We start from the raw sequence: 57,671 nt of genomic DNA on the forward strand, positions 1-57,671 counted from the left end.
GAATAAAAAACAGGGACTGTCGACATCCGCCAGCCCCTAAAATCTACACAGCAGTGCTTCCTTAACCTTTTCCCGACCTGGTTTTCCCTCAGCGGGTAATAAAGTTATAACGGCTATAAAAGAGATATTCCACTTTCAGGGCATAATTGATTTTACAAAAGCCCCGCTGAAATTGTCGGTTAACGCAGGATAAAACGTGGCTTTACCGGGGATGAAATAGTGAGATGCGCATAGCCAGATAATTGAGCCAGTGTCGTTTATTGGAAATAACTGTAAACCGTTGTCGGTATAATAGCGCGCGGTTATGATAGTGCCTGTCTTAACGCGCTGGAGGAGGAATCATGAACCTTGACGACAAAACGCTGTTTCTTGACGCCATGGAGGATGTCCAACCGTTGAAACGTTGCGCTGATGTACACTGGCAGCCCACACGCAATTCACGGGCGCCGCAGCGTATCGATACGCTCCAGCTCGACAATTTTCTTACCACCGGGTTTCTGGATATTCTTCCTTTGGGCGAACCGCTGGAATTTCGCCGGGAAGGGTTGCAGCAGGGCGTGCTCGACAAACTGCGTTCGGGAAAATACAGCCAGCAGGCGAGTCTCAATTTGCTTCGTCAGCCGGTTGAGGAATGTCGCAAGATGCTGTTTAGCTTCATCTGCCAGGCGCGTCAGGATGGTTTACGCAACGTGCTGATCATTCATGGCAAAGGGCGGGAAGATAACGCGCATGCCAATATTGTGCGCAGTTATGTGGCGCGTTGGCTGACGGAATTTGACGACGTTCAGGCTTACTGTACGGCGCTGCCTCATCATGGCGGCAGCGGAGCGTGTTATGTTGCGTTGCGTAAAACGGCGCAGGCAAAGCAGGAAAACTGGGAGCGTCACGCGAAACGCAGCCGTTAAGGGCGTTCACAGGCTACTTACGGGCAGCCTGTGACGTTTATTACGCCGCCAGCACCCGATTTCTGCCGTCGTTTTTGGCTTTGTACAGGGCATCGTCCACCCGCTTAAATAATTCATCAATGCTTTCATTCGATTCGTGCCGTGCGACGCCGATGCTGACGGTAAAACGGGGCAGGCCAGGAATACAGACTTTCGCCACGGCGGCGCGTATTGATTCTGCAAGATTAAGTGCAACTTCCAGCGAGGTTCGCGGCAGCAGCAAGACAAATTCTTCACCGCCCCAGCGAAAGACCAGGTCGCCTTTACGTGCGCGGGCTTCCAGCGTTCGCGCCAGAGCGCACAGCACTTCATCGCCTTTCAAATGACCGTACAAATCGTTAATGCTTTTGAAGCGATCGGTATCGATTAGCAGCAGGCTGTAATCCATTGTCATCGACAGATGGGGCGTATGGTTTTGCTCAGTAAGAAGATAAAATTGCCTGCGGTTCAGTAAGCCAGTCAGCGCATCATGCAGGGCAGCGCGTTCCAGCTCCTGCTCCAGCCGTTTTTGCTCGGTAATGTCATGAATGATGCATAACATGAGCTTATCGCCGTATATCTCAAGGGGGCCCGCATAGGTTTGTACGTGCCGGGTGGTGCCGTCAGAGAGTTTATGGACGAAGTTTAAGGGCTTATGACCGCCGGGCAGACGGGCAATCTCATGCATAACGGGTAAGATCTGGCGACCTAATACGTTGATTTCCCATGTATGCTTCTGGCACATCGCTTCATGGCTGTAGCCATAGAAATTGAGTGCGGCCAGATTGGCATCGACGATCAGACCGTCCCGCGAAGGGTCTATCAACAGCATCGGCGCGGAGTTCGTCAGGAAAAAACGGGCGTAAAACCCTTGTTTTTTACGCTGATAGTTTGCCGAACGACTGGCCTTGAGACCTTGCGCCGTAGGTGTCTCTATGCCTTCAAAAATAATAACGTCTCCCTGCGTCGACAGGGTTTTAACCGAGAGGCGGCAGGTTAAGGCGATTTCTTTACCATCACGACAGACCGTCAGAATTTCAACAATATCGTGATGGTGGTGTAAATCAGCAACGTACATGCGCAGTTCATTTTGCGCATAAGTTGAAAATATCCCCTTTCTGAGACGGCTGAAAGTCTGTTCCTGTGTCAGTTCGCGTGCGGCGGTATTAGCGAAAACTAACTCTTCTGTGTGTGGTAAAACAATCCAGACAGGAAAACTTAATAAATCCAGAGCATTGAGTTCGTGAGCAATCATCGATAATCCCGTTATCTTCACATGCTGTGTTGCCGGTTTATTGGTGAATGGCTTTTTTATTAACAGCTTACAGTGATATGGAGCGTTTTTTCACAAATCGGGAGACAACAATAGACGTGCAGATAAATCTAGCAGGGAACCAGGACAAATCCACGAATGATAAGTTTTTTTTCAATGGTCGATATAAGTGTGAACGAGTAAAAAGGAAGAAAGGTTGATGGCGACTTATATAAACATTACTCAGGCTAATCATTCTGAAAGAGGTTAACCCTTTCCCGTACGACATATTAAAGCTGATGATGCAACGCAAGGTTATCGATCTACAGACTAAAATTCATAAATTTCGATTAAGTAAATTATCATCCGTTGAACACCCCATATTGTCTCGCACAACACATTTGCGCCGGTGATGCCGGCGCCTTTCCTGCCATACCTTACTTTTCTGAATCATTTCAGCGCAATGGGATAATGAGGTATTGCTTAACATACGCCGAAGGCTAGACTAACGAAAAAGCGTTGAATGAATGTGGAGGCGTTGTGGAAGCCATCAAGGGATCGGAAGTCAATGTGCCGGATGCCGTTTTTGCCTGGCTACTGGATGGTCGCGGCGGCATTAAGCCGCTTGAAAATGACGATATTATCGACAGCCAGCATCCCTGCTGGTTGCATCTCAATTACACCCACCCTGACAGCGCGCAGTGGCTGGCGTCGACGCCTTTGTTACCGAATTCTGTACGTGATGCGCTGGCTGGCGAGAGTTCGCGCCCACGCGTCAGTCGGATGGGGGATGGCACGCTGATCACCTTACGCTGCATCAACGGCAGTACCGATGAACGTCCTGATCAGCTAGTGGCGATGCGTGTATATATGGATGAACGTTTTATCGTCTCAACGCGACAGCGAAAAGTTCTGGCGCTTGATGAGGTGGTTAGCGACTTGCAGGAAGGGACGGGCCCGTCCGATTGCGGCGGCTGGCTGGTCGACGTGTGTGACGCCCTGACGGATCACGCCAGCGAATTTATCGAGCAATTACACGATAAAATTATCGACCTGGAAGACAATCTGCTCGATCAGCAGATCCCGCCGCGTGGATTCCTGGCGTTACTGCGTAAGCAACTGATTGTGATGCGTCGATACATGGCGCCTCAGCGTGATGTTTATGCGCGACTGGCAAGCGAGCGTCTGGCCTGGATGAATGATGATCAGCGGCGTCGAATGCAGGATATCGCGGATCGTCTGGGAAGGGGGCTGGATGAGATCGACGCGTGTATTGCGCGCACGGGCGTGATGGCCGATGAAATCGCGCAAGTTATGCAGGAGTCCTTAGCGCGCAGAACCTATACGATGTCGCTGATGGCGATGGTCTTTCTGCCCAGTACATTTTTAACCGGCTTGTTCGGCGTGAATCTTGGGGGAATTCCGGGCGGCGCATGGCATTTTGGATTTTCTATGTTCTGTATTCTGTTAGTTGTCCTGATTGGTGGTGTTACCTTATGGTTGCATCGTAGTAAATGGTTGTAACAACAACGCTTTTCATCGTCCTTTGAGCAGAAAAACGCCGCATAATTTGAGCGAAGTCAATAAACAATCTACCCATTCGGGGCAATATCTCTCTCGCAGGTGAATGCAACGTCAAGCGATGGGCGTTGCGCTCCATATTGTCTTACTTCCTTTTTTGAATTACTGCATAGCACAATTGATTCGTACGACGCCGACTTAGATTAGTCGGCTTTTTTTTGCCTGCGGGATATCAGCGTCTACCCTAAAAGAGTCAATCTGTATGACCGGAGGGTAATATGACCAGCCTGTTCACGTTGTTGCAAATGCAAACGCGCCAGTCGGATTCTGTACCAACCGATCCGGTGCCGATTCCCGATCCTATCCCGCGCCCACAACCTATGCCAGATCCGCCGCCGGATGAAGAACCGATTAAATTGTCGCATCAAGAGCGGAGATCTGCGAGGATACGCGCCTGCTGACTGTGTGTCTTTTACCGCGAGATTAAATTGTGACCGCTTTTTCTACTCTGAATGTCCTGCCTGCCGCCCAACTCGAGAATCTTAACGAGTTGGGTTATCTTGAGATGACGCCTGTCCAGGCCGCTGCGTTACCGGCGATCCTGGCCGGAAAAGATGTGCGCGTGCAGGCAAAAACCGGCAGCGGAAAAACGGCTGCATTTGGTCTCGGGCTTTTACAGCATATTGATGCCAGTCTGTTCCAGACCCAGTCGCTGGTGCTTTGTCCTACGCGCGAACTGGCCGATCAGGTGGCAGGGGAGCTGCGTCGTCTGGCGCGTTTTCTGCCTAATACCAAAATCCTGACGTTGTGCGGCGGGCAACCTTTCGGCGCGCAGCGAGACTCTCTCCAGCATGCGCCGCATATTATTGTCGCGACGCCGGGTCGCCTGCTTGACCATCTGCAAAAAGGCACCGTTTCTCTGGATGCCCTGCAAACGCTGGTGATGGATGAAGCCGACAGGATGCTGGATATGGGCTTTAGCGACGCCATTGACGAGGTGATTCGCTTTGCGCCGTCACGCCGTCAGACTCTGCTGTTTTCCGCCACTTGGCCTGAGGCCATCGCGGCGATCAGCGGTCGGGTTCAGCAAAATCCACTGACGATTGAAATTGATTCGGTGGATGCGCTGCCATCTATCGAGCAGCAGTTTTTTGAAACATCTTCGCAGGGGAAAATCCCGCTGCTGCAAAAGCTGCTGAGCCAGCATCAGCCTGCGTCATGCGTTGTTTTCTGTAATACCAAAAAAGATTGTCAGGCGGTTTGTGATGCGCTCAATTCTGTCGGGCAGAGCGCATTATCGCTGCATGGCGACCTTGAGCAGCGCGAACGTGACCAGACGCTGGTTCGTTTTGCAAACGGCAGCGCGCGCGTACTGGTAGCGACGGACGTCGCCGCGCGTGGGCTGGATATCAAGTCGCTGGAGCTGGTCGTAAACTTCGAGCTGGCGTGGGACCCGGAAGTTCACGTACACCGTATTGGTCGTACCGCCCGTGCAGGCAACAGCGGTCTGGCGATCAGTTTTTGCGCGCCGGAAGAGGCGCAGCGCGCCAATATCCTGTCTGAAATGTTGCAGCTTAAACTGAACTGGCTGACGCCGCCGGGCAACGTTCCGGTTGCACCGCTGGAAGCTGAAATGGCGACGCTGTGTATTGATGGCGGTAAAAAGGCAAAAATGCGCCCGGGCGACGTGCTGGGAGCATTAACGGGAGATATTGGTCTGGATAGCGCTGATATTGGCAAAATTACCGTACATCCGGCCCATGTCTATGTGGCGGTTCGTCAGCCAGTGGCGCAGAAAGCCTGGAAGCAATTGCAGAACGGAAAGATAAAAGGGAAGAGCTGTCGGGTTCGTTTATTGAAATAAATGCCCGTTCCGGCCTACAGGTGCTTATGCGCATCGTAGGCCGGATAAGACGTTTACGTCGCCATCCGGCTGAGTCAGAAATTACTTCACTTCCACGACGTTCAGACGCAGTTCATCCAGTTGGTTATCGTCTTCCTCTGGCTGCCAGCCTGCGGGTTGCAGAGGGATCTCTTCGCGGTCAAAGGCTAAATCACCACCGTCTACCACATCGGAATCATGATTAATGCCTTTGAAATCAAAAAGATTAATATCGCTCAGATGAGAAGGCACCACGTTCTGCATCGCGCTGAACATGGTTTCAATACGCCCTGGATAACGCTTATCCCAGTCGCGCAGCATGTCGGCGATGACCTGGCGTTGCAGGTTTGGCTGCGACCCGCACAGGTTGCACGGAATGATCGGGAACGCTTTGGCTTCTGAAAAACGCTCAATATCTTTCTCGCGGCAGTAGGCCAGCGGGCGGATAACGATGTGTTTGCCGTCATCGCTCATCAGCTTCGGCGGCATCCCTTTCATTTTCCCGCCGTAGAACATGTTCAGGAATAACGTTTGCAGGATATCGTCGCGGTGGTGGCCTAACGCAATTTTGGTTGCACCCAGTTCTGTTGCGGTGCGGTAGAGAATACCGCGGCGTAGTCGGGAGCACAGAGAGCAGGTCGTTTTGCCTTCAGGAATTTTCTCTTTAACGATCCCATAGGTGTTTTCTTCAACGATCTTATACTCTACGCCCAGGTTCTCAAGATATTCCGGCAGAATGTGTTCGGGAAAACCCGGTTGCTTCTGGTCAAGGTTAACGGCGACCAGTGAAAAGTTGACGGGTGCGCTTTGCTGCAAATTACGCAGAATTTCCAGCATGGTATAGCTGTCTTTCCCGCCGGAAAGGCACACCATGATGCGATCGCCTTCTTCGATCATATTGAAGTCAGCAATCGCTTCGCCCACGTTACGACGCAGACGTTTTTGTAATTTGTTCAGGTTGTACTGTTCTTTCTTGCTAATATCTTGATTTTGCGACATTTAATGGAGGCTCAATTCATTGTGTGGCATCAGAAAAGTATGCATCACGCCGGAAAGACCGGCAAAAGAAATCTGATATAAAAACTGTGGCGTGTATGGTACGGATTGGCGAGAAGAATGTCAGCACATTTATACCCGTTATACCTCAGGTTGCAGGTAAGCGCGTGCAGGGTTGAAAAGTGGATATGAAAGCCCGCAACGGCGTGCGGGCTGATGCGTTTAGCGAACCACCAGGACGGAACATTCGGCATGGCGTACGACCGCTGCGGCGTTGGAGCCCAGCAGATACGTGGTGATGTCCGGGCGGTGAGAAGCAATAATCACCATGTCTGCCGGTAATTTTTTAGCCATTTCCAGAATTTTATCTTTCGGAGAACCTTCCGCGATATGAATCTGTACTCTGTCGGCAGGAATACTGAACTTCTTGATAATCTCTTCCAGTTGAGATTTTGCTTCGGCTTTCAGATCGTCCATAGCCGGTAACTCTGCTGAGTAGGCCAGGCCTAAAGAGGCGTAATAGGGCAGTGACGGAATAACGGTCAGGAAATGGACCTCTGCGTCATCTATTTTTGCCTCGGCTTCAACATGGGTGATAACGCGTTGAGTTAATTCTGAATCTGAAATATCGATGGGCACAAGAATCGTTCTGCTCATAAAACCTCCTGTTTAAGTATCCGATTAAAGTTTAACCCTTAATGGCACTTTATGTACAATGACAGGAGTCACATTTTAGCGTGAGTTTGGTTTCTGCTCTGGAAATTTCCCTTTGATCACGCCGTCATAAAAGCGGCCTTTAGAAACCACGACAAGAAAATCACGAAAAATACGCGACGGGACGCCGAGATATTGCAGAGTACCGGTTCGATGAAAACGAATTTCCAGCGTGCTGGAGGTTTCGTCATAGCCGACGGATGCAATACGGGATGATTTAACGGGATGATGGTTCATTGCCGGCGTCCTCTACAGCAGATCTTTATGCAATATATCATCTATCAATGGAGAGTTTTAGCGCAACAAATATATTGTTTTAGTATAGATAAAACACTGTTGTTATGAGAAAAGCCCGCCGTTGCCAGCGGGCTGACGGACTTAGAACTGGTAAACCATACCCAGAGCAACGACGTCGTCGGTAGACATATCGTTGCGAGTGTAGAAGCTGTCATCTTCATCCAGCAGGTTGATTTTGTAATCAACATAAGTGGAGAAGTTTTTGTTGAAGTAGTAGGTCGCGCCTACGTCAGCATATTTAACCAGGTCTTTATCTTCACCGCCGGCCAGATCCTTACCTTTAGACATCAGGAAAGATACGGCAGGACGCAGACCGAAGTCGAACTGGTACTGCGCTGTAACTTCAAAGTTCTGGGTTTTGTTGGCAATGGTGCTATCACTCCAGCTATCTTTTCCACCATATGGCGTCATGTTACGTGTTTCAGAATACATGGTCGCCAGATAGATGTTGTTAGCGTCATATTTCAGGCCAGCAGTCCACGCATCTGCTTTATCACCGCCAGCAGTAGAGTGATTTGCTTGCTGATTCGTTCGGTCGGAAGTGGTATATGCCGCACCGAAGCTTACGCCCATACCCAGATCGTAAGTTGAGGAGATACCGAAGCCGTCGCCGTTGGAGTTTTTCACATCACGGTCGCCGCCGTTATTTGTCCCCTCTTGGGAATACGTGTCTTCGCTGCCGGATTGGTTTTCATTCGCCCCCTGATATTGCAGCGCAAAGCTCAGACCATCCACCAGACCGAAGAAGTCGGTATTACGGTAGGTTGCTACGCCGTTAGCACGGCCGGTCATGAAGTTGTCTGCTTTGGTATAAGAGTCGCCGCCGAATTCTGGCAGCATATCGGTCCAGCCTTCCACGTCGTACAGTACGCCGTAGTTACGGCCGTAGTCGAATGAACCATAGTCACCGACTTTAATACCTGCGAATGCCAGACGAGTCCAGGAGTCACCTTTATCACCTTCGGTACCGTTAGCCTGAACCTGATATTCCCACTGGCCGTAACCCGTGATCATATCGTTAACCTGAGTTTCACCTTTGAAACCCATACGCATGTATGTTTGATCGCCGTCAGAATTTGCGTCATCAGAGAAATAATGCAGACCGTCTACTTTGCCATAGAGATCTAATTTATTGCCGTCTTTATTATAAACTTCAGCGGCATGGGCCGCGCCTGCGGCTAACAGGGCAGGGATTACGAGAGCCAGTACTTTTCTTTTCATTGAAATAACCCTTTAGTTTTTTTATTTACCTGTGACTCCCCATAAGGGAAGTGAAATCATGCTAAAGGAGAAGTTCCGTAAAGAGATAAATATGAATTGTTACGTCTTAAGTAAAATCTTAATTAAATAATTCTACAGAAATGATGATAATTGACATGAATGTTTTTTAATAAAATATATAAAATAAAAATTATACAATTTAATTTTGTTGCGATATTCTGCGCGGGTTATATGCCTTTATTGTCACATTTTGCTTTTTTCGTTGGGCCATTGCGATAAGTACTGATCTTCCAGCGAATGAATTGACAAGCCCGAACCTTGGTTCGGGCTTTTTTTCGTTCTGACGAATACTCAAACAGCCGTATTATTCAGCACCGCTCTTTTCCGCTTTACCTGCCAGTTGAGCAAGGAAGTCATAGCGTTTTTGCAGATCCGCCGTCGCATCCTTCCAGAGCTGTTCAGCAACGTCTGGCTGCTGTGCATTCAGACGGCGGAAGCGTTGCTCGTTGAGCAGCGTCTCTGCCAGCGCGTCTGACGGTGGACGGGAGTCCAGCGCCAGCGGCAGTTTACCCTCATCGGCACGACGCGGGTCAAAGCGGTACAGCGGCCAGAAGCCGGTAGCCGTTAACTGACGCATCTGATCGTGGCTCAGCGCCAGATCGTAGCCGTGTTCTTCACATGGGCTGTACGCAATGATCAGCGATGGCCCCGGATACGCTTCCGCTTCCTGGATTGCTTTCACCGTCTGATTTAACTGCGCGCCCAGCGAGATCTGCGCGACATACACATGACCGTACATCATCATACTCACACCCAGATCCTTACGCGCTTTGCGCTTGCCGTGTTCGCCAAACTTCGTGACCGCGCCAAGCGGCGTCGCCTTCGACGCCTGCCCGCCGGTATTGGAATAACACTGCGTGTCCAGAACCAGAATATTGACGTTCTCGGTCAGGCTCAGCACATGATCCAGACCGCCAAAGCCAATATCGTAGGCCCAGCCGTCACCGCCAATCAGCCAGATTGATTTCTCAATCAGCGCATCGGCATCGGTTAACAGTTCATGCGCGCCGTCGACATCTTTCAGATGCTGGCGTAATGCGGCGACCTGTTCACGACGAACTTCCGGCGTCGCGTCGGCGTGCAATGCGTCGTTTAAATCCGTTGGGATGCGATCGGCGAACTGTTCCAGCAGGCGCATGACGCGCACGCGATGCTGATCAACCGTCAGGCGGAAGCCCAGACCGAATTCGGCGTTATCTTCAAACAGCGAGTTCGCCCATGCGGGGCCGCGACCGTTGGCATCGGTGGTGTAAGGCGTTGAAGGCAGGTTACCGCCATAAATAGAAGAACAGCCGGTCGCATTGGCAATTAACATGCGGTCGCCATACAGCTGGGTCAGCAGCTTGATATACGGCGTTTCACCACAACCGGAGCAGGCGCCGGAGTATTCGAACAGCGGCGTGATCAGTTGAGAGGTGCGAATATCAATACGCTCCAGCTTGCTCTTGTCGATTTCCGGCAGATTGAGGAAGAAGTCATAATTCACTTTTTCTTCTTCGACATGTTCAAGGCGGGACATCATATTGATGGCCTTGATTTCAGGGTTCTGGCGGTCTTTCGCCGGGCAAACTTCAACACACAGGTTACAACCCGTGCAGTCCTCCGGCGCCACCTGCAACACGTATTTCTGACCACGCATATCGCGTGATTTCACATCCAGCGAGTGCAGACTGGCCGGGGCGTTCTCCATTGCTTCCGGCGAAACCACTTTAGCGCGGATCGCCGAGTGCGGGCAGGCGGCGACACAGTGGTTACACTGGGTACACAGCTCTTCTTTCCAGATAGGGATCTCTTCGGCGATGTTGCGTTTTTCCCAACGGGTCGTCCCCATCGGCCAGGTGCCGTCTGGCGGCAACGCCGAAACGGGCAGGGCGTCACCAAGCCCGGCGAGCATGGCGGCTGTAACCGTTTTAACGAAATCGGGCGCTGCGTCAGACACCACCGGAGGACGATTTGCGCTGTGCGGGTCCACCGCCTGCAACGGAACTTCTGTTACCGATTCGCGCGCCAGCGCCAGCGCCTGCCAGTTACGCTCAACCAGCTCCTGGCCTTTACTGCTGTAGCTTTTCGCTATCGCCCCCTGCAATTCCGCCAGCGCGCTATCGCCAGGCAGAATCTGCGTCAGGTGGAAGAAGGCCATCTGCATCACGGTATTAATACGTGCCGCCAGTCCGCATTCGCGGGCGATTTTAGCCGCGTTAATCACAAAGAACCGCGCTTTTTTCTGGTTCAGCACCGCCTGAACTTCCTGCGGCAGACGTGCCCAGACTTCATCTGCGTTGTACGGCGTATTGAGCAGGAAAATACCGCCTGGTTTCAGACGTTCCGCCATCTGATACTTATCAATAAACTGCAACTGGTGGCAGCCGACAAAATCAGCCTGCGCCACCAGGTAAGCGGAACGAATCGGCTGCTCGCTGACGCGCAGGTGAGAGACCGTCAGGCCGCCAGCTTTCTTCGAGTCATAGACAAAGTAACCCTGTGCATACCACGGCGTGGAGTTACCAATAATCTTGATGTTGTTTTTGGTTGCAGAAACGCTGCCGTCGCTGCCCAGACCGTAAAATAGCGCTTCCAGTTTCGCTGTACCGGGCAGGGTGTTTTCCGGCAGGGGCAGAGACAGATTAGTGACATCATCATAGATGCCAACCGTGAAGCGGGATTTGGGTCTGGCGCTCGCCAGTTCGTTGAAAACAGCCAGCACGCAATCGGGGCCAAACTCTTTTGAGGAGAGACCATAGCGCCCGCCGATCACCCGCGGTAAGGTTTCTCTCTCGCCGCTGTTGAATGCTTCCGCCAGCGCGGTCATCACATCCAGATACAGCGGTTCGGCCTGTGCGCCAGGCTCTTTGGTGCGATCCAGTACGGCGACGGTACGTACGGTTTCCGGCAGCGCCTGTAATAAATGTTTCGCTGAGAACGGACGGAACAGACGGACTTTCAGTACGCCCACTTTTTCGCCGCGCGCCAGCAGCTCGTCCACCACTTCCTCACAGGTGCCGATTGCGGAACCCATCAGAATAATGACGCGTTCCGCCTGCGGATGGCCATAGTATTCAAACGGCTTGTACTGGCGACCGGTGGCCCCGGCGAAATCATTCATTGCCTGTTCAACGTGGTCATAAACCGCGTTGTACCACGGGTTCGTGGCTTCACGGGACTGGAAGTAGGTATCCGGGTTGGCAGACGTGCCGCGAATCACCGGATGTTCAGGATTGAGCGCGCGGGAGCGGTGCGCGTCAATTTCAGCCTGCGGCATCAGTTTCAGAATGGTGTCATCTGCCAGCGGCACAATTTTATTGATTTCATGCGAGGTACGGAAACCATCAAAGAAATGAATAAATGGCACGCGGCTTTTCAGCGTGGCAATCTGCGAAATGAGCGCGAAATCCTGCGCTTCCTGAACGCTGCCGGCGCTCAGCATGGCGCAGCCGGTCTGGCGAACCGCCATCACATCAGAGTGATCGCCAAAAATAGACAAGGCATGAGTAGCAATGGTGCGTGCGGCGACGTGGAGTACAAACGGCGTGAGCTGTCCCGCCAGTTTGTACAACGTTGGGATCATCAGCAGCAGGCCCTGAGATGAGGTAAATGAGGTCGAGAGCGCCCCGGTCTGTAATGCCCCGTGAACGGTGGCGATGGCGCCGCCTTCCGACTGCATTTCTACGACGCGAGGGGTATCGCCCCAGACGTTCTTAAGCCCGTTTCCGGCCCAGGCATCCGCCTGCTCAGCCATTGTCGAACTGGGCGTAATTGGGTAGATGGCGATAACTTCGCTGGTACGGAATGCGACCGAAGCAACCGCGCCATTACCGTCAATAGTGATCATATGACACCCTTACATTGCACAAAAAGAGGGACTCGCGAAACATCGGCGGGCCCTGATAGTTATCTCTCTATTTTAGCAAACCCCGATCTCTACCATTTTCGCTTTTGTGTCCCTGGAATAGAGGGAATGAATGATTTGATCAAAGAGAGGGCAAAAAAATTGCTAAAAAATGTCAATGAACCGCATAAATGGGCAGTTTGCCTCTCGACGACGCAGGGCAGCCTGCCTATTATTTATGGCGGTATCGTTTCGGCTAACGTTCAGAGGGGAGAGAGATGCGCGCAGCGTTTTTAGTGGGGTGTGCCGCGTTATTATTGTCGGCCTGTAGTAATGAGCCTGTTCAGCAGGCGACGGCAGCGCATGTTGCGCCGGGGTTAAAGGCGGCAATGTCCAGTTCCGGGGAAGCCAACTGCGCCATGATTGGCGGGTCGCTCTCTGTTGCCCGTCAGCTTGACGGATCGGCGATTGGCATGTGCGCATTACCCAACGGCAAACGCTGTAGTGAACAGTCGCTCGCCGCTGGAAGCTGCGGCAGCTATTAATGCACTAAATCAGCCAGTCGGAACATCAGCGTTTGTTCTGCGGTCGCCAGCGTCAACTGGTTAGCCGTTAAGTCGACCTGCGCGCCTTGTTTGAGCATCGCGCTAATGGTGTGATCCAGTTCATTTAACTGCGGGTCGGCGCACATCATACGCGTCATCGCCATTTCTTTGACTTTCAGCTCGCCATCAGACAGCTTGCCCTGGCCGCTGAAGCGGTTGCACATGCGGCCGGAAACCGTCATTTTTTCACCGAAGCTTAACTCCGGGGCGTTCTTACCCGCAGCGACTGGTTTTCCGTTTACACTCTCCAGAACAAAACGGTGATGCTGTAGCTGATCACGGTTAACGGAGACTTTTCCATTGCTGACGCAGCCTGCCATAAGCATGCTGAGTGCAACCAGTGCGACGATCTTCTTCATTAAAACTCTCTACATTTGCTGACGGGAAATCATTCATAATTGTAATGATATAGCCTGGTATATCATCGGGGATTATCTGAAAGTGCTCCCCTGAACGCAGGGGAGCAGAAGGGTCAGAACAGGGCGTTCGGGCAGGTTTCACCTTTTGAGAGCTGTTCCAGATTTTGCAGAGTGGTTTCCGAGATGCTGGTCAACGCTTCCGCGGTCAGGAAAGCCTGGTGCCCGGTGAATAGCACGTTATGGCAGGCAGACAGACGACGGAATACGTCATCCTGAATCACATCGTTGGACTTGTCCTCAAAGAACAGATCGCGTTCGTTTTCATAGACGTCCATCCCCAGTGAACCAATCTTCTGGTTTTTCAGCGCTTCAATTGCCGCCTGCGAATCAATCAACGCCCCACGACTGGTGTTGATCACCATCACCCCGTTTTTCATCTGATCGAACGCGGCATGATTAAGCAAATGGTAGTTTTCAGCTGTCAGCGGGCAATGCAGAGAAATGACATCAGACTCCGCAAACAGCGTCGGCAGATCGACATACTCCACGCCAAGCTCCAGCGCGGCGGCGCTTGGGTAAGGATCAAACGCCAGCAGTCGCATACCAAAACCTTTTAGAATACGCAGCGCGGCGACGCCGATCTTGCCCGTCCCGATCACGCCAGCCGTTTTACCGTGCATGGTAAAACCGGTCAGACCTTCCAGTGAAAAGTTTGCATCACGGGTACGTTGATAAGCGCGATGAATGCGACGGTTCAGCGTCATCATCATACCAATCGCATGTTCGGCGACGGCTTCAGGAGAATAGGCCGGGACGCGCACGACTTGCAGACCCAGCTCTTTTGCGGCGTCCAGATCGACGTTATTGAAGCCAGCGCAACGCAGCGCAATGTATTTTACGCCGTGCTTTTTCAGCTCTTCCAGAACCGGGCGACTGCCGTCGTCGTTAACGAAGATGCATACCGCCTCGCAACCGTTGGCGGTTTTTGCCGTTTTTTCAGTCAGCAGAAAGTCAAAAAATTCAAGTTCAAAACCAAAGGACTCGTTAACATGTTGCAGGTACTTCTTGTCGTACTGCTTTGTACTGTAAACAGCGAGTTTCATAAGGCTTTCTCCAGCGATGGTGGAATAACATTGAATCAATTAAAATTATCTTACAAAATTTAAAAAATAATTGATAGGCGTAACCATGACATGATGAATAATTTTAGAACATCTCTTCTTAAGGCACCTATCATACTAAAATTAAACAACTTTCTTTAACACATATTTCCCTTCCGGTCATTCTGAACCCATGCCTTATCAGTGGGTCAGTTACTCTTCCACAGACTGACGTATTCTTTCTGTAGCGAATCAGGCTGATAGACGTTCGTAACGTCGAACAACCGACAGACATAACCTGCAAACTCTCACTTTCATACGAAATCACCTATCGCTTCAATTGATTGACAAAAATTGATAATTGCTCCGCTCATCGCTCCATTCCATGATGAATTTCATGAACTTTTTCCTTTGCTGTGATTCTTATCACATTTCTGTAAATTTCACCAATTGTCCTGTCTGGTGTGACCAGCGGTAATTTCCCTTTTATTTTTTGCACTTATTTAAACAGGCGTTGATATGCTCCTGTTATCCCGTTTATCAAGGGATTGTCAAAGGATTCCAAATAAGCATAATTTAACCAAGAAATTAGTTTTGTTATTTTAACTTGAATCCTCGTGATTTTTATTAACACGTTTAATACAAACAAGAGTGGAGGGGTGATATTGCCGTAACTTAATACATACTATTAACAACACAGCATGTTAAATCCTGTCTTATCCGGCGAAGTTAAGTTGGAGGTGTTATTATGACTGCGCGCAGTATCGTAGCGACTTTTTAATGGAATAAAAATGTACGCGATGAATCTGTCGATGAATAAGCCTGGAACAGTAAGCAAGATAACCTTATTGAATAAACCAATTTCAATAACTGAAAATGCCTGCTCTACATGTAGTCTACTGGAGCAGCTTCACAGGTATCCTTCAGCTACTGTCGTAATATATGGGCGGCCGTCTTTATTTTTGAGTTTCTGGCTGCATGTTCGGGAGTGTTACCCGTGCGCAGCATTGATATTTAAGCATGGCTATTTTTTGCCTGTGGATGAGACCATTGCTGAGTTTTTTAACTACTTCACTATTGAAGGGAGAAGCGGTGTAAAACACCACGAGAAAACAATACAGCGTGTAATTTATTTTCTTCCTCCCGTTTTACTAAGGAAAGAATCTGTTCAGGATACAGCATATCTTACGGATACAGTACCTTTACTTAATGAAATAACACATGCGCGACTTTCTTCCGGGAGGTTATCGAAGCTGTCTAAAAGTGTTCTTGCACTAATACTTTCTGGCTTCAGTCGAGAGATGATAGCAATTAATTTAAAAGTTGGAATCAGGCAAGTCTGGTTGATTGAAAACTTCCTACGCAAAAGATGGCGAATTCCAGATTGTTGTTCTCTGGTTGAGTCTGTTTATTTCTGCAATAGATAAAAATTGTTCCTAATTTTAATTTAAGGGTGTTTACATGCATAAGAATGTTATGGCCTCTATGTTAGGTGTGGTTTTGTTCGGTGCTCTAAGCAATATCAGTTGGGCAGCGGGGCAGGACGAACTCAACAAACCAGTTACCAAAGGAGAACTAAATAACCAACTGATTGCATTAGCTCAATCCCTTTCTCAAAAAGGGGAGAATTATCGAAACGAGGTGGTTAGATATGTAGATGGACGTGTAAATGATGCTGCAAATACGACGAAAAATTATATTAATGAACAAATTAATGCTCAAAATCGCTCGCTGGCTTCACAGCGGGATGCAATAAATACGGTGAAACAGGACGTGACCGTAAGCGTTGGGAAGGTTAATAAAGAACTGGATGAACAAAAGGATGTTCTACGCGGCGAAATCGGCCAGGCCAAAGCTGATGCAATTGCACAGGCTGACAATAATGCGAACGTCGTGCGTGGCGAGCTTAAGCAGCAGGGTGATTCCCTGCGTGGTGAAATCGGCAGCGCCAAAAGGGATGCCTACGCACGGGCCGACAGTAATGCAAAAGCCGTGCGTGGCGAGCTTAAGCAGCAGGGTGATTCCTTGCGCGGCGAAATCGGCAGTGTCAAAAGGGATGCTTACGCGCGTATAGACAACAATACGGAAGCTGTTCGTGGCGAGATTTCTCAGACCAGCAAATATTTATCTGGAAAAATCAATGCTAACCAGTCTGCGGCCAGTAAGAATAGTCGCCGTTTAGATCTTCATGAATCCTGGCAAAAAATGGCGGCAGACAGAATGAATGGTCTGCAAAAACAGATATCTAACAACCGCAAAGAAATTCGTGAAAGTGCAGCTCAGAATGCGGCGCTTGCAGGTTTATTCCAGCCTTATAGCGTGGGTAAATTTAATGCTACTGCGGCATTGGGAGGATATTCAGATAAGCAGGCAGTAGCCGTTGGGATCGGCTACCGCTTTACAGACAATGTTGCAGGTAAAATGGCAGTTGCGGCCGGTGGAGATTCCGTTTCATGGAACACGGGTATTAGTCTGGAGTTCTGATTAAAGCTTACAGCAGGGGGTATTTTACTCCCTGCTCATGGAGCAATAATGAAAATTATCATCGCGACGCATGATTTTTATTTTCAGCAAGGCGCTGAAGTATTATTCAATTCGTGTGAGGCACTTGGCGTTGAACATTTTAACAGCGAAAGAGAAACGTATTTTATTATCTGTGATAATGAGTTCGCCGGACTCATGAGCATACTTTTCTACGGGTATGATTTTTACCTTGCCTGCAAGTCAGAGCCTTGCAATATGAAGCATGGATCTTGTTTGAATGACCAAGGTAAATCATTAACACATAATGAAAGAATTATCGCTTTCCTTTTATACTATAAACACTTTAGTGTAGAGCAAATCGCCAGGATGAGAGGTCGAAGTAAGAAAACAGTATATTCGCATATTTACAATATCAAGAAAAAAATCGGCTTAAAAAATGGAATGCACCTGCCATTTAAAAGTAACGGCATTGATCGGAATGCTTTTTTTGAACTGATATTTCTCATCTGAGATAAAATCTGGCTGGCATCTCATTATTATCTTCCCGGAGAATATGAATGAAGAATTTCATTAATCGATTTATTCGCTCAGATTACGATATCGTCATTCTTCGCCTGAGCGTTATCGGTGTATTTATGCTGTTTGGTACTTATAAATGGTTTGATTTTGAAGTTATGGCCCTGGAGCCTCTGATTTCATCAACATGGCTCAATATTCTGTATTTGATTTTTGGTGTCCACGGGGGAAGTTATTTCCTTGGCGTTATGGAAACCATTACATTTCTTGCGTTGATCATTGGCTTCGCCCGACCTGGTGTTGGCATATCTGGCGATCTCATTGTTATCACTACAGGAGTAACGACTCTGAGCCTGCTGCCACAACTGGGGAAAATTGACAGCTTCATTATCAAGGATGTTCTCTTGATTGGCGCTGGAGCAGTTTTGCTGAAATATGACCTTACCCGGTATCTGGCATTCAGGAATGGAACATACCGGGTATAAACGCTGCTACAGAATGGCAGGAATGTGAACCCTGGCAGAGGATCTGCAAATGGTCAGTCCTCTGCGCCTCTGTTTTCCGTAATAAATCAGGAGACTGAGTTAATTCAGTACAAAATGTTTGCCTGACTGCGGATGTGCGCCATCATGGTGAGATGGCAGAAGGATCGGATACTAACGCTCTGTTATATCATCAACTTTATCATTTCTAAGACGGCCTCAAAATTGTTGGGTCGCGGCAGAACATCTATCCTTAGTGAGGGCGACGCCTTCAACTGAGCGCCCAAACATGCCACAATACGGGCCTTACCGGCTTAATTTTTGCTAAATCAGGATATTAACTACCCATGAAGGGTAAATACAAAGCCGTTCTCGCGCTACTTTTATTATTGATCCTTATACCGTTAACGCTGCTCATGACGCTTGGCCTGTGGCTTCCTACGCTGGCGGGCATCTGGTTGCCGGTTGGTACGCGTATCGCGCTGGATGAAAGCCCGAAACTTACGCGCCACGGCCTGCATATCCCGGAGCTGCGTTATCTGGTGGAGGACTGCCCGTTAGCACGCATGAGCGGCGCGGAACTCACCCATCCCAGCCGCTGGCAGCTGAATATCGGTACGCTTGAACTGGACTCCGCCTGTCTGGCAAAACTCCCTGAATCTGAACCATCGCCCGCGGCGCCGCGCACGCTCGCAGAATGGCAGTCTATGCTGCCTAATACCTGGGTTAATATCGACAGGCTTATTCTTTCTCCCTGGCAGGAATGGCAGGGGAAATTGTCGCTTTCGCTGACGCCAGCCCTCCAACAGATTCGTTATCAGGGCGAGAAGGTCAACTTTCAGGGGCGGCTGCACGGGCAAAACTTCACCGTCAGCCAACTGGAGGTGAGCGCCTTCGAAAATCAGCCCCCTGTAAAACTGGAAGGGGAATTTACGCTGCCTCTGGTGCCGGACGGGCTGCCAGTGAACGGACACGCCGTCGCAACGCTGAGCCTGCCGCAGGAACCGTCGCTGGTGGATGCGGAACTGGAGTGGCGGGACAACGCCGGACAGCTGATCGTCATGGCGCGCGGTAACCCGGAGCCGCTGCTCGATCTCCCCTGGCAGGTTACTCGCCAGCAACTTGCCATCAGCGATGGACGCTGGAACTGGCCGTATCAGGGCTTTCCGCTGAGCGGACGTCTGGGGATCAACATTAATAACTGGCAGGCAGGTCTTGAAAATGCGGTGATAAGCGGCCGGTTGAATGTTCTGACGCAAGGCGATGCGGGTAAAGGCAATGCGGTGCTGACGATTGGGCCAGGCAAGCTGAGTATGGATAACAGCGACATGCCCTTGCGTTTAACCGGTGAAGCGAAACAGGACGATCTGATTTTTTACGCGGTACTGCCGACACAGCTCACCGGCAGTCTGGCCGATCCACAACTGACCTTTGAACCCGGCGCGCTGTTGCGTTCTCGTGGCCGGGTGATTGACTCTCTGGATATTGACGAAATTCGCTGGCCGCTGGCTGGCGTAAAAGTTACCCAACGCGGAGTTGATGGCCGATTACAGGCAATTTTACGCGCGCACGAAAATAAGATGGGCGACTTTGTCCTGCATCTTGATGGGCTGGCGAATGATTTTCTTCCCGATGCGGGGCGCTGGCAGTGGCGCTACTGGGGCGAGGGCAGCTTCACCCCGATGAACGCCGGTTGGGATGTCGCCGGGAAAGGAGAATGGCACGATAACACCATCACGCTTACCGACCTGTCCACCGGGTTCGATCAACTGCAATACGGCACGATGACGGTGGCGTCTCCGCGCCTGGTGCTGGATAAACCGATCGTGTGGGTTCGTGATGCCGGGAACCCGACCTTCAGCGGCGCGTTATCGCTGGATGCGGGCAATACCGTGTTCACCGGCGGCAGTGTCTTACCGCCGTCAACGCTCAAATTCAGCGTTGAAGGAACGGACCCAACGGTATTCCAGTTCAAAGGCGACCTGCACGCAGGGGCGATTGGGCCAGTACGGGTAAATGGGCGCTGGGACGGCATTCGTTTACGCGGGCAGGCCTGGTGGCCAAAACAGTCGGTTACGGTCTTCCAGCCCTTGCTGCCTCCTGACTGGAAAATGAATTTGCGCGCAGGCGAACTGTACGCGCAGGTGGCTTTTTCCGCCGCAGAGGAGCAGGGGTTTGAAGCGGGTGGACACGGCGTACTGAAAGGCGGTAGCGCCTGGATGCCGGACAACCAAATCAACGGCGTCGATTTTGTGTTGCCGTTCCGTTTCAGTCAGGGCGCCTGGCAACTGGGGACGCGCGGGCCGGTGTCATTACGCATCGCAGAGGTGGTAAACCAGGTCACCGCGAAAAATATCACGGCCGATCTCCAGGGAAGCTATCCGTGGAGCGAAGAGAATCCTTTATTGCTGAGTGACGTGAGCGTGGATGTGCTGGGCGGCAAAATCATCATGAAACAGCTACGTATGCCGCAGCACGATCCGGCACTGCTGCGGGTGCAAAATGTCTCTTCCAGCGAACTGATCAGCGCGGTGAATCCCAAACAATTTGCGATGTCCGGCCCGGTTAGCGGCGCGCTTCCGCTGTGGCTGAGCAATGAAAAATGGATCATTAAAGACGGCTGGTTAACCAATCCAGGCCCGATGACGCTGCGTATCGATAAAGATACCGCCGATGCGGTCGTCAAAGACAATATGGCGGCGGGCGCGGCAATCAACTGGTTACGCTATATGGAGATTGCCCGTTCGTGGACGAAGATTAATCTGGACAATCTGGGCGTGCTGACCATGCAGGCGACGGTCACGGGTAAAAGCCATGTGGACGGTAAAGTCGGCACGGTTAACCTGAACTATACCCATGAAGAAAATGTCTTTACGCTCTGGCGCAGTTTGCGTTTTGGCGACAACTTACAGGCATGGCTTGAACAAAACACCGCGTTGCCGGAAACCCGTTGCCCGGAAGGCAAGGAATGTGAGGAACAACAATGAAAACGATGATTGCCATGCTGGCGCTCTTCTTACTGGCTGGCTGTACGCCGCGTATTGAAGTTGCAGCGCCGAAGGAACCGATCACCATCAATATGAACGTCAAAATTGAGCATGAAATTCATATCAAGGTTGATAAGGACGTGGAAAGTTTATTGAAGTCACGCAGTGATTTGTTCTGAGGTCATGATGAAAAAACAGCTTAGAGCGACCGTTCTTATCCTGAGTTTATTGAGCTGCAACGCCATCGCGTTGACCCTGAGCGAAGCGAGAACGCAAGGGCGAGTGGGGGAAACGCTTAATGGTTATCTGGTGGCGCTGGCAACCGATCCAGAAACGCGCTCGCTCGTCAGCGAGATTAATAAAGAGCGTAGCGCCAGTTATCAACAGCTGGCGAAAAGCCATCAGATTCCGGTGGATGAGGTGGCGAAAATGGCCGGACAAAAGCTGGTCGACCGTGCAAAGCCGGGTGAGTATGTGCAGGGCATTAACGGTAAGTGGCTGAAAAAGTAACGTTGCCACACGTTGGTAATATCTGATTTTACCTTCAGTTGATGGAAAGCATTCGTCATGATGTGATTAATTAGTGCACTATGACAAAAGTTCATAGATTATCAGGGAATGATGATGACGCTTTATCAGATAAAGCCCGCTTTTCAGGCGCTTCTGCGCCCATTGATGTTCTGGTTGTACAAACACCATGCCACCGCTAATCACGTCACCCTTGCAGCGATGGCGCTTTCCCTGATCACCGGTGCGGTGTTAGTTTTCTTTCCTCATCCTGATTTATTTTTTCTGCTTCCTGTCGTGCTGTTTGTGCGTATGGCGCTTAATGCGTTGGACGGCATGCTGGCGCGAGAGTGCAATCAAAAATCACGTCCTGGCGCCATTCTCAATGAGACTGGGGATGTTCTCTCTGATGTCGCTCTCTACCTGCCTTTTATGCTGCTGCCATACAGTAATACGTTGCTGGTGCTGCTCATGTTGTTCTGTGCGGCAATGACCGAGTTTTGTGGTGTGCTGGCACAAACCATCAATGGCGTGCGCAGCTATGCCGGGCCGTTGGGGAAAAGCGACAGGGCGCTGGTGTTTGGTGCCTGGGGACTGGGGTTGGCGATCTGGCCAGAGCTTTTGCATTGGAATAACGCCGTGTGGGGCGTTGCAATCGTGTTGCTGCTGTGGACGGTCATCAACCGCTGCCGTAGTGCATTACATGACGAGGAGGCGAAATGATGTTGCTGGAGAAATCGCTCGCGGTCATTTTTGCGCTTTTGCTGGTGGCAACGGTAGTCAATGGATTACTGGTGCTGCTGCGTCCAGGGAAAGACTGGCAGGAACTGACGCTGCGTATTCGCACATGGTGGGTGATTATCGTGCTGTTTTCGCTGGCGATGCTCAGTCCGCAATGGCTGGCGCTGACATTTTTCGCACTGGTGAGCTTTATAGCGCTAAAAGAGTTTCTGACGCTGGCACCGTCGCGACAATCAGACCGTATGCCACTGCTGTGGATGTTTATTGCCATCCCCATCAATTACTGGCTGATTGGCATTGGCTGGTACGGCATGTTTGTGGTGTTTATTCCCGTTTATGTTTTTCTGTTCTTACCTGCGCGGATGGTCCTTACAGGCGATACGCAGGGCTTTTTACGTACCGCGTCTCAACTGCACTGGAGTTTGATGACGACAGTATTTGCCTTCAGCCATGTCGCCTTTTTACTGGTACTGCCTGCGGATGGTCTACAGACCGGCGCACTGTTGGTGCTGTTTCTGGTGGGGCTGACCGAATTCAACGACATTGCTCAATACCTGTGGGGGAAATCGCTCGGCCGTATCAGAGTCATTCCGAAGGTCAGTCCGAATAAGACCCTGGCAGGATTGCTGGGGGGCGTGGTAACGACGGCGGTGGCGGCAATGATTCTGGGGCCGCTGCTTACGCCGTTAAACTGGCCGATGGCGCTGTTGGCAGGTGTGATTATTGGCATAACTGGATTTTGCGGTGATGTGGTGATGTCCGCGATCAAACGCGATATCGGTGTTAAAGACAGCGGCACGCTGTTACCCGGACATGGAGGCATCCTTGATCGGCTCGATTCGCTGATCTTTACCGCGCCCGTCTTCTTTCATTTCATTCGTTACTTCTGCTACTAACCTATGATGACGCGTATCCTTCGTCCGTTGTTTGCGCTGTGCATCGTCTGGCCGATCATGTGGTTGTGGCTTGGTCTGCGTGTTAAATATCAAGAAAGATTGCCGAAAAGCGGCCCGGCGATTGTGGTGGCCAATCACAACAGTCACATGGATGTCTTCGCGCTACTTTCTCTTTTTCCACTCTGCCGTCAGGCTGAAGTGCATCCCGTCGCGGCGGCTGATTATTTCTTGCGTAATAAAATCATGGCGTGGTTTGCGCTCAATATTCTCAACATTATCCCCATTTCACGTAAAGGCGGAGAGGCTAACCCTCTGGCACTGTGCGAGCAGGCATTGCGTGAGGGAAAAACATTAATCCTTTTTCCAGAAGGCACGCGCGGCGAGGCAGGTAAGCTGTCGCCGCTGAAATCAGGGTTATGGCATTTGAGCCAAAGCATGCCGGAAGTCCCGATTATTCCTGTCTGGCTGCGGGGAACAGAGCGAGTGATGGCCAAGGGAAACCGTATTCCGCTTCCGCTGTTTATCGGCGTCACGGTAGGTAACGCACTGAGTTTTAATTCCGATAAAAACACGTTTATGGACGATCTGAAGTGCCAGTTGGTAGCGCTTTCGCAACAAACAACAGGAAGTCATTCCCATGATTAATACACGGGCGCCTGAAGAACGGCAATTTTTAACCAGTGACAACGTTGAGCTGTTTTATCGCTACTGGCCCGCAACGTCGGCAGGGGCAACGCCGAAAGTGATTGTCCTGTTCCATCGCGGACATGAGCATTCTGGTCGTCTGCAACATATTATCGATGAACTGGCGATGCCGGATACGGCGTTCTACGCCTGGGATGCCCGTGGGCACGGGCGCTCGCCGGGCCCGCGCGGGTACAGTCCATCGCTGGCTCGTTCGGTTCTGGATGTGGATGAGTTTGTTCGTTTTGTTGCAACTGACAGTCAGGCCTCAATAGAGGATGTGGTGGTTGTGGCACAAAGCGTTGGTGCGGTGTTGGCGGCAACCTGGGTACATGACTACGCCCCGACCATCCGCGGTCTGGTGCTGGCATCACCGGCGTTTAAGGTCAAACTGTATGTGCCGTTTGCCCGCTCAGGGCTGGCGTTGATGCACCGACTGCGCGGGCTCTTTTTTGTTAACTCCTACGTGAAGGGCAAGTATCTGACCCACGACCCGGCGAGGGTGGCAAGTTTCAATCAGGATCCGCTGGTCACCCGTCCTATCGCGGTTAATATCCTGCTCGATCTCTACAAAACGGCAGAGAGAATTGTCAGCGATGCCAGCGCGATCACCTTGCCAGTGCAGATGTTGGTCTCCGGGGAGGATTACGTTGTTCACCGCCAGCCGCAGATCGATTTCTACCAGAGACTGCGCAACCCGCTAAAAGAAATTCATATTCTGCCGGGGTTTTATCACGATACTCTGGGTGAAAAAGAGAGGCATCTGGCGTTTGATAAAATGCGCGTGTTTATTGATACGCTCTATGCTCTGCCTCCTCAACGTTTTGACTATAGCGACGAAGACCGCTGGGGTCCGGGGGCGGATACCTGGCGAATGTTAAGCGGTGGGCCGGAACCTTATTCGCTAAATGACATCGCTTATCGTACCTTGCGCTATGGCATGAAGATGCTGGGGACGCAATCCACTGGAGTCCGTCTGGGATTTGAAACGGGGTTTGATTCTGGCAGTACGCTCGATTATGTCTATCGCAATCAACCGCAGGGTAGCAGCGCACTGGGGCGTCTGATTGACAAAAACTACCTCAATAGCGTGGGCTGGAAAGGGATCCGTCAGCGTAAAATCCATATGCAGATGTTGATTCAGCATGCGGTTGCCAAACTTGCTGAGCAGGGAACGACGGTGCGGGTGGTTGATGTTGCTGCTGGTCACGGGCGTTATGTACTTGATGCGCTGGAAAGTGAAACGGCAGTGGATGAAATTTTGCTACGAGACTACAGCGAATTAAATGTGGCGAGAGGCCAGGAAATGATAGAGTCTCGCGCAATGGCGGCACGTGCGCGTTTTGAAAGGGGGGATGCTTTTAACCGTGAAGAACTGGCTGCGCTGCTACCTCGACCGACGCTGGGAATTGTCTCAGGACTGTATGAATTGTTCCCGGAAAATACGCTGGTACGTAATTCTCTTGCCGGGCTGGCAGATGCCATTGAGCCGGGAGGTATTCTGATCTACACCGGTCAGCCCTGGCATCCACAGTTAAAAACCATCGCCTGGTCGTTGACCAGTCATAAGGATGGAAAAGCATGGGTGATGCGTGTGCGTACGCAAGGCGAAATGGATGCGCTGGTGTGGGAGGCCGGGTTCGATAAATGCGCTCAACTGATAGATGGGTGGGGAATTTTCACCGTTTCTATGGCGGTGCGTCGCGCATCATGACAACCCGACGTTCTGTTTACCGGCAAGGTATAGGCTGGTTACTGCTGCTTGCTCCGTTTTTCTTTTTAACCTACGGGCAGGTTAACCAGTTTACCGCCGGGCGAGATAACATTAGTAGTCTGGTTTTTGAGTGGGAGCGGCATATTCCTTTTGTGCCCCTGACTATTATTCCTTACTGGAGTCTGGATCTGCTGTACGGCCTGTCGCTATTCGTCTGTACAACGCTGAATGAACAGCGGCGACTGGTCTGCAAATTAGTGTTGGCTTCACTGATTGCCTGCATTGGCTTCTTGTTATTTCCGCTGCAATTTACCTTCACCAGACCGGAGATAACCGGTCCGGCCGGTTGGCTCTTTGGTCAGCTTGAACGGTTTGATTTACCGTACAATCAGTCGCCGTCGTTGCATATTATTTTGTGCTGGTTGCTGTGGCGGCACTTCCATCGTCATCTGAAGGGCAAATGGCAAGCATTGAACGGTGGTTGGTTTTTGCTGATTGCCGTATCGGTTCTGACTACCTGGCAGCACCATTTTATTGATGTTATCACCGGGCTGGCAGTGGGTATGGTTATCGACTGGTTGATTCCGGGACAGGGGCAATGGCGTTGGCGCATCGCCTCTGGTAAGCGTAAGATTCTGGCTACTCGCTATCTGTTTGGTGTACTGGCGTGTCTGGTTGGCACGTTTGTGACGCCCTGGTTGTGGTGGCCGACATTGGCGTTGCTGATTGTGGCGCTGGCTTATGGTGCGCTCGGCGTCGAGGCATTACAAAAAGACAGGACGGGGCGGTTAACGCCCGCCGCCTGGTGGCTGCTGTTTCCCTGGCGACTGGGGATGATGCTCTCTATGCACTGCTATACCCGCCGCTTACCGGCGGTCAGCCCTCTGGTCGATGGGCTGTTTTTAGGTGCGTATCCGTGCAGACCTGTGGAGCAACAGGCGGTACTGGATCTGACCGGTGAGTTTCCCCGCTCCCACGCTTCGCAAGACGTTGTCTATTGTTGCGTACCGATGCTGGATCTGGTTAAACCGGACTACGACACGCTTTATCAGGCAGTGGGTTCGCTGGAGCAATTGCGCATCACTCATGGCAGCGTCCTTATTCACTGCGCGCTGGGACTGTCACGCAGTGCATTGGTGGGGGCGGCATGGTTATTGTATCGCTATCCGGGGTTAGGTGTTGATGACGCAGTTGATCGACTACGAAAGACGCGACCGCAGGTTGTTTTTACATCTGAACATCTGGAGCTGTTAAAACAATGGAAAACAGAAGTGACAACATAACTAATAAGCATCTTCTACAGGCTCGCTTGTTGATGCAAACGCTTAATAGCTGGCGTTTCTTTTTGCTCTTCACTTTCCCACCGCTGGCCTGGGCTCTCCTGCTCTCACCACCGGGGATACTCCGCACAATGATCGCTATGATGAGCGGCATTGTCTGGTTTGGTTGCTGGCGACTGTGGCTTGATGCTCAGTATTTTTCTCTTATCAACGAAGAAAATAACGAGCAAGCTGGTGAAGTGCTTTGCTTTATCTGGCAGCGAGAAAAGCTACTGACGTTGACGCTTGCCGGGCGGCAGCAGGGGGCGTTAAAGCAGTGTCAGCGTACGTTGTACTGGGTTGCCATTCTGTGGCTGGGATGGTTGATGCTGTTGTTGTTCTATTGAGATATTGATTCTACGTATTTTCTGTTTTGTATGATAAAGCGCGATAATTTGCAGGGTAAGTTTCTATACTGTCTGCTCCGAAGCGATATTCAGCAAGAGGGGCAGTTATGGCAAGTCACGGTAATTCAGCGACGTTTTCTCTCGGTTCCCGGCAGGTAAAACGGCTGGGCTATGGGGCAATGCAACTGGCAGGACCTGGTGTATTTGGCCCGCCGAGAGATCGTCACGTCGCGCTGACGGTGCTTCGGGAGGCGATTTCGCTGGGTGTGAATCACATTGATACCAGCGATTTTTACGGCCCGCATGTTACGAACCAAATCATTCGAGAAGCGCTGCATCCGTATCCTGACGATCTGGTGATCGTTACCAAAATTGGCGCCCGTCGCGGGGAAGATGCGTCGTGGTTGCCCGCTTTCTCGCCTGCGGAACTGAAGCAGGCGGTTCACGATAATCTGCGTAATCTCGGACTTGATGTGCTGGATGTGGTCAACCTGCGCGTTATGTTCGGCGACGGTCATGGCCCGCATGAAGGATCTATCGAAGAGAGTTTCAGCGTGCTGGCTGAACTTCAGCAGCAGGGGCTGGTGAAGCATATCGGTCTGAGCAATGTCACCGCGAAACAGGTGGCTGAGGCGAGGAAGATTGCCGAAATTGTTTGCGTGCAGAATGAGTACAATATCGCCCATCGCCAGGATGACGCACTCATTGACGCGCTGGCGGGCGAGGGTATCGCTTATGTGCCGTTCTTCCCGCTGGGCGGGTTTACGCCGTTGCAGTCATCAACGCTCTCCGACGTTGCCGCCAGCCTGAATGCGACGCCAATGCAGGTTGCGCTGGCATGGTTGCTGCAACGTTCAGCCAATATCCTGTTAATTCCGGGAACGTCGTCAGTGACGCATTTGCGTGAAAATATGGCGGCAGGGGATTTGCAACTTTCGGATGAGGTTCTTGCGGTGCTGAATGGCATGAATGCCTGATGGAGGTTATCCGGCCTGCGGGAGGATGACACCCCTTGCAGGCCGGATGAGGCAAATAAATCTTATGCAGCAACAACGCTGTCAATCGCCGCTTTGGCATCAGACTGCGCTTTGGCCGCGACTTCCGGGCCGTAAGCAATCCCTTCAGCAAACACGAAGTTCACGTCGGTGATACCAATAAAGCCCAGGAAGACTTTCAGGTACGGCGCGATCAGGTCAGTCGGCGTATCTTTGTGGATACCGCCACGGCTGGAGAGAATCACCGCACGTTTACCGGTCACCAGACCTTCCGGCCCTTTCTCGGTGTAACGGAAGGTGACGCCTGCGCGGGCAACCAGGTCAAAATAGTTTTTCAACTGAGTCGGGATGTTGAAGTTGTACATCGGCGCCGCAATGACGATCACATCGTGCGCTTGCAGTTCCGCGATCAGCTCGTCGGACAGCGCCAGCGCGTCCTGCTGACGCGGAGTCAGCGGAGCGTCGCTCGGGCGCAGGGCACCCACCAGTTCGCCATCCAGTACCGGAACAGGATTCGCGGCCAGGTCGCGCACGGTGATCGCATCCGCAGGATGCTTTTCGCGCCACTGTTCAACAAAATAATCAGACAACTGACCAGACTGAGAGTACCCTGCCAGAATACTGGATTTAAGAACTAATACTTTGCTCATGGGTGTTTCCTTTTATGTGTTTGAATGGGGTGAGCCCCGTTGCTTGTTGACACTCTATTCACAATCCTGTCGCAGAGATAGCGCAATATATCGAATCCTATGTTCGAAATTATTGAACAACACACGAAAAGCGCCGATGTGGTACTCTATACCAATCATTAAAAAGAGATTTTACCCGGCAGAGCACTGCCCTCTAATGCTATGACAGAACAACAGAAAATCACCTTCGCCGCACTTCAGCAACAGCTGGATACGCTGATGCTGCGTGACAGGCAGCGCTTTGCCCGCCGCCTGCATGGCGTGAAGAAGGTTAAAAAACCTGATGCACAACAGGCCATTCTCCTGGAGATGGCGAAAGAGATTGAACAGGCAGCAGGTAAAATTGTGCTGCGCGAAGCCGCCAGACCGGAAATAACGTATCCAGAAAACCTGCCTGTCAGCCAGAAAAAACAGGCCATCCTGGAGGCCGTTCGCGACCACCAGGTGGTGATTGTGGCGGGGGAGACCGGCTCTGGTAAAACCACGCAGTTGCCGAAAATTTGTATGGAGCTGGGGCGCGGTATTAAAGGGCTGATCGGCCATACGCAGCCGCGTCGTCTGGCGGCGCGTACCGTTGCCAACCGTATTGCCGAAGAGTTGCAAACGGAACCGGGCGGCTGCATCGGTTATAAAGTCCGTTTCAGCGATCACGTCAGCGACAACACGATGGTCAAGCTGATGACGGACGGTATCCTGCTGGCGGAAATCCAGCAGGACAGGCTGCTGATGCAGTACGACACCATCATCATTGATGAAGCGCACGAGCGCAGCCTGAATATCGACTTTCTGCTTGGCTACCTGAAAGAGCTGTTGCCGCGTCGCCCGGATCTGAAAATCATCATCACCTCCGCGACCATCGACCCGGAGCGCTTCTCGCGTCATTTTAACAATGCGCCGATCATTGAAGTTTCCGGCAGAACGTACCCGGTTGAGGTGCGCTATCGTCCAATTGTCGAAGAAGCGGACGATACCGAGCGCGATCAGCTTCAGGCGATTTTTGACGCGGTGGATGAACTGGGGCGTGAAAGTCCCGGCGATATCCTGATCTTTATGAGCGGCGAGCGTGAAATCCGCGATACCGCCGATGCGCTCAATAAACTCAATTTGCGCCATACCGAAGTATTGCCGCTGTATGCACGCCTCTCTAACAGCGAGCAGAACCGCGTGTTCCAGTCGCACAGCGGGCGTCGCATCGTGCTGGCGACTAACGTGGCGGAAACCTCGCTGACCGTACCGGGCATTAAGTACGTTATCGATCCCGGCACTGCGCGCATCAGTCGCTACAGCTACCGTACCAAAGTGCAGCGGCTGCCGATTGAACCGGTTTCACAGGCTTCCGCTAACCAGCGTAAAGGCCGCTGCGGCCGTGTGTCGGAAGGGATCTGCATCCGTCTGTATTCGGAAGATGACTTCCTGTCGCGCCCGGAATTTACCGACCCGGAGATTCTGCGTACCAACCTGGCTTCGGTTATTTTGCAAATGACGGCGCTGGGGCTGGGCGATATCGCCGCATTCCCGTTTGTTGAAGCGCCGGATAAACGCAACATTCAGGACGGCGTACGTCTGCTGGAAGAGCTTGGGGCGATTACGACCGATGAGCAGCAAACGGCTTATAAACTGACGCCTTCAGGACGCCAGTTGTCGCAGCTGCCGGTAGACCCGCGTCTGGCGCGGATGGTACTGGAAGCGCAGAAACACGGCTGCGTGCGTGAGGCGATGATCATCACCTCCGCGCTGTCTATTCAGGACCCGCGTGAGCGCCCGATGGATAAACAGCAGGCGTCCGATGAGAAACACCGTCGTTTCCACGATAAAGAGTCTGACTTCCTCGCCTTTGTGAATCTGTGGAATTACCTCGGCGAGCAGCAGAAAGCGCTGTCGTCGAACCAGTTCCGCCGCCTGTGCCGCACCGATTACCTGAACTATCTGCGCGTGCGCGAATGGCAGGATATCTATACCCAATTGCGCCAGGTGGTGAAAGAGCTGGGTATTCCGGTAAACAGCGAACCGGCGCAATACCGTGAAGTGCATATCGCGCTGCTGACCGGGCTGCTGTCGCATATCGGGATGAAAGATGCCGACAAGCAGGAGTATACCGGCGCGCGTAACGCCCGTTTCTCCATCTTCCCGGGTTCCGGTTTGTTCAAGAAGCCGCCGAAGTGGGCGATGGTCGCAGAACTGGTGGAAACCAGCCGCCTGTGGGGGCGCATTGCGGCGCGCATCGATCCCGAGTGGGTGGAACCGGTTGCCCAGCATCTGATTAAGCGTTCTTACAGCGAACCGCACTGGGAACGGGCGCAGGGCGCGGTGATGGCGACGGAGAAAGTGACCGTGTACGGTCTGCCGATAGTGGCCGCGCGTAAGGTGAATTACAGCCAGATCGACCCGGCGTTGTGTCGCGAGTTGTTTATTCGTCATGCGCTGGTAGAGGGCGACTGGCAGACGCGCCACGCCTTCTTCCGCGACAACCTGAAGCTGTGTGCGGAAGTGGAAGAGCTGGAGCACAAATCGCGCCGTCGCGACATTCTGGTCGATGATGAGACGCTGTTTGAGTTCTACGACCAGCGCATCAGTCATGACGTGATCTCCGCGCGCCACTTCGACAACTGGTGGAAAAAAGTCAGCCGTGAAACGCCGGATCTGCTCAACTTTGAAAAGAGTATGCTTATCAAAGAGGGCGCGGAAAAAATCAGCAAGCTGGATTACCCGAACTTCTGGCACCAGGGAAATCTTAAGCTGCGGCTGAGCTATCAGTTTGAACCGGGCGCCGACGCCGACGGCGTCACCGTCCATATCCCGCTTCCGTTGTTAAACCAGGTGGAAGAGTCCGGGTTTGAATGGCAAATTCCAGGTCTGCGCCGTGAGCTGGTGATTGCGCTGATTAAATCGCTGCCGAAACCGGTACGGCGGAACTTTGTTCCGGCGCCGAACTATGCCGAAGCGTTTTTAGGTCGCGTAACGCCGCTGGAGCTACCGTTGCTGGATGCGCTGGAGCGTGAATTGCGGCGGATGACCGGCGTGACGGTAGATCGCGAAGACTGGCACTGGGATCAGGTGCCCGATCATCTGAAGATCACCTTCCGCGTGGTGGATGACAAAAACAAGAAGTTGCAGGAAGGGCGCGCTTTGCAGGGGCTGAAAGAGGCGCTGAAAGGGAAAGTCCAGGAGACGCTCTCGGCGGTGGCAGATGACGGCATCGAGCAGAGTGGGCTGCACATCTGGAGTTTCGGTCAGTTGCCGGAAAGCTATGAGCAGAAACGCGGCAATTACAAAGTGAAGGCGTGGCCTGCGCTGGTAGACGAGCGTGATAGCGTCGCCATCAGGCTGTTCGACAATCCGCTGGAGCAGCAACAGGCAATGTGGTGCGGTTTACGCCGCTTGCTGCTGCTGAATATTCCGTCGCCGATTAAGTATCTGCACGAAAAACTGCCGAATAAAGCCAAGCTCGGTCTGTACTTCAACCCGTATGGCAAAGTGCTGGAGTTGATTGACGACTGTATCTCCTGCGGCGTGGACAAGCTGATTGACGCCAATGGCGGCCCGGTATGGACGGAAGAGGCTTTTGCCGCGCTGCATGAGAAGGTGCGCGCTGAGCTGAACGACACCGTTGTCGATATCGCGAAGCAGGTCGAGCAGATCCTGACCGCCGTGTTCACGATCAACAAACGTCTGAAAGGACGCGTGGATATGACGATGGCGCTGGGGCTGTCTGATATCAAAGCGCAAATGGGCGGGCTGGTGTATCGCGGTTTTGTCACCAGCAACGGCTTTAAGCGCCTCGGCGATACGCTGCGCTATTTGCAGGCGATTGAAAAACGGCTGGAGAAACTGGCGGTCGATCCGCACCGTGACAGGGCGCAGATGCTGAAAATCGAAAGCGTGCAGCAGGCCTGGCAGCAGTGGATTAACAAGCTGCCGCCAGCCCGCCGTGATGACGACGACGTCAAAGAAATCCGCTGGATGATTGAGGAGCTGCGCGTCAGCTACTTTGCACAACAGCTCGGCACGCCGTACCCGATCTCCGATAAGCGCATTTTACAGGCGATGGAGCAAATCAGCCTGTAGCTCCATGCTCAGCTCAGGCAGGAGATACCTTCGGGTATCTCCTGCGGGGCGGCGCGCTTTAGCCTGTCATAAAGCAGCGCAATGTCTTTTTCGAATGCCGTATCTTGCGGCCAGACCAGATAGTAGCCTTCTCCGGTTGCCACCGCTTCATTGAACGGAAGGGCGAGCAGACCGCTTTTTACCGCCTCCAGACTGAGCAGCAGATCGCCCACGGAGACGCCATGCCCCCTTATCGCCGCCTGATTTCCCTGTTCCAGCGTGTCGAACACTTTTCCCCGACGGGTATTCAGTCCGTTAAATTTACCGCTGCGTGCCAGCCATCGCGTCCAGTCGCGCCGGTCTGGCGAAGGGTGAATAAGCTCGCAGTCGGCAATGTTTTCTCGTACCTGTTCAAGCAGCACGGGGGCGCATATCGGGATCAGCCACTCTTTAAAAAGCAGCCTGCTTTGCGTGCCGGAACCAAAATGACCGTTGCCTAACAGGATGGCGCAGTGAAAGGGTTCGCGATTGAAATCCACCGTATCGGTGTCCATCCAGACGCTGGAAAGCTCCACGTTAAGCGAGGGCTCCTGCTGATGTACGCTGTTCAGCACGTCCAGCAACCAGCCCATTGTCAGGGTTGAGGGCGCCTTTAAGCGCAGACCGTGCTGCTGGTTGCGAAACGCGGAGCAGGCGTTTTCTAGCGTCCGAAAGCCTGTGGCCAGCTGCTCCGCCAGCGCGCGTCCCGCTTCCGTTACCTCAACCTGCGGGCCGTTGCGGTGAAACAGCGAGCAGTCAAACGTTGTCTCCAGGGTACGGATATGTCTGCTGACCGCACCCGGAGTGACGTTCAGCGCGTCAGCGGCTTTGCTGAATGATCCGAGGCGGGCGGCGGCTTCAAAAGCGCGCAGGGCATACAGTGGCGGCAGAGTCATGGCGATACGCTATTGTGAGTTTTACTCACATTAAATAGCAGTTTTATTCGTTTTTCAAACGTCATCGCTCGCTGAATAATGCCGGGAGTTTCCGGGCCTGTGTGCGTTATGAAGGAGAAAAGGCGTTGATTAATCTGACATTGCTGAGTGCGTATAGTTTATCGGTTTTACTGTTGCTGGTCACGCCCGGCCCGGTGGTTGCGCTGGTAACCGGAACGGCGGCCCGGCACGGTGCGCGTAAAGCCTTTGCGACGGTGATCGGAACGAACAGCGCCTCTCTGGTGCTGATTATCCTGGCGGCGCTGATGCTGGCCGGGGTGGTGTCGATCTCCGGTTTGTTTCTGTCTTTGCTGGGGATCGCAGGGTCGTTGTATATCGGCTACGGCGCGTTAATCAGCCTGCGGGCGGGGAATCCGCAGGTAAATGCGCAAGAAAACACGGTCGCTGCGGGCGACGGCGGGGTGATCCGGGGATTTATTACCGGCATTTCAAATCCGAAAGACATTCTTTTCTTTGTCGCTTTCTTCCCTCAGTTTATTGCGGTAACGCAGAACTTCGCCGCCAGCATTATGACGCTGACGGTGGTGTGGATCATTTTTGATTTTGCTGTTTTATCGCTGTACATCCTGCTCATCAATAACTGGTTGTCACCGCATCACAGCCGGCGTATTGGGCTGGCGTCATCGCTGTTTTTGCTGGTGATATCGCTGTCTGGCCTGGTCTATAACATCCGCGAAATCATTCACCACTTGCCGTACGGATGACGTCAGACAGACCAGCCGCCGCCCAGCGCTTTGTAGAGATCAATCTGCGCCAGCAGCAGATTGTTTTTCACCTGCACCACATTGGTTTGCACTGAGAACAGCGTGCGCTGGGCGTCCAGTACATCCAGATAAGACGAATAGCCATTGCGATAGCGATTCTGGGCGATGCGCAATGTTTCCTGCGCCACATCCTGCTGCGCCTGTAGTTCACTGAGCTGTTCCTGATAGCGGGTGATGGCGTCGAGGCTATCGTTTACCTCACTGAAGGCGTTACGCACGGTTTTTTCATAACTGTACAGCGCCTGATTACGCTGGGACTGGGAAATATCGACCTGCGCATTCAATGCCTGACGGTTAAGCAGAGGGGCGAGAATGCTGCCGCCGATACTCCATAAGCGGAGCGGGTCGTCAAGCAGACCGGGGAGCGTGCGATCCTGCACCGATCCGGTCGCCGTCAGGTTGATCGACGGCAGCAGGCTGGCGCGAGAGGCGGCAAGCGTCGCATCGGTCGCAATAAGCTGTCTTTCGGCCTGCACAACATCAGGACGGCGGTTGAGCAACGAAGAGGGCAACTGTGACGGCAACGTTAAGGGCGTCAGCGCATCAAAACGGTCGCTACGGGCCAGGCGCGTCGGGTTGCTGCCCAGCAGAAGACTCAGCGCGTTTTCCTGTTGTGCGATCTGGTGCTCAAGCAGGGGAATTTGCGCGCGCGTCGAGCGAAGCTCAGAATCCGACTGCATCAATTCCAGGCGCGAGCTGTAGCCTGTTTCATATTGCCGTTTTGCCAGATTCCAGGCTTCTTCACGCGATTTCAGCGTCGATTTTGTCACGTTGAGCTGCTCATCCAGCGCCAGCAGCGTGACATAACCGGACGCAACGGACGAGGCAACGGTCAGATCGGCGGCGGCCGCCGCCGCTTTTTGCGCCGCCAGCGAGGCCTGCGCCGCACTGGCGGTGCTGCGATTAACGCCCCAGATATCGACATCGTAGCTTGCCGTCAGGCTGCCCTTATACAACGTACTGTAGATCGGAAGTCCGGTTGCCGCAGACTGCGTTCGCGCCCGCGCTCCGCTAACGCCCGCATCCAGCGAGGGGAACAGGCTGCCTTCGGCGGCATAGACCCTGGCCTGGTATTCATTTACCCGTTCGCGGGCAATCAACACGTCACTGTTATTTTGCAGCGCCTGATCGACATAACGATTCAGATGACTGTCGTGAAAATTTCTCCACCATACCTGTTCTGTTGCGCTGGCGGGGCCGGTGGCGGTTCGCCAGGCGGCGGGGATTTGCAAAGACGGTTTTGCGGGTGCCACATCAACCGACTGACAGCCACTGAGCAGCAGGGCGAACAGCAAAGCGGCAACGGGACGGCGCGTCATTGTTTCGCCTCCCGGGTATCGATATGTACCTGCACCGACATACCCGGACGCAATCGCGCAATCTCCTCCGGTTTACCCAGCACCTCCACCCGAACCGGAATGCGCTGGGCGATTTTGACAAAGTTGCCGGTCGCGTTATCCGGCGTAATGGCGCTGAACTCCACGCCGGTTGCCGGAGAAATGCTCTCCACCCGGCCTTCATAAGCCCGATCATTCAGCGCATCGACGGTAAACCGTACCGGCTGACCCACGCGCAGCTCCGCCAGTTGCGTCTCTTTAATATTGGCGATAACCCAGTGCTGCGGCGGCACCAGCGTGGTGAGGTGCGTTCCGGCGGTGACATACGCGCCGAGGCGGACGGCAATCTGCCCAAGCTGGCCATCGCGCGGCGCGACAATGCGGGTATTTTGCAGATCGATCTGCGCCAGCTCTAACGCTGCGCGGGCATTTTCAACGTCGGCTTCCAGCGCTCCCCGGTTGACGATCACCGTTTGTAAATCCTGTCGTGACATCTCCAGCGTGGCTTTCGCCTGGTCGATATCCGCGCTGCCTTGCGCGGCGCTGGCCAGCGCCGCATCGCGTTCACGAATCGACAGTGAACCGTCGGCGGTGAGATCTTTCACGCGTTTCAAATCTGCCTGGGTTTTCAGACTTTGCGCTTTGGCGTTCTTCAGTACCGCTTCATTGCGCACAATCACGGCTTCGGCGCTTTTACGCTGTTGCAGGTTATTATTTAACGTGGCGATTTTCATGGCCAGCTGCGCTTCGGCCTGATGGACACGCTGGCGATAAATACGGTCGTCGATCTGCATCAGCAGTTCGCCTTTTTTCACCTGCACAAAGTCCTGCACATTCACCTGCGTGATATATCCATTCACCTGCGGGCTAATAAAGGTGGTTTGTCCACGCACATAGGCGTTATCCGTAAATTGCGTATGGCGGGTAAACGGTGGTAATTGCCAGGCGTAGAGGATCACCAGAACCCCGACGAGGCCAATGGCGGCAGCGGCAAAAATTGACACCACACGGAGATTGTTTCGGGTATTTGCCTGCTCTTTGGCGGCATCCTGCTGACTCATAGCGGCTCCTGAGGTAAAGCGATAAACATAATTTTCATCTGTTACTTGGTTCCGGTGGCTTTTTTCAGCGCCATCCGGGCGGTAATACGCAGTCGCAGCAAGCGCCATAAAATCCAGATTAGCGTAGCGGCGGCAATGCTGGCCGTCAGTAAATAAGTATCGTTATAGGCGAGGATATTTGCCTCAAGCGACGTAACGGTTTGTAGCTGGGCGATTGCCTGGGTGTTCAGCAATGCGCTATCGCCAATCAGGTTTTTGTACATCTGGCTGTACATCTGTAGACGCTCATTCACTAGCGGATTTAGCGTGGTGAGCTGATCGGCCAGCAGGCTGGAGTGATATTTTTCACGCCAGGTCTGGAACGTGCCGAGAATGGCGGAGCCCAGCAGACCGCCGATGTTCTGACTCATCCCAAATAAGACGGAAAAACTGACCAGATTGCGCGGATCGGCGATGACGCCGCCGATACCCGCCAGCATTGCCGGGGCAAGGAAGAACGCGCTGCCAAAGCCGAGTAAGAATTGGCTGACCATTAATTGGTCGGGGCGCGTCAGGTTTGTGGAGTGGCTGTCGAGCAGCGAGGCGACGATCATCAATGCCAGCGACGTAATCACGGGCCAGGCCAGCCGCGTCGGTTTAATCGTCAGGCAACTGGTGATGATGCCGCACACAATGCCAGCGAAAATTGACCAGGCCAGATGCGTCATTTGCTCATTCTGTAAGCCAGCGTATTGCAGCCAGCCAATTACGCCGGTGTTTTGCTCCGCCAGTACAATGCGGATCAGCAACATAATCAGCCCCAGGCGGAGAATACTGCCGCTGGAGAGCCAGCGCGTATTCAACAGCGGATTGCTGCGGTTATGCTCGAACACAATTGCGCTGATGATGAGTACCGTCGCCAGCGCCAGAGACCAGCCAATCCAGGGCGCTTCAAACCACCAGTCCAGTCGCCCCAGCGACAGCACGGCACAGACCAGCGCCATGCCGGGCGCGAGCAGAATAAAAGTAATAAAGTCTTTCTTTTCAAAAACCTTACGTCTGTCGCCGGGAGGCAGTTTTAAGGCGATGACGCAGCCCAGCGAAACCAGCGCCAGTCCCAGCTCAAAGAAGTACAGGCCGCGCCACTCATCCAGTTGCAGCAGTTCGGTAGAGAACAACCGGGCGAGGGGAATAGCCAGCGACGACCCGGTAATACCGATCGTTAACGCTTTCAGACGGTGTTTCGCAGGCCAGGCCTGTATCTGATAATAAATACCCAGCGAACTGAGCGCGGCGGCGACCATACCGTGCGCCGCGCGTACCATTAGCGCGGAACTCAGATCGTTGACGAAGAGGTGAAAAAAGGTGACCAGCACATACAGCACCAGAAAACCTTCGGTAAATGCCCGCAGACCAAACTGCTGGCGAAATTTCACCAGCAGCAGGTTAATTGAGACATTGGTCATGACATAAACGGCAGGCAGCCAGGCGATCTCCGTCGACCAGGCAGCAAAGGTGCCCTGTAAATTTTGCAGATTCGCGGTCACGACCGCGTTCCCGAGGGCGCCGGTCAGACACACCAGCAGGCCCACCACGCCGTAGGCGATGCGTTTCGGCGTGCTGTGAATGGGAGTCGAAGGTGAGCCTAACAGCGCGGGCTTTTCGTGAGGCTGCCACTCGCGAGGAGCATAAGGATCGCGTTGGGGCAGGCGCATAACGTCGTATACCTTTGTATTATTTTAATGGTTAGCGGGCTAATGATTCTACGTCTGACGTAAACCATAATTCAAGTGAATATGAAAACGCCCGGTAAATCAAATATTCATTGCCGTTAAGCCGGGATTTTCGCTCATTGAACGTTGTTTGACATCAACGCTTTATCTCACCCTCGCACCACAGGATAATCAGCGGATCGTCTTTCGGAGTGATCTGGTACTCACCAGAAGCCACTCCGGTACTCTGCAAGGAACACAGGAGGAAGAACCATGAGAATGAGACCGTTTCCGGCATTATCCAGTGCAACGCTGGAAGCAGCGAACACGCTGGGGCATTGGCTGGCCCAAAATGACTTCTCTGGTGACGCGCCGTATCAGGCTGACTGCGTTGTGCTGGCGGGGAATGCCGTCATCCCGGCGATAGACGCCGCCTGTAACATAGCGAAAGCGCAGCAGATCCCGCTGTTGATCAGCGGCGGCATCGGCCATTCCACCACGTTTCTCTATGCCGCCATCGCCGGGCACCCGCGCTACAACACCATACGCACCACCGGGCGTACGGAAGCCAAAATCCTCGCGGATATCGCTCATCAGTTCTGGCAGATCCCGACGGAGAACATTTGGCCAGAAGACAAATCAACAAACTGCGGTGAGAACGCGCAGTTTAGCTGCGCCCTGATTGGTCAGGTATCGGCGCCCATTAACACCGCCATTATCGTACAGGACCCGACAATGCAACGCCGGACGATGGCGACGTTCCGCCGCGTCACCTGCGACGATCCCGATTCGCCCCGCTGGTTGAGCTATCCGGGTATTGTCCCGACGCTGTGCCAGCACGATGACGGCGTGGATTTTGCCGGAGAACAGAAGGGGTTGTGGTCCGTGGATCGCTATCTCTCCCTGATTGCGGGAGAGCTTCCGCGCTTACGGGATGATGAAACCGGCTACGGGCCGCGTGGCCGCGACTTTATTGTGCACGTTGATATTCCCGCTGACGTTGAGGCGGCGTGGCAGACGCTGCAAAATGACGCTGACCTGATTGAGACCATGAACAGTCGTTCGTTGCGTTAATGTTACTTTCTTGCCCGTTTGCGGAAATTTACGCTCAAACGGGCAAACTCTCTCCCCGATATCGCCCCTCTGACAGAACCTTCCTGGCTGCTTTTATGAAGCACATCACAAAACCAGCACCGCAGATGACCCTGAGAACATGTGATTGTTATTACTTAACAATGATTTTACTTGTTAAGAACAATTCAATTACAGGAGCAGCGCATGTCCGCACCCGTACAACACCCGATGTATATCAATGGTCAATTTGTTAGCTGGCAGGGAGACGCATGGATTGATGTGGTGAATCCTGCCACCGAAGAACTGCTCTCCCGTATTCCTGATGGCGGCGCGCAAGAGGCGCGTCAGGCCATTGACGCCGCTGCGCGCGCTCAGCCGGAATGGGAGGCGCTGCCTGCGATTGAACGCGCGGGGTGGCTGAGAAAGATCGCGGCAGGGATTCGTGAGCGGGCAGAAGAGATCAGTGCGCTGATTGTCGCGGAAGGCGGAAAAATCCAGCAGCTGGCGCAGGTGGAAGTCGCGTTCACCGCTGACTACATCGAATATATGGCCGAGTGGGCGCGCCGTTATGAAGGCGAAATCCTGCAAAGCGACCGCCCCGGAGAAAATATTCTGGTCTTTAAACGCGCGCTGGGCGTCACCACCGGGATTCTGCCGTGGAACTTTCCGTTCTTTTTGATTGCCCGTAAGCTCGCTCCGGCGTTGTTGACCGGGAATACCATCGTCATTAAACCCAGCGAATTTACGCCAAACAATGCGATCGCTTTCGCGCAGATCGTGCATGACATCGGCTTACCGAAAGGCGTATTCAACCTGGTGCTGGGACGCGGTGAAACGGTTGGGCAGGAGCTGGCGGGGAACCCGAAAGTCGCGATGGTGAGCATGACCGGCAGCGTGGTCGCCGGCGAGAAAATTATGGCGGCGGCAGCGAAAAACATCACTAAAGTTTGCCTGGAACTGGGCGGGAAAGCCCCGGCAATCGTGATGGACGATGCGGATCTTGAGCTGGCCGTGAAAGCGATTGTGGATTCCAGAGTGATCAACACCGGGCAGGTCTGTAACTGTGCTGAGCGCGTTTATGTACAAAAAGGGATTTACGATCGCTTTGTGAATCGTCTGGGCGAGGCGATGAAAGCGGTTCAGTTTGGCGATCCGGCACAGCGTGATGACATCGCAATGGGGCCGCTGATTAACGCTGCCGCGCTGGAGCGGGTAGAGCAGAAAGTGGCGCGCGCTGTACAGGAGGGCGCTCGCGTGGCGTTGGGCGGCAAGGCCGTGGAGGGCAAAGGTTATTATTATCCACCGACGCTGCTGCTGGACGTTCGCCAGGAGATGACCATCATGCATGAGGAGACATTTGGCCCCGTGCTGCCGGTTGTGGCGTTTGATACGCTGGAAGAGGCGCTGGAGATGGCGAACGACAGCGATTACGGTCTGACATCGTCTGTATATACGCAAAACCTGAATGTTGCGATGAAGGCGATCGGCGGGCTGAAATTCGGCGAGACCTATATCAATCGCGAAAACTTTGAGGCGATGCAGGGATTCCATGCTGGCTGGCGCAAGTCAGGTATTGGCGGGGCGGATGGCAAACACGGTCTGAACGAGTATCTGCAAACGCAGGTGGTCTATTTGCAGTCCTGATGTAACAGGCCGGGGTTTTCCCCGGCCTGCTAATGGCGGTCACACTTTGGTCGCAATCCAGTTCATCATCAGTTCCGGCCAGACCGCGACCGGCAATCCCTGCGTATCACGAATGCCAAACCCGTGTTTTCCTCGCTCAAACAGATGCATTTCCACCGCTACGCCAGAACGGCGCAGCGCGTTAAAAAATACCAGGCTGTTTTCCACCTTTACCGCCGGATCGTCGATGGCATGCAGCAGAAATGTGGGCGGCGTAGCGGCATCCACGCGTTCCTCAAGCGAGTAGTGGCGAATCTGTTCATCGTCAGGTTCCGCGCCCATCAGTTCAAGGCGTGAGCCGGGATGATGAATGTCGTCACGCATGGTGATGACCGGATAGACCAGCGCCATAAAAGCAGGGCGGGCGTTGATTTCATCCAGGCTATCTATAGGGGAATAGACGGGTTCAGCAAAACGCGTCCCCAGACTGGCGGCGACATGCGCACCGGCAGAAAAACCCAGCACCCCGATGCGTTCCGGGTCGATCTTCCACGCTTGCGCATTGGCGCGAAGATAGCGCATCGCGCGCTGCACATCCGCCAGCGGCGCGTTTGCCCCCTCATCATGGCCATCTCCGGGCATCCGGTAGGTCATCACGAACAGGGTATAACCACGCGCATTAAAAAAGGGCGCCAGCGCGCTGCCTTCTTTGTCCAGTACGACGCGCCGGTAGGAACCGCCAGGCGTCACGAGAAGCCCCACGCCGTTGGGTTTATCTGGCGCGTAAACGGTGATTTCAGGAGATCGGACGCCCGTGACGGCGCGATCGAAGATGGATGTACCGGTATGCCGCGGTTCTGGCGTAAAAACAGCATCGCTGTTTTTCGCTCCGGGGGCTTCGCCATCAGGCCAGAGGGTAAATGTGGCTGAGCGGGAGACGGCTTGCGCCATCATTTCTTCTAAGGTTTCGCGGCTGAATACGTCCATGACTGTGCTCACTCAGTGATAAATGTTATCTATAACACAGTTAATCCATTGAAAATCGGAAGGGATTCACATCGTCTTGAATGACCAGATAAATAGTGAAAACGGCGGAGGAACAATGCCTCCGCCAGAGGGTCAGAGTTTGGCGAATTTATCCAGCGTGCGAATAAGTTGGGTTACAAAACCGTACTCGTTATCGTACCAGGCGACGGTTTTCACCAGTTGCAGATCGCCCACTGTGCTGATTTCAGTTTGCGTGGCATCGAACACCGAACCGAAATGTGAGCCGATGATATCGGAAGAGACGATCTCTTCATCGGTATAGCCAAACGACGGATTATGGGTTGTCGCTTTCTTCAGCGCCGCGTTGATCTCTTCCGCAGTGACTTTTTTCTCCAGAATCGAGACCAGTTCGGTTACAGAGCCGGTTTTCACCGGGACGCGCTGAGCATGGCCTTTAAGTTTTCCGCTCAGTTCAGGAATCACCAGACCAATAGCCTTCGCCGCGCCGGTGGTGTGGGGGATGATGTTTTCCACCGCCGCCCGCGAAGCGCGCAGATCCTTCCCGCGCGGCCCGTCAACCAGCGACTGGGTTCCGGTGTAGGCGTGAATTGTGGTCATGGTGCCAACCTGAATGCCAAAGTTGTCATTCAGCGCTTTCGCCATCGGCGCCAGGCAGTTAGTGGTGCAGGATGCGACAGAAACAATCTGGTCGCTGGCATCCAGCGTGTCGTCATTCACGTTGAAGACAATGGTTTTCATATCGCCAGCCGGGGCGGAAATCAGCACTTTTTTAGCGCCAGCGTCGAGGTGCGCTTTGGACTTCTCGGCTGAGGTATAGAAGCCGGTGCACTCGACAATGATCCCGGCGCCGGTGGTTTTCCACGGAATATTTTTAGCCTCTTTTTCTGCGTAAACCGCAATTTTTTTGCCGTCCACAATCAGCGCGTCTTCGGTGAAATCCACACTCCAGGGGAATACGCCGTAGTTTGAGTCATATTTCAACAGATACGCGAGGATTTTAGGGGAGGTCAGGTCATTGATGGCGACGACATCAATGTCGCTTTTCACTTCCAGCAGACGACGTAACACCAGACGACCGATACGACCAAAGCCGTTAATGCCAATTTTACTCATGGTTTTCTCCTGTCAGGATGCAACGATACGACACATTTTTTCCTACCAGGCATAGTCCAGTCAGGCGTCCAGGGCAATAACAGATTTTGCGGCTAAGCGTAACTGGTTGAAATTGGGTGAACAAAAGTTAATGAATTTTTAACAAAAGCTCGCTATGTTGACGCTTTATTTTTTTACTCAGGACGTGTTATGAGCAATAAGTACACAAGCCTGCAAATTGGCATCCACTGGCTGGTCTTTTTACTGGTTATTGTGACCTACTGTGCAATGGAGTTGAGGGGATTTGCGCCCCGCAGCTATCGTCCGTGGATCAATATGGTTCATGTCTCGTGCGGGATGACCATCCTGGTGTTGATGGTGACGCGCCTGCTGGTCAGACTGAAATACCCGGCGCCGCCCATTGTGCCAAAACCAAAGCCGATGGTGACCGGAATGGCGCATCTTGGGCATCTGGTGATCTATCTGCTGTTTATTGTCTTGCCGATTATTGGCCTGGTGATGATGTATAACCGGGGCAATCCCTGGGTTGCGTTCGGCCTGGTGATGCCGCATGCGTCAGACGCTAATTTTGAGGTGGTGGATATGCTGAAAACCTGGCATATCACGCTGGCGAAACTGGGGTATTTTGTTATTGGCTTGCATGCCGCCGCGGCGCTGATGCATCACTACGTCTGGAAAGACAATACGCTGTTGCGCATGATGCCGCGCAAACGTTCCTGACTCTTCTCACCACCCCGCGTAATGCGGGGTTTCTTTTAGAAAACACCTGCGTGTAACCAGACCCGTGACGCAGGTGAAGGAAACGGGTCTACATCGGAAGCGGGCAGTATAGCTATTTGTCATACAAATAGCGAGATGCTGCTGTTGGTTTTACAGCCACATAACAAATCTGATAGTATACCCCCCTATAGTATGGAGGGCGTATGCCGCATTCACCTGAAGATAAAAAACGTATTCTCACTCGAGTTCGCCGTATCCGCGGGCAGGTTGACGCGCTGGAACGGGCGCTGGAGTCAGGAGAACCTTGCCTGGCGATCCTGCAACAGATTGCCGCCGTTCGCGGCGCATCTAACGGGCTGATGGGAGAGATGGTTGAGATTCACCTGAAAGATGAACTGGTCAGCGGCGACACCACGCCGGATCAACGCGCCGTGCGCATGGCTGAAATCGGCCACCTTCTGCGCGCTTATCTAAAATAAACAGATCACCTCACAATAATGGGAAGAGACAAATGAAATCACGTGCAGCAGTTGCATTTGGCCCCGGCCAGCCGTTAAAGATTGTTGAAATTGACGTCGCGCCGCCGCAAAAAGGCGAAGTGCTGGTCAAAATTACCCATACCGGCGTTTGCCATACGGATGCGTTTACGCTCTCCGGCGACGACCCGGAAGGCGTGTTCCCGGCGGTGCTGGGTCACGAAGGCGGTGGCGTGGTGGTTGACGTTGGCGAAGGCGTCACCAGTCTGAAGCCAGGCGATCATGTTATTCCGCTGTACACCGCAGAATGCGGCGAGTGTAAGTTCTGTAAATCCGGCAAAACCAACCTGTGTCAGGCGGTGCGCGCCACGCAGGGTAAAGGGCTGATGCCGGATGGCACCACCCGTTTTTCTTACAACGGCGAACCTGTCTATCACTATATGGGCACCAGCACATTCAGTGAATATACCGTTTGTGCTGAAATTTCCCTGGCGAAAGTCAATCCGCAGGCGCCGCTGGATAAAGTCTGTCTGCTGGGATGCGGCGTCACCACAGGGATTGGCGCGGTACACAACACGGCAAAAGTAAAAGAAGGGGATAGCGTTGCGGTCTTTGGCCTGGGCGGTATCGGCCTGGCGGTGATTCAGGGAGCAGTGCAGGCGAAAGCCGGGCGTATTCTGGCGGTTGACACCAACCCGGAGAAATTCAAACTGGCGGAAGAAATGGGCGCGACCGATTTCATTAACCCGAATGACTATGACAAACCCATCCAGGATGTGATTGTTGAGCTGACCGATGGCGGCGTCGATTTCAGTTTTGAATGTATCGGTAACGTCAATGTGATGCGCGCAGCGCTGGAGTGCTGCCACAAAGGCTGGGGCGAGAGCATCATCATCGGCGTGGCTGGCGCAGGCCAGGAAATTAAAACCCGTCCGTTCCAGCTTGTTACCGGGCGCGTCTGGCGCGGTTCCGCTTTTGGCGGTGTGAAAGGGCGTAGCCAACTGCCAGGCATGGTGGAAGAGGCGATGGCGGGGAAAATTCGTCTGGACCCGTTCATTACCCATCGCTTGCCGCTTGATCAAATCAACGATGCCTTTGATTTAATGCATCAGGGCAAGTCCATTCGCACCGTTATCCATTTCGGTGATAACTGATTCACATGCCAGCGGGTCTGCCGCTGGCACTTTCCTGAATTTTCAGGAATAAATGTTGTGAAAATGTGACAAACATTCCGATTTTCACCGTAAGCAAACTTCCTGGAATGCCGATGACTATCTAACGGGCGTGTTTTATACGCAATAACCTACAAGAGAGTCGACGGTCATGGACAACACATCAACGATGCAAGCACCGCATAAGCTGGGTTTTCTGCATCATATTCGGCTGGTTCCGCTGTTTTCCTCCATTCTCGGTGGCATCCTTCTTCTGTTCGCACTCAGTTCCGGGCTGGCGGGGTACTTCCTGCTACAGGCAGATCGTGACCAGCGGGATGTGACGGACGAAATTCAGGTGCGGATGGGCTTATCCAACAGTTCTAACCATCTGCGTACCGCGCGTATCAATATGATCCATGCAGGCGCGGCGAGCCGCATTGCTGAAATGGATGACATGAAAGCCAATATCGCTGAGGCGGAGAAGCGGATTAAGCAGTCGCAGGAAGGCTTTAACGTCTTTATGGCGCGGGCGGTAAAAACACCGGCGGACGAAGCGCTGGATGCGGAGCTGAATACCCGCTTCAAAGCCTATATTGATGGCCTGCAACCTATGTTGAAATACGCCAGAAACGGCATGTTCGAGGCGATTATCAACCATGAAAACGAACAGGCCAGACCGCTCGATACCGCGTATAACACCGTATTGCTCAAGGCGATTGAGCTACGCACGGCGCGCGCGAATCAGCTTAGCGACCAGGCGCATCAGCGCAGCCAACTGGGATTGATGTTCATGATTGGGGCGTTCGCGCTGGCGCTGGTGCTTACGCTACTGACGTTTATCGCGCTCCGCCGGACGGTAATCAACCCTCTGCAACGTGCTGCGCAGCGTATTGAACAGATTGCCGCAGGCGATCTCACCATGCCGGATGATCCAACCGGACGCAGCGAAATCGGTCGCTTAAGCCGCCATCTCCAGAAGATGCAGTCCTCTCTGGGGCAAACGGTGGGAACGGTACGTCAGGGGGCGGAAGAGATTTATCGCGGCACCAGTGAGATTTCCGCCGGCAATACCGATTTGTCATCGCGTACGGAAGAGCAGGCCGCAGCAATTGAACAGACCGCAGCCAGCATGGAAGAACTCACGGCCACGGTGAAACAAAATGCGGACAACGCGCACCATGCCAGTAAACTGGCGGAAGACGCCTCCGGCAAAGCCAGTCACGGCGGTCAGATGGTGTCTGGCGTCGTGAAAACAATGGGCAATATCTCCAATAGCTCGAAGAAAATTTCCGAGATCACCGCCGTCATCAACAGCATCGCTTTCCAGACCAATATCCTGGCGCTTAACGCGGCGGTCGAAGCGGCGCGAGCGGGTGAACAAGGGCGTGGCTTCGCCGTAGTCGCCAGTGAAGTGCGCACGCTGGCAAGCCGCAGTGCGCAGGCGGCGAAGGAAATTGAAGGGCTGATCAGCGAATCGGTCAGACTGATTGACCAGGGCTCCGGGGAAGTCGTCGCAGCAGGCAACACCATGAATGATATTGTCGATGCCGTGCGACGCGTAACGGACATTATGCTGGAGATCGCCGCAGCCTCTGATGAGCAGAGCCGTGGGATTGTGCAGGTGAGCCAGGCGATTTCCGAGATGGATAAGGTCACGCAGCAAAACGCCTCGCTGGTCGAAGAGGCCTCTGCCGCCGCCGCGTCTCTGGAAGAGCAGGCCGCTCGCTTAACCGAAGCGGTCGGGGCATTTCGTTTGCAGGGGGGAAGTGCGATTAAACGCGCGCCGTCTGTGGACGTCGTCGCCAGTTCATCACCGCAGCCGGTAACAACCAGCGGTGATAACTGGGAAACGTTTTAAGCCTTAATATTGCCGGGTAACGACGCTAACGCGTCTTATCCGGCATTTATTTGAGGGCGCATTCAGTGTGGCATGGATTTGCGGATAGCGGCGATCAGCGCCTGCGCGCCGGGAGAAAGCGGCGTGTCCACGCGGGTGAGGATGCCAATCGGTTCGCCAGCGCCCAGAGTGGGAATCGGCAGTGATACCAGCGTAGCCTGGCGCAGATCTTCTTTCACCGCGCCTGAAGGAACAAACCAGACGTAGTCATAATCAACGGTAAGCTGGCGAGACAACGAGGCCGACAGCGTTTCGATGCAGCCAACGGGCATTTTGCAGCCCTGACTTTGTAGCAGACCTTCCGCATTCTGCCGGGGAGCGGTGCCTTTGGGCGACACAACCACCGGCCATTCCATCACACGGCTTAAGGTGACGGTTTCCTGTAACAGCGGGTGATTAGGGCGCACAACCAGCTTCAGCGACTCCAGAAACAGCAGCTCGTAATTCAGACCGCTCATCAATTCCGGGTCGGACATCCGGCCAATACCGAGGTCGATTTCCCCCGTTTTTAAGCCAGCGAGCAGCATCGGGTTATTCATGGTGGCGACCTGTAACGTCGTCTCTTTTTGCTGCTTATGGAACTGACCAATAACGGCCGGAAGGATACCCAACGCGGCGGTGGGCAATGCGCCAATGCGCACCACATCATTATTGAGGCTTTCTTTGCGATTCAACGCCTGGCCCGCGGTATTAAGCGCATCAAGCACTTTTACCGCATGGGTGAGGAACTGTTCGCCGGGCAGCGTTAACTGCGCGCCGAGGCGACCGCGCTCAAAAAGGCGGGTTCCGGTCAGTTGCTCCAGCTCGTTAAGCGTTTTAGAGAGTGCAGGTTGACTCAGGTTAAGGGTTTCAGCCGCGCGCCCCAGTGTTCCTTGTTGGGCGACAGCTACAAAAGTATGAAGATGGCGCAAACGGATGCGCTGACTAAACAAGCTATTTTTTTCCATAAGCGATGTTAAAAACAGAGCGGTGCCGGTGACAAGTAAAGTTATTGGTTTTTGATAACCTGATAGCAAAATATTATTAACATCTAACTCATTTCTTTTACAAGAAGTTTGTTTTGCTTATGTTTTGTACGATTCACAGTGATGTGAGAATAATGGCAATGCGTGACGCAGAAAGCGACAGGTCATAACGTGAGTTCATACTTGAAAGAGACATCAAGCGGGTTCACAATCCAGTGCAGGGTGATGGCGTTCCACCTTATTCCAACCGCCTCGTTTCAGTAGGCTGATGACGCCTGATATGACTCTTTATCACCAGGAGCGTGTCGGGCTGGTCAATACTCTTCCGGTTCCTCATGCTTTTTCCAACAGGAAACAACAATGATATATGTAATTGGTCACCTCAATCCTGATAGCGATGCTATCTGTACGGCCATGATGACGGCGCGCTGGCTGACGTTACGCGGGCAGGAGGCAGTGGCGTTCCGCACGGGGGAAGCCAACCGTGAGACGCAGTTTATTTTTGCGCAGGCGGGGTTGCCCATTCCTGAACGATTAAGCGTTCCGCTCACCGATCGGGACGTCTGGCTGGTTGATTTTACCGAACCAGCCCAGGGGCCGGATTCTTTAGCGCAGAGTAACGTTGTTGGCATTATTGACCATCACCGCTTAGGCGGGTTGATCACCCGACTGCCGCCGGAAGTGTGGGTAAAACCTGTTGGCAGTAGCGCGACATTACTGTGGCAACTGATGACGGATGCCATTCGAAAACAGCTTTCATCCGCAGAAGCGACGTTATTACTGGGCGCCGTTCTGAGTGACACTGTCACGCTTCGTTCGCCGACAACGACCCCGGATGACCGCCTTGCGGTGGAATCGCTCAGCCAGCTTGCCGGTCTGTCTCTTGAACGCTTTAGCCGCGATCTTCTGTACGCGAAAACCAGCGTGGAAGGGATGCTGAGCCGTAAGAAACAGATGCTCCCCTGGCTGGAACATCACCTGAATCCGCACAGGTGAGATCACACTTTGTAAATTCTTCCCACCAGAGTGAACGGCGTTTTCTACACTCCAGGTAATATTCACTGGAGGCATGACATTATGGCGAACACCATCGCGGCTGATGAGATTCGGGAACACTTTTCGCAGGCAATGTCAGCAATGTACCAGCAGGAAGTTCCACAGTACGGTACATTGCTGGAACTTGTCGCTGATGTGAATCTGACGGTACTGGAAAATAATCCTACGCTGCATGAAAAGCTGGCCAACGCGGATGAGCTGGCGCGGCTGAACGTTGAGCGGCATGGCGCGATTCGGGTGGGTACGGCGCAGGAGCTTTCCACCTTGCGCCGAATGTTTGCGATTATGGGGATGTATCCCGTCAGTTATTACGACCTTTCTCAGGCGGGCGTTCCCGTTCATTCCACCGCCTTTCGCCCCATTGACGATGCGTCGCTTTCCCGCAACCCGTTTCGCGTCTTCACCTCGCTATTACGGCTGGAGTTAATTGAGAACGCGGCGCTGCGCCAACGCGCGGCGGATATTCTGGCGAAGCGCGATATCTTTACGCCGCGCTGTCGCGAACTTCTGGACGTCTTTGATGCGCAGGGCAATTTTACCGGGGCGCAGGCGCGGGAGTTTGTGCAGGAGGCGCTGGAGACTTTCCGCTGGCACCGGCACGCCACGGTGGACAGGGAAACGTATCAGGCATTACATAATGAACACCGTCTGATTGCTGACGTGGTGTGTTTTCCGGGGTGCCACATTAACCACCTGACGCCGCGCACTCTGGATATCGACAAAGTACAGTTGATGATGCCGGAATGCGGTATCGAACCCAAGATCCTGATTGAAGGGCCGCCGCGCCGTGAGGTGCCGATTCTGTTACGCCAGACCAGTTTCAAGGCGCTGGAAGAGTCGGTGCTGTTTGCCGGTGAAACGGAGGGCAGCCATACGGCACGTTTTGGTGAGATTGAACAGCGCGGCGTGGCGCTGACGCCTGAAGGGCGGCGGTTGTACGATGCGTTACTGCATAAGGCGGGGACGGGCAAAGATAATCTTACGCATCAGCTGCATTTGCAGGCGGTCTTTAACGCTTTCCCGGACAGCGAATTTTTACTGCGCCAGCAGGGGCTCGCCTGGTTTCGCTACCGGTTAACGCCTGCCGGTGAATCGCACCGCCAGTCTATTCATCCGGGCGACGACCCACAGCCGCTGATTGAACGCGGTTGGGTGGTGGCACAACCCATTACCTATGAAGATTTTCTGCCGGTAAGCGCGGCCGGAATATTCCAGTCTAACCTGGGTAACGAAACCCAGGCGCGCAGCCACGGCAATGCCAGCCGCGACGCCTTTGAGCAGGCGTTGGGGTGCCCGGTATATGATGAGTTTGCGCTTTATCAGGCGGCGGAAGAACGCAGTAAACGGCGTTGCGGACTGCTCTGATCGCGGTATGCTGTCGGGATGTGAAGGAAAAGGAATGCGTCATGTTGAATCCCTCCATCCCGCTTGTCGAAACGCAACAGGGAAATGTCATGGGTGTCGTGCAAAACGACATCCACATCTGGCGCGGTATACCGTATGCCGCGCCGCCTACGGGTCAGCTCCGCTGGCGGGCGCCACAGCCTGCCGCCCCCTGGCAGGGCGAACGCCCTGCGAATACATTTTCATGCGCCAGCTGGCAGGATATTGAATATTGTCGCGAGCTTGGCGGGGGCGATCCAGGGCGTTTTTCCGAGGATTGCCTGTATCTGAACATCTGGGCGCCCGCGGTGCGCCCGCAGCCGTTGCCGGTGATGGTCTGGCTGCATGGCGGCGGCTACACCATCGGCGCGGGAGGATTACCGCCTTACGACGGTTGTGCGCTGGCGAAGCGCGATGTCGTGGTAGTCACGCTCAATTATCGTCTTGGTCACCTGGGATTTTTTGCTCATCCGGCCCTTGATGGCGAGGACGGCGAATGCGTGCATAACTTCGCCTTGCTCGATCAGATCGCGGCGCTACGCTGGGTGCAGGACAATATTGCCGCTTTCGGCGGCGATGCGCAGAATGTGACGCTGTTCGGCGAGTCCGCTGGCGCGCGTAGCGTCCTGTCGTTGATGGCGTCCCCACGGGCAAAGGGCCTGTTCCATAAAGCCATTATTCAGAGTGGTTATACGTTACCGGATACGCCGCGCGAGGTCGCGCTGCAAAAGGGCATCGAACTGGCGGCGCATTTTAATTTGCCGGACGCTACTGCTGAACAGTTGCGGGCGCTACCGGCGGAGGCATTCTGGCCGCTGGGCGCACCGTTGAAAATCGCGCCGACGCCGATTTCCGGCGATGCGATATTGCCACAGCCGATGATGGAGACCTTCTTTGCCGGAAAGCAGCACCCAATGCCGGTTCTGATTGGCTCCAACAGCGACGAAGCGAGCGTGATGGCGGTGTTTGGCGTTGATCTCGCCGGGCAGATCGCGAAATTGCGGCGCGAACGCCGACTGGGGTTAGGGCTGATCAAGCTGCTCTATCCCGGCGTGAAAGGCGATGAAGAGCTGGGGCGTCAGGTCTGCCGCGATATGGCGTTCACCACGTTGGGCTATGTGGTGATGCAGGCGCAGCAGCGGGTAGGTGAACCGTGCTGGCGATACTGGTTTGACTATGTCGCGGAAACTGAACACACAACCTACGCCAACGGCGCCTGGCACGGAAATGAAGTGCCGTATGTCTTTGATACGCTGACGCTGGCGGAACCCGCGCGCAATTACGTGAATGACAACGATATGGCGTTTGCCCGGCATATCGCCGATTACTGGGTTAATTTCGCCCGTCACGCCAGCCGGACCTGCGATGTTCTGCATGGTCCGGTGCGCTGGCCCGCCAGCGTTCAGGGGCGGGATCGCTTGTTACGCATCGGACTGAATAAATTTGCCGGTTTTAAAGTAGAGAACCGCTTTATGGGCGCGCGAATGGCGCTGTTCAAACGGGTGATGAAACATCACGTCAGTCTGGAATAATGGCGAGATGTTCGGCAGGTTGCGCTTTTCATAACCTGAAAGCGCGCCCATCTGTATTTACACGGTATTCAGTCTGTTCTTATCGACATAAAATATTTTGGCTTTTGTACAGATTATCGACAGCCAACAATTGGATTATTAATGAATTTTGTCTAGAGTGAGCGGTCAGAAACGTTGCACTTCTTGCCGCTGATAGAGACCAGCGCGGGACCATTCACACGACCAGAAGGACTCACTTTCAGGTATGGATCGTAGACGATTTATTAAAGGTTCAATGGCAATGGCCGCCGTGTGCGGTACGAGCGGTATTGCTTCACTCTTTTCCCGCGCCGCTTTCGCGGCAGAGTCTGATATTGCAGATGGTCAAACCGTCCGTTTTGACTTTTCCGTTCTGCAATCAATGGCGAACGATTTAGCGCAAAAGCCGTGGGGCGGCGAACCCCGGGCGTTACCCAATACGCTGGCGAATCTGACGCCGCAGGCCTACAACAGCATTCAGTACGATGCGGCGCACTCTCTGTGGAACAACATCGAAGGCCGCAAGCTGGATGTGCAATTTTTCCACGTAGGAATGGGCTTTCGTCGTCGCGTGCGTATGTTCTCGCTTGATGCCAGCACACATCAGGCGCGCGAAATTCATTTCCGCCCGGAACTGTTCAAATACAACGATGCCGGTGTCGATACCCGTCAACTGGAAGGGCAAACCGACCTTGGCTTCGCGGGCTTTCGCGCCTTTAAAGCGCCTGAACTGGCGCGTCGCGACATCGTCTCCTTCCTGGGGGCAAGCTACTTCCGCGCGGTGGATGACACTTATCAGTACGGGCTGTCCGCGCGAGGCCTGGCGATAGACACCTATACCGACAGCAAAGAAGAGTTCCCGGACTTCACCGCATTCTGGTTTGAGACGGCGAAACCGGGCGACACCACGTTTACCGTGTACGCGCTGCTGGATAGCCCAAGCGTCACTGGCGCCTATAAATTTGTGATCCACTGCGAAGAGAGTCAGGTGATCATGGATGTGGAAAACCACATCTATGCGCGTAAAGACATCAAGCAGCTGGGTATCGCGCCAATGACCAGCATGTTCAGCTGCGGCAACAATGAACGCCGGATGTGCGACACCATTCATCCGCAAATTCACGACTCTGACCGCCTGGCAATGTGGCTGGGCAATGGCGAATGGATCTGCCGTCCGCTGAATAACCCGCAGAAATTGCAGTTCAACGCCTATCTCGACAATAACCCGAAAGGGTTCGGCCTGCTGCAACTTGACCGTGACTTTTCCCACTATCAGGACATCATGGGCTGGTATAACAAACGCCCAAGCCTGTGGGTGGAGCCGCGTAACAAATGGGGGAAAGGGTCTATCGGCCTGATGGAAATCCCGACGACCGGTGAAACGCTCGATAACGTGGTGTGCTTCTGGCAGCCGGAAAAAGCGATCAAAGCGGGCGATGATCTGGCATTCAAATACCGTCTTTACTGGAGCGCGCAACCGCCGGTTCGCTCGCCGTTGGCGCGCGTGATGGCGACCCGTACCGGTATGGGCGGTTTCCCCGAAGGGTGGGCGCCGGGTGAACACTACCCGGAAAAATGGGCGCGCCGCTTTGCCATTGATTTTGTCGGCGGCGACCTGAAAGCCGCTGCGCCGAAGGGGATCGAGCCTGTCATTACGCTGTCTAACGGCGAAGCGAAACAGATTGAGATCCTCTATGTCGAACCGTTCGATGGTTATCGCATCCAGTTTGACTGGTATCCGACGTCAGATTCGACCGACCCGGTGGATATGCGTATGTTCCTGCGCTGCCAGGGGGACGCCATTAGCGAAACCTGGCTGTATCAGTATTTCCCGCCGGCGCCGGATAAGCGTCGCTATGTTGATGACCGCGTGATGCGTTAATCCGCTCTGCTGCCCCGAGCCGCCACACTGCTGGCGGCTCTTTTCTCCCGACGATTCCCGGCGCATTTTCTGCTCATTATTTAAACTCGATCCCGTTCGCATTATTCCTTATGTCAAATGCGTAAGCTGACGGTGTGTACTTCAGTACACGTTTTACAGCCACTAACAGGGAGTGCGTATGTTTCCAGAATACAGAGATCTGATTTCACGACTGAAAACCGAGAATCCTCGCTTTCTTTCCTTGTTCGAAAAACACAACACCCTTGATCATGAGATTGCCCGGCTGGAAGGTTCTGACGGCAGGGGATACAGTTTGGATATTGTTCGTCTGAAGAAAGAGAAACTCCATCTGAAGGAGGATCTGCTCAGAATATTGCAGAAAGAAAGTTTGAATGAGAGCTGATTCGTTGTAGGCACTGCGCAGTCTTTGTCCTGCTCAAAAGGGCTTCCTGACAGACAAGGAAGCCCTTCCTGTTTTCAGGTATGCGGGCAAGTCTGTGATAAGCTAATAAATCCTGCTGTTGTCACCGTAAAGGATGGAGAAATGGCTGAAGTCATCACGATCAGCGAAACACTGGAACTGCGAGCGGTGGAAGAGTGCCATGTTACGCCGTTACATCAACTGGTGCTTAAAAACAAAGACTGGCTACAGGCATCGCTAAACTGGCCGCAGTTTGTCGCCAGCGAAGACGATACGCGCAAAAATGTGCAGGGTAATATGATGTTGCACCAGCGCGGCTACGCCAAAATGTTCCTTATCTTTCAGGAAGAGGAGGTGGTGGGCGTCATCTCGTTTAATCTGATAGAGCCGTTGAATAAAACCGCCTATATCGGTTACTGGCTGGATGAATCTCACCAGCGGCAGGGTATTATGTCGCGCGCGCTTCAGGCGTTTATCGGCCATTATGCCGGGCGCGGCGAGCTTCGACGCTTTGTGATTAAATGTCGGGTTGCGAACCAGGCGAGCAACCAGGTGGCGCGCCGCAATGGTTTTGAACTGGAAGGATGCCTGAAACAAGCGGAGTTTCTCAACGGGGAGTATCACGACGTCAACCTGTACGCCCGCATTATCGAGAACGCCTCAGAGTAACCCTGCCAACGGTGTTCGTGTAATATGCTGTTCACCGTTAACCACTTTTGGGCCACGCAAGTGGATGCTGTCGCCATCAAAGGTTTCGATCGTCGCCCGATCGGTGATTTCCACATGATGCTCAATCAGCACGTCCCCCAGAATGCGGGCATGGCCTTCGATCAGGATATGATCGTCAAGCAGGACAGGGCCGCCGCGTAGTTCGGCATGACCACCGACCAGAACGTGATGTTTCAATACGCAGTTACCTTCAACCGTCGCGTGCTCCGCCACCTGAGCACTGTAACGCAACGTAGGGATGGCATCTTCCTCCGTTCCCGCAATAACGCGGGCGTGACCGTACACTTTGGCACAGTCGCAAAGCCAGACGTTATTCTCTTCATTTCCTTCGACGATCGCGAAATCAAACACTTCCGCGCGGTGTTCAATAAACGCCTGGGTGACTATCGCATCGCCGTAGATTTGCGCCTGATGCACAATGCGCGAGCTGCTGACGGTGGCGCGATCGTAGATTTGCAGCGTCAGGTCGCTTTCCTGAGTTAGGCCTTTTGCGGCGATAATCTCCGAATGGTGCAGAATACGAGCGTCGCCAGACAGATGACATTCACCGCGAACGACCGAATTCTGCACGGTGACGTTGTTGCTTATCCGGGCGCCGTGACTAATCTCGGCCAGATCAATCCAGACGTTATCACCGATTTGCGCGCGATCTCTGATGATGCAGGCCTGGGTGATGCGGGCGTTGCCTGAAATCATCGCCCCGGCGAATGCGAGGGCATTCTCGTCGTAAATCCAGCAGTGTCCTTCTTGCGCCAGCACGCTTTCGTCGTCGACCCAGCCGCCAGCGGTTCCGGCTTTGACGTCGTTAAAGTCGGTAAGGGCAATGATCTGGCGTAGCAGGACGCTTTTCTTGTGGCCGTTATCCTGATAACTAAAGGCACGCGATTCTTCACTCAGGTGATATTTGCTCATGGGGAATTTCCCTTTGCTCGCTTAAGATAACCGTAGCAAATTTTTCAGCACTGGCTAAACAGGGCGAAATTCCATAAAATGCATTTAAAATATACTTTATAAATTAAACAAAATGAGTAAGAACAAGCAGAGCGACCGGGTGCTCAATCTTCCGGCTGGCTATTTTGGGATGGTACTGGGCACCATTGGCATGGGCTTAGCGTGGCGCTATGCCAGTCATATCTGGCCCGTCAGTCACTGGATTGGCGATGGCCTGGTGATCCTGGCAATGATCATCTGGAGCTTGCTGACGCTTGCCTTTCTTAACCGTCTGCTGCGTTTTCCACAGAGCGTACTGGCGGAGGTACGGCACCCGGTAAAGAGCAGTTTTGTCAGCCTTTTTCCTGCGACCACGATGCTGGTGGCGATTGGTTTTGTCCCCTGGTGTCGTGGGTTAGCCGTGGGATTGTTCAGCATTGGCGTCGTGGTGCAACTGGCTTATGCCGCATGGCAAACGGCGGGACTCTGGCGCGGTTCGCATCCTGAAGAGGCGACAACGCCGGGGCTGTATCTGCCGACGGTAGCAAACAACTTTATTAGCGCGATGGCCTGCGGCGCGTTGGGTTACAACGACGCCGGGCTGGTCTTTTTAGGGGCTGGCGTATTCTCGTGGCTGAGTCTGGAACCCGTTATTTTGCAACGTTTGCGCAGTTCCGGTGA

At 53.3% G+C, this 57,671-nt stretch carries 49 protein-coding genes, 1 pseudogene and 1 riboswitch (1 of these 51 only partly in view); of the genes and pseudogenes, 33 read left to right on the plus strand and 17 right to left on the minus strand.

The window, feature by feature from the left end; all coding sequences use genetic code 11:
* Window positions 1-341: 341 nt before the first annotated feature.
* Window positions 342-905: a DNA endonuclease SmrA gene (gene smrA / locus OGX84_RS14735; RefSeq protein ID WP_012132289.1), complete on the plus strand. Its 564-nt coding sequence runs from the start codon at window positions 342-344 to the stop codon at window positions 903-905.
* 40 nt (window positions 906-945) lie between these two features.
* On the opposite strand, the gene OGX84_RS14740 is transcribed toward smrA, so the two are convergent.
* The gene (locus OGX84_RS14740; protein WP_012132290.1) at window positions 946-2,178 is read right to left on the minus strand and encodes a sensor domain-containing diguanylate cyclase; all 1,233 of its coding nucleotides are present in this window, start codon (window positions 2,176-2,178) and stop codon (window positions 946-948) included.
* Window positions 2,179-2,715: 537 nt separating this feature from the next.
* Here OGX84_RS14740 and zntB point away from each other — a divergent pair.
* The 3 genes from zntB to dbpA all read left to right on the plus strand — a co-directional run bounded on the left by zntB (window position 2,716) and on the right by dbpA (window position 5,560).
* On the plus strand, window positions 2,716-3,699 hold the full coding sequence (zntB, locus tag OGX84_RS14745; protein WP_049011948.1) for a zinc transporter ZntB: 984 nt from the start codon (window positions 2,716-2,718) through the stop codon (window positions 3,697-3,699).
* A 275-nt stretch (window positions 3,700-3,974) separates the two neighbouring features.
* Window positions 3,975-4,157: a proline-rich small protein YnaL gene (gene ynaL, locus OGX84_RS14750; RefSeq protein WP_072025335.1), complete on the plus strand. Its 183-nt coding sequence runs from the start codon at window positions 3,975-3,977 to the stop codon at window positions 4,155-4,157.
* Window positions 4,158-4,186: 29 nt separating this feature from the next.
* On the plus strand, window positions 4,187-5,560 hold the full coding sequence (gene dbpA / locus OGX84_RS14755) for an ATP-dependent RNA helicase DbpA (protein ID WP_286458116.1): 1,374 nt from the start codon (window positions 4,187-4,189) through the stop codon (window positions 5,558-5,560).
* 81 nt (window positions 5,561-5,641) lie between these two features.
* Here dbpA and ttcA read toward each other — a convergent pair whose 3' ends face one another.
* From ttcA to nifJ, 5 genes are all read right to left on the minus strand, one after another.
* Window positions 5,642-6,577: a tRNA 2-thiocytidine(32) synthetase TtcA gene (ttcA, locus tag OGX84_RS14760; RefSeq protein WP_012132294.1), complete on the minus strand. Its 936-nt coding sequence runs from the start codon at window positions 6,575-6,577 to the stop codon at window positions 5,642-5,644.
* A gap of 219 nt (window positions 6,578-6,796) precedes the next feature.
* Complete coding sequence (uspF, locus tag OGX84_RS14765) at window positions 6,797-7,231, minus strand: universal stress protein UspF (RefSeq protein ID WP_012132296.1); 435 nt, start codon at window positions 7,229-7,231, stop codon at window positions 6,797-6,799.
* A 75-nt stretch (window positions 7,232-7,306) separates the two neighbouring features.
* Window positions 7,307-7,525: a KTSC domain-containing protein gene (locus OGX84_RS14770; RefSeq protein ID WP_012132297.1), complete on the minus strand. Its 219-nt coding sequence runs from the start codon at window positions 7,523-7,525 to the stop codon at window positions 7,307-7,309.
* 141 nt (window positions 7,526-7,666) lie between these two features.
* Window positions 7,667-8,806 carry a porin OmpC gene (gene ompC / locus OGX84_RS14775; RefSeq protein ID WP_112002058.1) on the minus strand — a complete coding sequence of 380 codons (1,140 nt, stop codon included), beginning with the start codon at window positions 8,804-8,806 and terminating at the stop codon, window positions 7,667-7,669.
* 364 nt (window positions 8,807-9,170) lie between these two features.
* Window positions 9,171-12,695 carry a pyruvate:ferredoxin (flavodoxin) oxidoreductase gene (gene nifJ / locus OGX84_RS14780; protein ID WP_058669204.1) on the minus strand — a complete coding sequence of 1,175 codons (3,525 nt, stop codon included), beginning with the start codon at window positions 12,693-12,695 and terminating at the stop codon, window positions 9,171-9,173.
* A gap of 275 nt (window positions 12,696-12,970) precedes the next feature.
* Here nifJ and OGX84_RS14785 point away from each other — a divergent pair, with 275 nt between their 5' ends.
* A complete protein-coding gene (locus tag OGX84_RS14785; RefSeq protein WP_012132302.1) occupies window positions 12,971-13,237 on the plus strand; it encodes a putative hemolysin in 267 nt (88 codons plus the stop codon).
* Here the strand turns inward: OGX84_RS14785 and hslJ are convergent.
* Together hslJ and ldhA are read right to left on the minus strand one after the other, a co-directional pair.
* Window positions 13,234-13,656 (minus strand): heat shock protein HslJ, encoded by a 423-nt coding sequence (hslJ, locus tag OGX84_RS14790; protein WP_047463583.1) that lies wholly within the window; start codon window positions 13,654-13,656, stop codon window positions 13,234-13,236. The genes OGX84_RS14785 and hslJ overlap by 4 nt on opposite strands.
* A 113-nt stretch (window positions 13,657-13,769) precedes the next feature.
* On the minus strand, window positions 13,770-14,759 hold the full coding sequence (gene ldhA / locus OGX84_RS14795; protein WP_012132304.1) for a D-lactate dehydrogenase: 990 nt from the start codon (window positions 14,757-14,759) through the stop codon (window positions 13,770-13,772).
* Between the two features lie 1,458 nt (window positions 14,760-16,217).
* Here ldhA and OGX84_RS14800 point away from each other — a divergent pair.
* From OGX84_RS14800 to OGX84_RS14860, 13 genes are all read left to right on the plus strand, one after another.
* Window positions 16,218-17,240 carry a YadA-like family protein gene (locus tag OGX84_RS14800; RefSeq protein WP_112002059.1) on the plus strand — a complete coding sequence of 341 codons (1,023 nt, stop codon included), beginning with the start codon at window positions 16,218-16,220 and terminating at the stop codon, window positions 17,238-17,240.
* 48 nt (window positions 17,241-17,288) lie between these two features.
* The gene (locus OGX84_RS14805) at window positions 17,289-17,750 is read left to right on the plus strand and encodes a helix-turn-helix transcriptional regulator (protein WP_112002060.1); all 462 of its coding nucleotides are present in this window, start codon (window positions 17,289-17,291) and stop codon (window positions 17,748-17,750) included.
* A 47-nt stretch (window positions 17,751-17,797) separates the two neighbouring features.
* Entirely contained in the window at window positions 17,798-18,241 is a 444-nt protein-coding gene (locus OGX84_RS14810; RefSeq protein WP_012132309.1) for a DUF417 family protein, read from the plus strand.
* A 344-nt stretch (window positions 18,242-18,585) separates the two neighbouring features.
* Window positions 18,586-21,225, plus strand: coding sequence for a YdbH family protein (locus OGX84_RS14815; protein WP_112002061.1), 2,640 nt, complete (start codon window positions 18,586-18,588; stop codon window positions 21,223-21,225).
* Window positions 21,222-21,404, plus strand: a complete 183-nt coding sequence (locus OGX84_RS14820; RefSeq protein WP_012132311.1) for a YnbE family lipoprotein — start codon at window positions 21,222-21,224, stop codon at window positions 21,402-21,404. Before OGX84_RS14815 ends, OGX84_RS14820 begins: the two co-directional genes overlap by 4 nt.
* Before the next feature lie 7 nt (window positions 21,405-21,411).
* On the plus strand, window positions 21,412-21,735 hold the full coding sequence (locus tag OGX84_RS14825; protein WP_024130313.1) for a YdbL family probable chaperone protein: 324 nt from the start codon (window positions 21,412-21,414) through the stop codon (window positions 21,733-21,735).
* A 114-nt stretch (window positions 21,736-21,849) separates the two neighbouring features.
* The gene (locus tag OGX84_RS14830; RefSeq protein ID WP_047463591.1) at window positions 21,850-22,455 is read left to right on the plus strand and encodes a CDP-alcohol phosphatidyltransferase family protein; all 606 of its coding nucleotides are present in this window, start codon (window positions 21,850-21,852) and stop codon (window positions 22,453-22,455) included.
* On the plus strand, window positions 22,452-23,369 hold the full coding sequence (locus OGX84_RS14835) for a phosphatidate cytidylyltransferase (protein WP_047463593.1): 918 nt from the start codon (window positions 22,452-22,454) through the stop codon (window positions 23,367-23,369). The genes OGX84_RS14830 and OGX84_RS14835 overlap by 4 nt, the downstream gene beginning before the upstream one ends.
* Window positions 23,370-23,375: 6 nt before the next feature.
* Entirely contained in the window at window positions 23,376-24,014 is a 639-nt protein-coding gene (locus OGX84_RS14840) for a lysophospholipid acyltransferase family protein (protein WP_047464081.1), read from the plus strand.
* Window positions 24,007-25,767, plus strand: a complete 1,761-nt coding sequence (locus tag OGX84_RS14845) for a bifunctional alpha/beta hydrolase/class I SAM-dependent methyltransferase (protein ID WP_112002062.1) — start codon at window positions 24,007-24,009, stop codon at window positions 25,765-25,767. Before OGX84_RS14840 ends, OGX84_RS14845 begins: the two co-directional genes overlap by 8 nt.
* Complete coding sequence (locus OGX84_RS14850) at window positions 25,764-27,050, plus strand: phosphatase PAP2/dual specificity phosphatase family protein (protein ID WP_112002063.1); 1,287 nt, start codon at window positions 25,764-25,766, stop codon at window positions 27,048-27,050. Before OGX84_RS14845 ends, OGX84_RS14850 begins: the two co-directional genes overlap by 4 nt.
* Before the next feature lie 32 nt (window positions 27,051-27,082).
* Window positions 27,083-27,433: a hypothetical protein gene (locus OGX84_RS14855; protein WP_309300384.1), complete on the plus strand. Its 351-nt coding sequence runs from the start codon at window positions 27,083-27,085 to the stop codon at window positions 27,431-27,433.
* Window positions 27,434-27,540: 107 nt separating this feature from the next.
* Window positions 27,541-28,410: an aldo/keto reductase family oxidoreductase gene (locus OGX84_RS14860; protein ID WP_112002065.1), complete on the plus strand. Its 870-nt coding sequence runs from the start codon at window positions 27,541-27,543 to the stop codon at window positions 28,408-28,410.
* A 62-nt stretch (window positions 28,411-28,472) separates the two neighbouring features.
* Here the strand turns inward: OGX84_RS14860 and azoR are convergent, their stop codons facing one another.
* Window positions 28,473-29,078 (minus strand): FMN-dependent NADH-azoreductase, encoded by a 606-nt coding sequence (gene azoR / locus OGX84_RS14865; RefSeq protein WP_012132314.1) that lies wholly within the window; start codon window positions 29,076-29,078, stop codon window positions 28,473-28,475.
* 201 nt (window positions 29,079-29,279) lie between these two features.
* Here azoR and hrpA point away from each other — a divergent pair, with 201 nt between their 5' ends.
* Entirely contained in the window at window positions 29,280-33,182 is a 3,903-nt protein-coding gene (hrpA, locus tag OGX84_RS14870; RefSeq protein WP_112002066.1) for an ATP-dependent RNA helicase HrpA, read from the plus strand.
* 8 nt (window positions 33,183-33,190) lie between these two features.
* Here hrpA and OGX84_RS14875 read toward each other — a convergent pair whose 3' ends face one another.
* The gene (locus tag OGX84_RS14875; RefSeq protein WP_112002067.1) at window positions 33,191-34,096 is read right to left on the minus strand and encodes a LysR family transcriptional regulator; all 906 of its coding nucleotides are present in this window, start codon (window positions 34,094-34,096) and stop codon (window positions 33,191-33,193) included.
* A gap of 128 nt (window positions 34,097-34,224) precedes the next feature.
* On the opposite strand from OGX84_RS14875, the gene OGX84_RS14880 reads away from it, so the two are divergent.
* Window positions 34,225-34,860, plus strand: a complete 636-nt coding sequence (locus OGX84_RS14880; protein WP_112002114.1) for a LysE family translocator — start codon at window positions 34,225-34,227, stop codon at window positions 34,858-34,860.
* Window positions 34,861-34,862: 2 nt separating this feature from the next.
* Here the strand turns inward: OGX84_RS14880 and OGX84_RS14885 are convergent, their stop codons facing one another.
* The 3 genes from OGX84_RS14885 to OGX84_RS14895 are packed head-to-tail and all read right to left on the minus strand — an operon-like array spanning window position 34,863 to window position 39,012.
* Window positions 34,863-36,239 (minus strand): efflux transporter outer membrane subunit, encoded by a 1,377-nt coding sequence (locus tag OGX84_RS14885; protein WP_112002068.1) that lies wholly within the window; start codon window positions 36,237-36,239, stop codon window positions 34,863-34,865.
* Window positions 36,236-37,318 (minus strand): HlyD family secretion protein, encoded by a 1,083-nt coding sequence (locus OGX84_RS14890; RefSeq protein WP_058669194.1) that lies wholly within the window; start codon window positions 37,316-37,318, stop codon window positions 36,236-36,238. Before OGX84_RS14890 ends, OGX84_RS14885 begins: the two co-directional genes overlap by 4 nt.
* A gap of 41 nt (window positions 37,319-37,359) precedes the next feature.
* Window positions 37,360-39,012 (minus strand): MFS transporter, encoded by a 1,653-nt coding sequence (locus tag OGX84_RS14895; RefSeq protein WP_047463611.1) that lies wholly within the window; start codon window positions 39,010-39,012, stop codon window positions 37,360-37,362.
* A gap of 270 nt (window positions 39,013-39,282) precedes the next feature.
* Here OGX84_RS14895 and OGX84_RS14900 point away from each other — a divergent pair, with 270 nt between their 5' ends.
* Both OGX84_RS14900 and aldA read left to right on the plus strand, forming a co-directional pair.
* Complete coding sequence (locus OGX84_RS14900) at window positions 39,283-40,083, plus strand: YdcF family protein (RefSeq protein ID WP_112002069.1); 801 nt, start codon at window positions 39,283-39,285, stop codon at window positions 40,081-40,083.
* Window positions 40,084-40,287: 204 nt separating this feature from the next.
* Window positions 40,288-41,727, plus strand: a complete 1,440-nt coding sequence (aldA, locus tag OGX84_RS14905) for an aldehyde dehydrogenase (protein WP_047463614.1) — start codon at window positions 40,288-40,290, stop codon at window positions 41,725-41,727.
* Window positions 41,728-41,766: 39 nt separating this feature from the next.
* Here aldA and OGX84_RS14910 read toward each other — a convergent pair whose 3' ends face one another.
* Complete coding sequence (locus OGX84_RS14910; RefSeq protein ID WP_112002070.1) at window positions 41,767-42,693, minus strand: alpha/beta hydrolase; 927 nt, start codon at window positions 42,691-42,693, stop codon at window positions 41,767-41,769.
* A 132-nt stretch (window positions 42,694-42,825) separates the two neighbouring features.
* A complete protein-coding gene (gap, locus tag OGX84_RS14915; RefSeq protein ID WP_058669192.1) occupies window positions 42,826-43,827 on the minus strand; it encodes a type I glyceraldehyde-3-phosphate dehydrogenase in 1,002 nt (333 codons plus the stop codon).
* 189 nt (window positions 43,828-44,016) lie between these two features.
* On the opposite strand from gap, the gene cybB reads away from it, so the two are divergent.
* From cybB to OGX84_RS14935, 4 genes are all read left to right on the plus strand, one after another.
* Window positions 44,017-44,547, plus strand: a complete 531-nt coding sequence (cybB, locus tag OGX84_RS14920; RefSeq protein WP_012132327.1) for a cytochrome b561 — start codon at window positions 44,017-44,019, stop codon at window positions 44,545-44,547.
* A gap of 203 nt (window positions 44,548-44,750) precedes the next feature.
* Complete coding sequence (locus OGX84_RS14925) at window positions 44,751-45,026, plus strand: metal/formaldehyde-sensitive transcriptional repressor (RefSeq protein WP_012132328.1); 276 nt, start codon at window positions 44,751-44,753, stop codon at window positions 45,024-45,026.
* Window positions 45,027-45,058: 32 nt separating this feature from the next.
* Window positions 45,059-46,177 carry an S-(hydroxymethyl)glutathione dehydrogenase/class III alcohol dehydrogenase gene (locus tag OGX84_RS14930; protein WP_012132329.1) on the plus strand — a complete coding sequence of 373 codons (1,119 nt, stop codon included), beginning with the start codon at window positions 45,059-45,061 and terminating at the stop codon, window positions 46,175-46,177.
* 169 nt (window positions 46,178-46,346) lie between these two features.
* Window positions 46,347-48,035 carry a methyl-accepting chemotaxis protein gene (locus tag OGX84_RS14935; protein ID WP_012132330.1) on the plus strand — a complete coding sequence of 563 codons (1,689 nt, stop codon included), beginning with the start codon at window positions 46,347-46,349 and terminating at the stop codon, window positions 48,033-48,035.
* Window positions 48,036-48,097: 62 nt separating this feature from the next.
* Here the strand turns inward: OGX84_RS14935 and OGX84_RS14940 are convergent, their stop codons facing one another.
* Window positions 48,098-49,021 (minus strand): LysR substrate-binding domain-containing protein, encoded by a 924-nt coding sequence (locus tag OGX84_RS14940; RefSeq protein ID WP_012132331.1) that lies wholly within the window; start codon window positions 49,019-49,021, stop codon window positions 48,098-48,100.
* A 230-nt stretch (window positions 49,022-49,251) separates the two neighbouring features.
* Window positions 49,252-49,324, plus strand: a riboswitch (Fluoride riboswitch).
* 75 nt (window positions 49,325-49,399) lie between these two features.
* Between OGX84_RS14940 and OGX84_RS14945 the strand changes: the two are divergent.
* The 6 genes and pseudogenes from OGX84_RS14945 to rimL all read left to right on the plus strand — a co-directional run.
* A pseudogene (locus tag OGX84_RS14945) lies at window positions 49,400-49,987 on the plus strand (DHH family phosphoesterase); the annotation flags it as partial.
* 129 nt (window positions 49,988-50,116) lie between these two features.
* A complete protein-coding gene (gene hglS / locus OGX84_RS14950) occupies window positions 50,117-51,460 on the plus strand; it encodes a 2-oxoadipate dioxygenase/decarboxylase HglS (protein WP_049011627.1) in 1,344 nt (447 codons plus the stop codon).
* A gap of 41 nt (window positions 51,461-51,501) precedes the next feature.
* Complete coding sequence (locus OGX84_RS14955; RefSeq protein ID WP_112002072.1) at window positions 51,502-53,010, plus strand: carboxylesterase/lipase family protein; 1,509 nt, start codon at window positions 51,502-51,504, stop codon at window positions 53,008-53,010.
* Between the two features lie 244 nt (window positions 53,011-53,254).
* A complete protein-coding gene (locus tag OGX84_RS14960) occupies window positions 53,255-54,910 on the plus strand; it encodes a glucan biosynthesis protein D (RefSeq protein WP_024130319.1) in 1,656 nt (551 codons plus the stop codon).
* A 178-nt stretch (window positions 54,911-55,088) separates the two neighbouring features.
* On the plus strand, window positions 55,089-55,313 hold the full coding sequence (locus OGX84_RS14965) for an HP1242/YdcH family protein (protein ID WP_012132337.1): 225 nt from the start codon (window positions 55,089-55,091) through the stop codon (window positions 55,311-55,313).
* Between the two features lie 141 nt (window positions 55,314-55,454).
* A complete protein-coding gene (gene rimL / locus OGX84_RS14970) occupies window positions 55,455-56,000 on the plus strand; it encodes a 50S ribosomal protein L7/L12-serine acetyltransferase (protein WP_012132338.1) in 546 nt (181 codons plus the stop codon).
* Here rimL and ydcK read toward each other — a convergent pair.
* Window positions 55,992-56,972: a YdcK family protein gene (ydcK, locus tag OGX84_RS14975; RefSeq protein ID WP_112002073.1), complete on the minus strand. Its 981-nt coding sequence runs from the start codon at window positions 56,970-56,972 to the stop codon at window positions 55,992-55,994. The two genes, rimL and ydcK, sit on opposite strands and share 9 nt — an antisense overlap.
* Before the next feature lie 112 nt (window positions 56,973-57,084).
* On the opposite strand from ydcK, the gene tehA reads away from it, so the two are divergent.
* On the plus strand, window positions 57,085-57,671 hold the 5' portion of the coding sequence (gene tehA / locus OGX84_RS14980) for a dicarboxylate transporter/tellurite-resistance protein TehA (RefSeq protein WP_112002074.1). 415 nt of this gene lie beyond the right edge of the window; only the first 587 of its 1,002 coding nucleotides appear in the window; it begins with the start codon at window positions 57,085-57,087; the stop codon falls past the right edge of the window.

This window comes from Citrobacter sp. CK202 (assembly GCF_030333225.1).
GTDB lineage: Bacteria > Pseudomonadota > Gammaproteobacteria > Enterobacterales > Enterobacteriaceae > Citrobacter_B > Citrobacter_B koseri.

What these genes read in the sequence shown, in the direction of transcription:
- smrA (WP_012132289.1), top strand. Translation starts at nt 342, where the DNA reads ATGAACCTTGACGACAAAACGCTGTTTCTTGACGCCATGGAGGATGTC.
- OGX84_RS14740 (WP_012132290.1), bottom strand. Translation starts at nt 2,178, where the DNA reads ATGATTGCTCACGAACTCAATGCTCTGGATTTATTAAGTTTTCCTGTC.
- ynaL (WP_072025335.1), top strand. Translation starts at nt 3,975, where the DNA reads ATGACCAGCCTGTTCACGTTGTTGCAAATGCAAACGCGCCAGTCGGAT.
- ttcA (WP_012132294.1), bottom strand. Translation starts at nt 6,577, where the DNA reads ATGTCGCAAAATCAAGATATTAGCAAGAAAGAACAGTACAACCTGAAC.
- uspF (WP_012132296.1), bottom strand. Translation starts at nt 7,231, where the DNA reads ATGAGCAGAACGATTCTTGTGCCCATCGATATTTCAGATTCAGAATTA.
- OGX84_RS14770 (WP_012132297.1), bottom strand. Translation starts at nt 7,525, where the DNA reads ATGAACCATCATCCCGTTAAATCATCCCGTATTGCATCCGTCGGCTAT.
- ompC (WP_112002058.1), bottom strand. Translation starts at nt 8,806, where the DNA reads ATGAAAAGAAAAGTACTGGCTCTCGTAATCCCTGCCCTGTTAGCCGCA.
- nifJ (WP_058669204.1), bottom strand. Translation starts at nt 12,695, where the DNA reads ATGATCACTATTGACGGTAATGGCGCGGTTGCTTCGGTCGCATTCCGT.
- OGX84_RS14785 (WP_012132302.1), top strand. Translation starts at nt 12,971, where the DNA reads ATGCGCGCAGCGTTTTTAGTGGGGTGTGCCGCGTTATTATTGTCGGCC.
- hslJ (WP_047463583.1), bottom strand. Translation starts at nt 13,656, where the DNA reads ATGAAGAAGATCGTCGCACTGGTTGCACTCAGCATGCTTATGGCAGGC.
- ldhA (WP_012132304.1), bottom strand. Translation starts at nt 14,759, where the DNA reads ATGAAACTCGCTGTTTACAGTACAAAGCAGTACGACAAGAAGTACCTG.
- OGX84_RS14800 (WP_112002059.1), top strand. Translation starts at nt 16,218, where the DNA reads ATGCATAAGAATGTTATGGCCTCTATGTTAGGTGTGGTTTTGTTCGGT.
- OGX84_RS14805 (WP_112002060.1), top strand. Translation starts at nt 17,289, where the DNA reads ATGAAAATTATCATCGCGACGCATGATTTTTATTTTCAGCAAGGCGCT.
- OGX84_RS14810 (WP_012132309.1), top strand. Translation starts at nt 17,798, where the DNA reads ATGAAGAATTTCATTAATCGATTTATTCGCTCAGATTACGATATCGTC.
- OGX84_RS14815 (WP_112002061.1), top strand. Translation starts at nt 18,586, where the DNA reads ATGAAGGGTAAATACAAAGCCGTTCTCGCGCTACTTTTATTATTGATC.
- OGX84_RS14820 (WP_012132311.1), top strand. Translation starts at nt 21,222, where the DNA reads ATGAAAACGATGATTGCCATGCTGGCGCTCTTCTTACTGGCTGGCTGT.
- OGX84_RS14825 (WP_024130313.1), top strand. Translation starts at nt 21,412, where the DNA reads ATGAAAAAACAGCTTAGAGCGACCGTTCTTATCCTGAGTTTATTGAGC.
- OGX84_RS14830 (WP_047463591.1), top strand. Translation starts at nt 21,850, where the DNA reads ATGACGCTTTATCAGATAAAGCCCGCTTTTCAGGCGCTTCTGCGCCCA.
- OGX84_RS14835 (WP_047463593.1), top strand. Translation starts at nt 22,452, where the DNA reads ATGATGTTGCTGGAGAAATCGCTCGCGGTCATTTTTGCGCTTTTGCTG.
- OGX84_RS14840 (WP_047464081.1), top strand. Translation starts at nt 23,376, where the DNA reads ATGACGCGTATCCTTCGTCCGTTGTTTGCGCTGTGCATCGTCTGGCCG.
- OGX84_RS14845 (WP_112002062.1), top strand. Translation starts at nt 24,007, where the DNA reads ATGATTAATACACGGGCGCCTGAAGAACGGCAATTTTTAACCAGTGAC.
- OGX84_RS14850 (WP_112002063.1), top strand. Translation starts at nt 25,764, where the DNA reads ATGACAACCCGACGTTCTGTTTACCGGCAAGGTATAGGCTGGTTACTG.
- OGX84_RS14855 (WP_309300384.1), top strand. Translation starts at nt 27,083, where the DNA reads ATGCAAACGCTTAATAGCTGGCGTTTCTTTTTGCTCTTCACTTTCCCA.
- OGX84_RS14860 (WP_112002065.1), top strand. Translation starts at nt 27,541, where the DNA reads ATGGCAAGTCACGGTAATTCAGCGACGTTTTCTCTCGGTTCCCGGCAG.
- azoR (WP_012132314.1), bottom strand. Translation starts at nt 29,078, where the DNA reads ATGAGCAAAGTATTAGTTCTTAAATCCAGTATTCTGGCAGGGTACTCT.
- hrpA (WP_112002066.1), top strand. Translation starts at nt 29,280, where the DNA reads ATGACAGAACAACAGAAAATCACCTTCGCCGCACTTCAGCAACAGCTG.
- OGX84_RS14875 (WP_112002067.1), bottom strand. Translation starts at nt 34,096, where the DNA reads ATGACTCTGCCGCCACTGTATGCCCTGCGCGCTTTTGAAGCCGCCGCC.
- OGX84_RS14885 (WP_112002068.1), bottom strand. Translation starts at nt 36,239, where the DNA reads ATGACGCGCCGTCCCGTTGCCGCTTTGCTGTTCGCCCTGCTGCTCAGT.
- OGX84_RS14890 (WP_058669194.1), bottom strand. Translation starts at nt 37,318, where the DNA reads ATGAGTCAGCAGGATGCCGCCAAAGAGCAGGCAAATACCCGAAACAAT.
- OGX84_RS14895 (WP_047463611.1), bottom strand. Translation starts at nt 39,012, where the DNA reads ATGCGCCTGCCCCAACGCGATCCTTATGCTCCTCGCGAGTGGCAGCCT.
- OGX84_RS14900 (WP_112002069.1), top strand. Translation starts at nt 39,283, where the DNA reads ATGAGAATGAGACCGTTTCCGGCATTATCCAGTGCAACGCTGGAAGCA.
- aldA (WP_047463614.1), top strand. Translation starts at nt 40,288, where the DNA reads ATGTCCGCACCCGTACAACACCCGATGTATATCAATGGTCAATTTGTT.
- OGX84_RS14910 (WP_112002070.1), bottom strand. Translation starts at nt 42,693, where the DNA reads ATGGACGTATTCAGCCGCGAAACCTTAGAAGAAATGATGGCGCAAGCC.
- gap (WP_058669192.1), bottom strand. Translation starts at nt 43,827, where the DNA reads ATGAGTAAAATTGGCATTAACGGCTTTGGTCGTATCGGTCGTCTGGTG.
- cybB (WP_012132327.1), top strand. Translation starts at nt 44,017, where the DNA reads ATGAGCAATAAGTACACAAGCCTGCAAATTGGCATCCACTGGCTGGTC.
- OGX84_RS14925 (WP_012132328.1), top strand. Translation starts at nt 44,751, where the DNA reads ATGCCGCATTCACCTGAAGATAAAAAACGTATTCTCACTCGAGTTCGC.
- OGX84_RS14930 (WP_012132329.1), top strand. Translation starts at nt 45,059, where the DNA reads ATGAAATCACGTGCAGCAGTTGCATTTGGCCCCGGCCAGCCGTTAAAG.
- OGX84_RS14935 (WP_012132330.1), top strand. Translation starts at nt 46,347, where the DNA reads ATGGACAACACATCAACGATGCAAGCACCGCATAAGCTGGGTTTTCTG.
- OGX84_RS14940 (WP_012132331.1), bottom strand. Translation starts at nt 49,021, where the DNA reads ATGGAAAAAAATAGCTTGTTTAGTCAGCGCATCCGTTTGCGCCATCTT.
- hglS (WP_049011627.1), top strand. Translation starts at nt 50,117, where the DNA reads ATGGCGAACACCATCGCGGCTGATGAGATTCGGGAACACTTTTCGCAG.
- OGX84_RS14955 (WP_112002072.1), top strand. Translation starts at nt 51,502, where the DNA reads ATGTTGAATCCCTCCATCCCGCTTGTCGAAACGCAACAGGGAAATGTC.
- OGX84_RS14960 (WP_024130319.1), top strand. Translation starts at nt 53,255, where the DNA reads ATGGATCGTAGACGATTTATTAAAGGTTCAATGGCAATGGCCGCCGTG.
- OGX84_RS14965 (WP_012132337.1), top strand. Translation starts at nt 55,089, where the DNA reads ATGTTTCCAGAATACAGAGATCTGATTTCACGACTGAAAACCGAGAAT.
- rimL (WP_012132338.1), top strand. Translation starts at nt 55,455, where the DNA reads ATGGCTGAAGTCATCACGATCAGCGAAACACTGGAACTGCGAGCGGTG.
- ydcK (WP_112002073.1), bottom strand. Translation starts at nt 56,972, where the DNA reads ATGAGCAAATATCACCTGAGTGAAGAATCGCGTGCCTTTAGTTATCAG.